This is a genomic window from Peribacillus sp. QJM3NY_7 (assembly GCF_056173225.1).
This window is the reverse complement of sequence record NZ_CM149663.1, coordinates 2278015-2335685: the sequence shown is the minus strand read 5'-3', so window position 1 is coordinate 2335685 and position 57671 is coordinate 2278015. Positions and strand designations below refer to the sequence as shown.

Here is a 57671-nt window from a genome sequence, read left to right as displayed (position 1 = left end):
TTGTTTGAATTACCTATCCCTCCGCTATTTCATAGAGGTTTCTAACCATCTTAGTTTCAGTGAGGCTTCCAAAACCCTGCATATATCCCAGCCCGGACTTAGCCAACAGATTTTATCCCTCGAAAAACAATTAGGCTTTAAATTATTGAATCGAACGACAAGAAAAATTACATTGACGGAAGAAGGAGAATACATCTATAAAAAGCTTGCGCCTTCCTTTGAAGATATCGAGAAAACAGTGAATTACATAGTTGAAAACAAAACCATCCCCAAGCCTAAACTGAAGATTGCTACCGTACCCTCTGCAGCTAGTATATATATCCCAAAATTATTGAAAAAGATCGTGGGGCAATACCCGGAAACAGAGTTTTACGTGCATGAAACAACATCTTCAAGAGCAGTAAAACTCGTAAACCAACAAAATTATCACATCGGTTTCATCCGAACGCCCATTCACAGTGACATCATCGCCAATGAAGGATTAAGCATGATTGAATTCATGAAGTTCCCTTTACAATTAGTCGTCTCCATGGATCATCCACTAGCCCAAAAAGAGGCCATACATTTATACGAAGCAAAAGACGAACCTTTTATCCATTATGATGCCGTTCAAGCGCATTCCCTTCAATTCCTTTTGGAAAAGGCTTGTCTGACGGCTGGATTTTCACCTAAAGAATTATGTAAAGGCTCTGAATTACTGACGATTGCCAATCTAATATCCAATAACTTAGGCGTAGCCCTCATGCCGGAAGATATGGTGAGTTTGTTGGGAAAAAGCCAAGTAAAAGCCTTGAACATCGATAACTCGGAATTAACCAGTTCGATATCGGCAGTATGGAAAAACACGGATGCCTCCATTCTGACTAAGCATATTTTGAAAACATTAGAAAATGATGATGATTTTAACAATATGTAAGATTCTTGGTTGGGTAATTGCTGTGAAGCGAGGTAATTATAGTAAAATGAATGATACTTATCGGTGTTAAAAAGCCCCATTTCTCTTTTACGACACCGAGAAACGGGGCTATTAATATAGGATCATTTCACCTTTTAAACTTCTTATTGGCGATGGGGCGTTCCCCCTTATATAACTTATCAAAACCTTAAATTAGCAAACTCCCCTTATTGGTAGTGACTAAGTATATCAATGCATAGCATGCTTTGACTTCAGAAAATATAAATACTCTATTCCTTCAGCGGTAATCTTAGTGCCGGCCCTTCCTCTGCCTTTGACGACAAACCCTTCGATTTCTAAAATATCCAAACGGCGACGAATCTGCTGAGGGGACAAGACAAAGTTCGATTCTTTACTTTGATTGGAAATCAGTTCTCTGCTTGCCGCTTTTCCTTTATCGTTGTATTGCTTAATTACTTCCAAGATGAAAGCGCGCTCCTGATTTTCCAACACACTTTCACAGACGGGATAATCAGCCGTCACACTGTCTTCCTTATTCCCGTGCATGAACGGAAGGTCACTTTTCGTCACGACATTCCCCTCACAAACCGTCAGCATGTAATCGATTGTACTTTTAAGTTCCCGTATGTTGCCGGGCCATTCATATTGCATGAAATAATCCAGTACGTCTTCCTCTACTTTTACCCACTTCCCGCTTTTTGTGATGAGGTGCTTTATCAAAAGTGGAATATCCGCTCTTCTCTCTTTGAGTGACGGTATGTAAAGATTGAGCACATTCAGCCGGTAAAACAAGTCTGTTCTGAATGAACCGTCCCGCATTTTATCATGAAGATTTTTATTCGTCGCGGTTATCACCCTGACATTAACGGGAATGATTCTCTTGCCGCCAATTCTGCGGATTTCCCCCTCCTGAAGAACTCGAAGCAGATGGGATTGAACTGTGAGACTTATGTCACCAATTTCATCCAAAAAGATAGTCCCTTTATCCGCCATTTCAAACAGTCCTTTCTTTCCTCCCCTTTGCGCTCCTGTAAATGCCCCTTCTTCGTAGCCGAACAATTCACTTTCAAGTAAAGTTTCTGTTAAAGCACTACAGTTAACCGCTAGAAATGGCCCGTTCTTTCGCAATGAATGCTCATGAATCGCATGAGCAAACAGCTCTTTTCCTGTACCCGTCTCTCCCTGAATCAAAATCGGATGCTCCGACAAGGCAAGCTTTCTGGCAATCTGCTTACGCTCTTTCATTACTTCATTCTCGCCGATAATATCGTCAAAGCAGTATTTCGAATAAAATCCTTGATTGCGCATTTCTCTTTGTGCAGTCTTTTCTATTTCAAAGGCTTGATGTACACTTTTGAAGGTTGCGACAATTGTATTTTCTTTCATCATTTGCAACCGGAAAATCACGACCTCCACGCCGTATATGTTGAAGAACTTGCTTTCATCATTACTTTCCATGATGAAATCGATAATATCACGACGATTCATTACATGCTCTAGATACTGATTAACCACATCTTTTGCATCAACCTGGAACAATGCCGCAAGCTGGTCATTGAATAACGTTATCAGCCCTTCCTCGTTAACAACCAATATTCCGTCATCGACAGTACACAACACATTTTGGATATGATCACTCATCTGCTTGGCATCCCACTCCGCATGTAACAGCTTACGTTGTAATTCAATTATATTACTAATATACCTTTCAGAAATCTTAGAGGATATATCCTTCTGTAAACCACAGCATTCTACAACTTCCAGAATTGTTGTTATATCAAAAAGACGCACGCCTATATCGATTACTTCTTTTATGTAAGAGGGGCACAGATGAGTTTCTCCTGGCGATACAGCTATTTGGACATTCTCATAAAATAAAATCCCCTTCCTGAAAGGGATAAATTGAACATGATCGACACCAAGCTGATATAAGGATTCAATAAGGCTTATAGTTGCATCGTCATCATCATTCACCAAAAGCACTGTCGAACCCTCTGGTATTCTTAATAGCTTGTCAATGTATTCATGATTAACAGTTCTCTTTCCCACAATTATTTTCTGGGCATTTACGCCATCCATTCCCATTTTCTTTTCATAAGCTGCATCTGATGAATACAAGATAATTCCCTCTCCCAAAGAACGAGGTATCCCCTCATCGGTAGCATGGCTGTTGACATGAACGTAGTCTCCAAGCAGTTGTTCCAGTTGCTCCTGCAAGGCTTCCTTTGTTTTTGAGCTTCCCGCTATAAGTGTAAGTGAGGATTTTGACATAAAAGCACCTACCTGTCTTTAATTGGTTTTATTATATCACCAAAAAGAACCAATAATGACCTTTAACTTCAATCTACCCAATAAGTTCTCATTAAAATCAATTACCCCGTATTGGCACAGAATTTGCTTATATATTGAGTTGTCGTGATTGAGTTGACGTGCCCAAGGATTTGAAAAGGAGGGAAACAGCAGAATACTAGAAAAACAGTTGATAGTCGATAGGCTGGAAAATTTTTGTTAGCGTATTAGTTCCATGTACTTATTTTAAATACAAAGGAGAGACACTTATGAGCCAGGTAGAAGAGAAGGCTGTTTCGCTTGAAACAGCGGGAGAAAAAGAGAGAAAAATCAATGTTTTTGTATTGCTGCTCTGCATTCTCGCAATAGCAACTCTATTTACTTACATTTTGCCTGCCGGGGAATATACACGGATTGAAGCAGATGGACGGACAACTGTTGACGCCAATTCTTTCAAATGGATAGAATCTGCACCGGTGGAATTGTTCGATATGATAAAAGCTATTCACACAGGGATGGTTGAAGCCGGCAATATTATCTTTTTCTTATTGATTATTGGAGGGTTTTTCGGTGTTTTAAGAGCTACAGGGACGGTTGATGTGCTCATCGCCACAATGGCCCGGAAGTTGGAGACACGTGAAAAGCTATTAATTCCTGTCGTGATGCTGTTTTTTGCTGTAGGAGGCTCCTTAATGGGAATGGCAGAAGAAACACTAGCTTACCTTCCTCTTATCATTCCGCTGGCGTTGGCCCTGGGATTCGATACAATTACAGGTACTGCCATCGTCATAGTTGGGGCATTGTCAGGGTTCACGACTGCTATCATGAATCCCTTCACTGTAGGACTTGCACAAGGAATTGCTGAATTGCCGATGTTCTCAGGAATAGGGTTACGCCTTATCTTATTTATTATCGTCTACCTTATTTCCGTTCTTTATATCTATCGTTATGCTATGAAGGTCAAGAAAAATCCTTCTATAGGAATCTACGGAAAATATACAAAGGAAGAAGCAAAAAAACTGCTCCAATCAAGTGCGAAATTAACTGCAAGACATAAATTCATCTTAATCTCTTTTTTAATTAACTATATCGTGTTGGCATTTGGTGTCATCAAATTCCAATGGTACATTACAGAAATTACAGCCTTATTCATTGTTTTGACAATCGTAATTGGAATATTCGGTAAATTGTCCGCGGATCAAATTGTCAACTCCTTTACCAATGGATCTGCCGCCTTGCTAGGCGGTGCTTTGATTATTGGCGTATCACGCGCCATTCTTGTTGTATTGAATGATGGGCATATCGTCGACCCTATGCTGCATCAAGTATCTGAAGCTATCCAGCATATTCCGGCCTATTTAAGTGTTGCCGGCATGTACAGCTTCCAAACTCTTATTCATTTTATTCTAGCATCCGGAACCGGTCATGCGATGTTGACCATGCCAATTATGATTCCGCTCGCAGACTTATTGGATATTACACGCCAAACTGCGGTGTTGACTTTCTCTTTTGCGGACGGAATCGGAAATATGATTTTCCCAACCGCTACCACCTTAATGGCGGGCTTGGCAATTGCAGGCATACCTTGGACAAAATGGGCGAAGTGGATTCTGCCGCTGGTACTTATTCAATATCTCATTGGATTAATAGCCGTCATAACGGCTCACTTCATCGGATATGGCCCATTTTGATAAAAATCACTAATTCATTACAGGAGGAAAAACGCATTGCTTACTTTAATTAAAAATGGCGAGATATACTCACCCAATTACTTAGGGCGGAAAGACATTTTGATTACAGATGAAAAAATTGCATTCATAGATGACAGAATCGAGATTCCTGACAACTTTGCTCCTATTCATATCATTGATGCGACCAATCTTTTAGTTGTTCCAGGTTTCATAGATTCACATGTTCATATTATTGGCGGAGGAGGTGAGGGAGGATTCAAAACCCGCACCCCTGAGCTGATGCTTACGGACATTACGACTTCAGGTATTACAACGCTTGTCGGATTGCTTGGTACGGACGGAACTACGCGTAGAATGGAAAGCCTGCTTGCCAAGGCCCGGGCACTTGAAGAAGAGGGTATTTCCTGTTTCATTCATACAGGCTCCTACCAAGTGCCAGTAAAAACATTGACAGGAAAAGTTGAAGATGACCTTATTTTCATTGACAAAATCATCGGTGTCGGGGAAATTGCCATCTCCGACCATAGATCATCAGAGCCCACTTTTGAGGAATTGACCAAAATCGTCGCAGCCGCACGTAACGGGGGTATTCTGTCAGGAAAAGCAGGTATTTTAGAAGTTCATGTAGGAGACGGTGATGGCGAGCTCTCGTTGTTACATGCAATCGCTGATAAAACCAACATTCCGATTCGACAGCTCCATCCGACACATATCAACCGAAATGAAAAATTATTCAAGGCGGGAATCAATTACGCAAAACGGGGCGGGTTCGTAGACTTTACAACAAGCACCATTCCTCAGTTTCTGGATGATGGCGAAGTAAAATGCAGCATTGCCTTGCGCATAATGCTGGAAGAAGGGATTCCGGTAGAACAAATCACCTTCTCCTCAGACGGCCAGGCAAGTCTTCCATTTTTCAACAACCATGGGGAGTATGCAGGCCTTCAAGTAGGAAAAGTATCTTCGCTATATCACGAAGTGCGTGATTCTGTTTTAGAAGAAGGAATCCCACTTGAAACGGCACTGAAGGTCATCACCACGAATCCCGCACAAGTGCTGAAACTATCAACCAAGGGCAGTATCCAAACCGGCAATGATGCTGATATTGTGCTATTGCAAAAGGAAACTTTTGCAATTGTCACTGTAATGGCAAAAGGACATGTTATGGTAGATAAGGGTATTCCGTTGATAAAAGGGACATTTGAATGAGTTTAGACAGGATACCAGATTTCGAAAAATTTTCACGTCTCGCATTAATATTGTGAAAAATCGCTATAGGGGCGATACTTAAACCAATCTAAAAAGTCGAATTCCTAACTGTTGAGGAATTCGACTTTTAATTATAACAGTCATATTAACCTGTTCCCTTGTTAAGTAACAAAACATGTAAAGCCTCGAATATATCAAACTTAACTTTTTTTCGATTTTGACCTGGAAAATCGAGACCCCCTATCCATCACTTTTATCTTAGGGACCCAGCCTATGTACTTTAGTCTTCAGAAAAGTCTTGTTGTTAGAAAGAGGTCATCCAAATAATGAAGTACTATGGAGCGGCTGAACTTTCGCCAAAGGATCAATATAGGCTTTGGCATTATTAACTGCCGTAGGACCTTCACCGAATCCGGAAGCAATTAATTTAACCTTTCCATCATACGTACAAATATCCCCGGCTGCGTATATGCCTGAAATATTTGTTTCTTGCTTGGAATTAACGATAATTGCATTTTTATTGATGTTTAGACCCCATTCTTTAATCGCTCCAAGAGAAGAGACAAAGCCGTAATTAATAATTAAATCATCTACGTCAACCACTTCTTTTTGTTGAGTCTTAGTGTGTTCTAAAACTATTTGCGTAATGTGATCTGTTCCTACCAATTCGGAGGGAATATAAGGTGTTTTGACCTCAACAGAGGAATTCACTAATTTTTCTACACTATGCTCATGGGCACGGAATTTATCTCTTCTGTGTATCAATGTTACCTTTTCAGCAATCGGCTCTAACATAAGGGCCCAATCAACAGCAGAATCCCCACCGCCTAGAATCGCCACTTTTCTTCCTTTAAATCGGTTCATATCATTCACGAAATAATGCAAATTCTTATCCTCGAACTGTGTTGAATCTTCCAATTCTAGTTTACGAGGCTGAAAGGCTCCATTTCCAGCAGTAATGATCACTGATTTAGAGAAATGAGTATCGAGGTTTGTAGTGATCTTAAATGTTCCGTCTGCTTGCTTTTCCATTTGTTCAACTGCTTCTTCAAGACAAATTGTTGGTTCGAATACTTTCATTTGTTCTATTAAATTCTCTATCAATTCCTGCGCCCTTACTTTTGGAAAACCAGCTATATCATAAATGAATTTTTCGGGATAAAGAGCCGAAAGCTGTCCACCCAGTTGAGGAAGACTTTCGAGGATTTTCACCTTCGCTTGCCTCATTCCGCCATAGAACGCAGTAAACAAGCCAACTGGGCCGCCGCCAATAATAGTTATGTCATAGACCTTCTTTTCTTCTGTCAATGCAATCACTCCTTGTTCTTCTAGGTTGGTTGTTCATACTGAACGTGATTTACTGGTTGTAAGGGATAAACTTGTAATGTTTCCACAAGTAATTCTTCCTTTTCCTTTGTTTCAGAAATGATGGATAAAAGCAATTGAATATCCACTCTTTCAAAGACAATCTGGATATGTCACCACATTAAAAATCTATAAAGCTACTGGTCACAAACGCACCTAAAATTATTATTCAAATTTATTAGGGTTACCATCAAAGGATGTTTGAGCCACTTTTATAGAATCTGTTGGACATCCTTCTGAAGCATCTATCATATCTTCCTCGAGTTCATCAGGTATAATCGCTGCCCCAACATTATTATCCAATATAACGAATGCAATCCCTTCTTCATCATAATCATAAATATCCGGAGCTGAAGCACCACAAGCTCCGCAAGCAATACACGTTTCTTTATCAACGATTGTATAATTAGCCATTTTTCCTATTCATTCCTCTCTAATCTTGGCCCTGGTTTTACTAAAGTATTTGTAGAAGCCGTTTCCTACTCAATACCTTTCAAAAATTCCAAAATGCTCGAATTAAACTTCCTTGGATTTTCCTGGTAACACAAATGACCGCCATCTGGAATAATCACTAGCCGGGAGTTTATTAGCTTTTCATGAATGGCTTCTGATTCCTTAATGGGAGTTACAGTATCCAACTCACCACAAATCACAAGAACAGGAACAGCTATATGAGATAACATACTCATTTGATTTAGATGATAAAGTGAATATGCTACCGAACGATATCCTGCCGGTCTTATCTGTGTCATAATCTCTTTGACTCGTGTATGGACATTTTCTGAAGCATGGGGAGATAGCAGTGCTTGTATCCTCTTTTCCGCTATCTCCTTAGTAGAAAGGTTTTCAATTGAAAATAATCGATTTTTCAATTTCGTCTCGTTCTCTTCTGCTGATAGAGCAGCAGCCCCCCTTGTCGAATCTGCTAATATGAGTTTATTAACCTTATTAGGGTACAGGCTACAGTACTCTATCGCAATTGCCGCTCCCATTGAATGGCCGAGCAGATGGATATTTTCCAGCTTTAGCTGATCTAGCATGCCGTTCAGAATACGTGCGAACTCTTTAAAATGTCTATATTCTTCTTCTGGATCTGAGCTTTTCCCATAACCCGGAGCATCCCATGCGATTACTGTATAATGCTCCTTTAATTCCTGGATTTGTTCCTTCCATGACTGTGAATTATTGCTCATACCATGTAATAATACTAGAGGTTCTCCATTACCTTCTATTTCATAATGAATGCTTAAATCTTCTACTTTTACGAATGGCATACGATCAGTCCCCTTCTAAAGGTAAGTCTTTAACTCTTAAAGCCCCCAAACTTGATATAACTTTCTTAAATTAGAGAATGATTTACTATTTTTATATTTTGCTTGAAACCCTATAAAGAAAGTACTTCCTTTCCCGTCTTACAATTCAGCTAACGTATTCAAATACCTCTCCAGCTTAGCCAAGGCCCCGCACTGACAATCCGCCGTCGCTGGAAATGATTTCACCGGTGATTGCGCGTGATTCGTCAGAAGCTAACAGTACATAAGCCGCAACGTGATCTTCCGGCATCTGGGCAAGTTGAAGAATATTCCGTTTTTTAATGCTGCTTGCTTTCGTATCATTATCGACGATTTTCACAAATGGACGCAGCGGTGGAATCACCGTGAGTGCTGTCAATGTACCCCCTGGGGCTACGGCATTTACCCGGATGGAAGGCGATAGTTCGAACGCAAGCTGGCGCATCAATCCAATTTGGGCGTGTTTGCTCGCTGTATACCAAACACCGCCGCCATCTGGATAAAAACTTGCACCGGACACGGTAAAAATAATATTGCCATTCGTTTTTTTCAGTTCTTCAAGAGCAGCTTTAGCTCCGAAAAAAGAGCCTTTTACGTTAATATTGAATAGAAAATCATACGCTTCGGAAAGCGCCTCGGGAGTCACATCGGCAAATTTGGCAAATCCATCGAACACGCCTGCATTCGCAACGAAGACATCTAACTTTCCGAATTGCTCAACAGTAGCTTGGACCACTTGCTCATTGTCTTCGTATTTGCTTACATCTCCCTGATAAGTAAGGATGTTTTCACCAAATTCTCCTTTCATTTTCGCTAATGTCTCTTTAGAGCGGCCGATAATGCTCACTTTTGCTCCTTCTTGTATAAAACGGCGTGTGACAGCTTCTCCTATTCCAGAAGCTCCCCCTGTAATCAAAACGACTTTATCTTTTAAGGCCATGCCCATTGTCTCCACCCCTTCTGATATCTTTCAAACATAATGAACGGTTATCCAAAGATCGGTTACAGTTCAAATATACGGTCTTGTAGTGAGGACATAACCTCAATAAATGTTTTATATATAAAACTATGTTTTTTATATAAACAATTCTAAAATGTAATCGCTTCATTGTCAATGTAAGCTGTAAAAAAACTGAAACCATCGTTCGGGAATATGTGCCTTGTACTATATCAAGCTGTGGTCATCCTTATTCCTGTGTACACGTCAATGAGTATTCAAGATTTATTGTGGTTCTCAGTAAGAACCTAGCGTCCCTTCTTACTGAGATACCCTTTCTAAAAAACGTATGATATTACTTTTTTTGCTCTCTATAAAGTTACTTTGTTTCCTGTTGTATTACTAAGGTGATTTTCGGCAACTTCTTGTTTAATCATAAACAAGTACGCGACAAACCCCAGAGTGGCTGCTACTATCAGCATGGCAATGGAGGGACTAAAATCACCGCCAGACATATCGCGGCTCCACCCCATGATATAGCTTGAAAATCCACCCATAATATTCGTGAATCCCATTAAACCGGCCGCGCGTCCCGCTGTTTCAGGTGTTGAAAATTTGATGATGAAGAAATTGGTTAGATGAAACATTCCTCCCTGAGTTCCCATGGCGAGCCCCATTGAAACCCCAGCCATAATAGGACTAGGTGCAATGACAGCGATTGTCAAAAATACTGCTGTTAGTATGAAAAGAATCGTCGCAAGCAAGCTCGGGCGTTTCGTTTTGTCCGCCAGAAATCCGCCAGCCAGGACAAACCCTAGCGCGAATAGCCATGATAATGAGGTAATCCCAGTCATTGCATCTCTTTCAAAGCCTTTGGCCTCCACGAGATAGGTAGGAAGCCAAATACTGATTCCAAAGAACAGAAAGGACGACATCAAATTGCCAAACCAGACAATCCAATAACGATAATCCTTTGCGAAGAATTGCTTCAACTGCACATCATGCATTTCGTCCTTTTGGCGAATATAGGAGACTTCCTCTTTACTCATGCGTGGATGTTCTTCAGGCGTATTACGAGCCAAATACAGGAACATTGGAATATTTATAAACAAGTTAAAGGCGGCGAGAGCAAAGAACGCGGCCTGCCAATGAAATGTTGAAATAATGAGGATGAGCATAACGGTACCCACTGCCGGGCCAAGGTAGTTTCCAGTAATCCAGAATGACTGTGCCCTGCCAAGCTCTCTTTTATTAAACCAATTCGATATGAATTTACCCGATATCGGGATCATCATGCCTTCCCCGATTCCGAGGATGACCCTACTAATTAAAAACATTTCGTATGAAGTGGACAGTCCTCCCATGACCATTGTCGCAGTCCATACCAGTAAACCTAAAACCGCTGTTTTCCGCGCCCCTAACTTGTCGATAATAACACCCCAAAAAATGTTGGAACAGGAGTATGAAATCATGAATATAAAGGAGATCAAGCCAATTTTCGCATTTTTATCCGGGCCAGTCAGACCAAGATCACTTAAAAATCCCGGATCGGTTTGGATAACAGAGATACCTACTTTATCAATCTGACCGAAAAACCAGAAGAAAAAAATAGGAATCGCAATGTACAACCATCTTTTTTGACCTTGTAACATGTTATTTCCCCCTTATAATAGGCTCGTTTGAATGCGCTTTCATGATTTTCGATACAAAATGGCTATCATGCTATCAAACTTCACCAACTCCCCCTTTCAAAAGATAGCAGCAACTTTTGTTTCATATAAAAAACATTGTTACCGATATTTAATATTATATTGAATTTTCTTAATAGTCAATAATATTTCGAATAATATTTTTTAGTAGAAAAAAGTAGTTTTATATACAAAACTAAATAAGGTAGAGTTTCGATGAAAACAACCCGAAACAATACTTTACCCATCTATCACATAAAACCAGCTAATGTTTCTGCAAATCCTCGTACCTTAGGTAATGCATCTCCATAATTATTTGAAACATCATGATCTGCAGCAATAAAATGTCCATCATGGGACTGAAGCGCTACTAAGTCTATTTCGTTCAAGTAAAGAGTTTTAACCGGGAATAGTATGGCGGTTTTCTGTCCATCACCCCAACTTATGCTGCAGCTTGAGGTGAATAAGGCATACAATTCGTGAACCGCCAACCAACGTTTCCTTAGATAGGTAAACCCAAAATTGAAGAATGATTCTTCTTCCGCTCATTCGGTTGCCGTCTTCCTTTTATAACGATTCTTTATAAATATATAAAAATTAACTATTTTTATTATTTATCATTCAATGTTAGCATTTTGTTATAAGTTATTTGAAAGGATGAGAGATAAATGACTATCCAATATTCTGAATTCGCAGTATTCGGGCTCGGTCCCATCGGAATTGAAATTCTACGCAGTGCTTATCAAACGAATCCTCAATCTATTATCGGTGTTGTCGATATTGACCCCGATAAGGTAGGGAAAGATATTGGCTTCCTGATCGAAGAAAAGGAAACGAACAAGTGTGTAGTTCCCCATATCCAGGACGTAAATACTGAAGCTGACCACCCTATCGCCTTACATGCAACCGGTTCCAATGCACAACAAGTATGGCCCCAAATCAAAGAGCTGCTAGATCACGGTTTTTCAGTGGTTTCCACCTGTGAACAGCTTTCCTTCCCTTGGCATCGCTACCCTTTACTTTCAAAGGAAATAGATGATTATGCTAAAGGAAAAGGACTTAGTGTCATCGGGACCGGAATCAATCCAGGGTACATCATGGATACTATGGCCATTTCTTTTACAACAGTATTGACCACCGTTAACCAAATTAAGGTCATCCGTAAAGTTGATGTTTCGAAAAGGCGCCTCCCTTTACAAAAAAAGGTCGGAATCGGGATGACCAGAGAAGAGTTTGAATTTTTGGCCCAACGGAATGAAATTGGTCATGTAGGTCTTGAGGAGTCTGTAAGGTTAATTGCTTATGGGCTGAATTGGGAACTTTCAAATGTTATCAATACCATTGAACCAACGATTGCAAGCGAAAATATGACCGTTCCGCTAACTGCCTTAAAACGAGGGGATGTTATGGGGCTTCATCAAATTTCCACAGGCAAGACTGTGGACGGAAAGGAAATTTCCTTGGATTTAACGATGTCTGCAGGTATTAAACAGGAAGATGAAATCGTTATTGAGGGGAACGAAACCCAAAGGTTGATTGTTCCAAACGGCATTTTTGGAGATACTGCAACCGCAGCAATGATCATCAATACCGCTAAGCAAATTGATGCCCTCCGTAAACCAGGTTTACTTACAATGGCTGACATCGGGGTGCCAAGAAATATCAATCAATCACACTTTGTGCGTATTTAATGGCTGACTAACAATCTTGCGATAAAGTATTACGATATAGGAAAAGGTGAACCCCTAATGGTTTACCTTGCAGACTGTAGACAAACTCGATGAAAATCGAGTTTGTCTATTTTTATGGCTTGTACAATTTGGACGTTGATTGAACGTAGGGCACTCGCTTACCGCGGGCGGTCGGGGAGCCTCCTCGGCTTTCGCCTGCGGGGTCTCCCCTAGACGCGCTTTTCCCGCAGGAGTCTCGAACACCCGCTCCAATCAACTTTGTCTTACCTTTTAGATAGAACACTTTTGCCTGGAGTCATTTTTGTTTTAAAATAAAAGTATTAAAACATGAAGTGATGAGGATGCTTTCTAAACATGATTCTATTCAGCGAGATCAACTTGAAATGATTACTTTAGATCAACTGGTGCCAGCGAACCATTTGGATCGTAAAATGGAGGCTGCCATTGACTTCACTTTCATTTATGACTTGGTGAAAGATATGTATTCAGAGTTAGGACGCCCAAGTATTGATCCTGTTATTTTAGTTAAACTGACTTTCATTCAATATACCTTCGGTATTCGTTCCATGCGTAAAAAGATTGAAGAAGTTGAAACCAATATGGCTTACCGTTGATTCTTAGGCTATGGTTTCCATGATAAAGTACCTCCTACTCCACGTTCGGGAAAAATTATGAGCGACAATTTAATATACAGACCTGTTTGAACAGATTTTCTATCGCATGTTAATGACAGCTGCTAATAAAAAGTTAATAAGTGCTGAACACGTTTTCGTGGATTCCACACATGTGAAAGCCAGTGCGAATAAACGGAAATTTGAAAAGAAAATCGTTCGTAAAGAAACACGAGCGTATCAAGGACGTCTTCAAGAAGAAATCAATCAAGATCGTGAAAACCATGGAAAAAAAGCCTTTTCCACCAGATAAATTTGATAAAGAAGAGACCAAAGAGATTAAAGAAAGTATAACGGATTCTGAGAGTGGCTACTATGTGTTAAAGATGAACGAACAAAACAGTTTGCCTATTCATTCCAAGCGGCCGCAGACCGCAACGGTTTTGTATTGGGAATGATTGTAACACCTGGAAATACACATCACAGTCCAGACCTTAGAGCCACTAGTTGAACAAGTGATTGAGAAAGTTGGAAAACTGGAAGCCGTTGCCGCAGATGCAGCTTATAAAACACCAGCGATTACAAGCTACCTATTTAACAAAGAAATCATACCGGCTTTACCTTATACACTTCCTCGCACCAAAGAAGGATTTTTCCGCAAACAGGACTATGTATACGATGAACATTTTGATTGTTACCTTTGCCCTGCGGGCGAAAATTCAAAGGGAATTTCAAAAGGGGTTCAGAGTTTTTTAATTCCGAACCCCTTTTGTCTACAAACTGAAAATTGAACCCCTGATGGTTCACTTTTTCGTTTTGGTTCAACTGGGCATGTGACATGACAAAAAACCACCATAAGCGGTGGCTTTACTTCCTATATGTAGACTGCAGGAATCGACTATCTTAAATAAGTTATCTTATTTAAAAATATATTCCGAAAATGAAATGATTTTTCTATTTTCATTAATGTGTTTGAGAACCAAGTTTCACGGAAATGGCTTTGGCAGCTTTCGTTACTTTGTCAATCAATTCAGGCAAGCGATCTTCCTGAAATCTTGCTTCAATCCCAGCGACACTAATACCGGCTACTATTTCACCTTTACCATTGAGTATCGGCGCACTCACCGCTTTTGTATAATCCTCCAGTTCTGATGAAGTTATCGTGTACCCATTTGATCTCGCTTCATCCATTGCATGACGGAGTTTAGTTTTATCCGTAATCGTTCCCATGGCGATTGGTTTTAATTGGATGTTTTCCAAATAATTTTCACGCTCTACTTCTGGCAAAAACGCTAGGATGATTCGAGAATCGCCAGCGTACAATGGCGAACGCCTTCCAATGGATGTATAAAGTCGAACAGGCTGCAGGGTGTCCACCTTTTCAATATACATCGCTTCATCCTTATCCCTTACAATTAAATTCACTGCTTCTTCAACATCATCCCGTAGGTCTTTCATGATCGGATAGGCGATTGACCTGATATCCAAACGCTCCCCTACCAGTTGACCAAACTGAAGGAATATCAATCCAAGTGAATAGCGGCCATCATCGTCCTTTGTCAAAAACCCCATTTCCTCCAAAGATCCCACCATACGGTGTAACGACGTTTTCGGCAAATTGGAAAGTTCCATCATTTCATTAAAGGTCAGTTTTGGATGATTTATGAAAAGGGTTAGGATTTGCATGGATTTCACGACCGTTTTGTTATGTGCCTGCATACAATGTCTCCTTTCATGATACATGTTTTCCTTAACTATCATTCTATTATAAAACATGGAAGAAAGGATGTAATGAAAATAACCGTATTGATTGTTTTTCGAAATGCTCTGTTTGTATTCTCATTTGATTTACCGGCACTTTTTAATATTTGATCGAATCATTTTATTATCCCGAAGCCCATGGAACGAGTAATAATGTGAAATGCTGAAGCGTTTAGCTGATTAAGTTACTTGATCATTACGAAAACCCATCCACTACAAAGGCATTTTCAATATTACTTTTGTCCCTTTCCCTTCACGAGAATGAAGGATAAGGTTTCCGCCGCAAACTCTGGCTCTTTCCTCCATACTGAATAAGCCTACTCCTCGGGTAACTTTTTCGATATCAAAGCCCTTTCCTTGATCTTCTATTTCTACACGAACTTCTTCCTCTATTTCCTGGATCGTCACTGCAGCTTCCTCGGTATAGGCATATTTCCTAATATTTGTTAATGCCTCTTGAATAATACGGTAAATGGTAATTTCTTTGTTTGCATTCAGACGGCAGTTCAAATAGCATTCAAAATGGACCTTGATATGATGATGCTCTAAAAATTGCGCTACTAAAGAGCGTATGGCAGGGAACAGTCCAAGATCATCAAGTACCGATGGCCTTAATTCCCAGGATAGATGCCGGAGTGATTCGATAATTTCGGCCGCTTCATCTTGCATTTGATCTAACAGGGGATGATCCATTTCTGTCTGAAGTCTGTTAATCGTTATGAGATGGCTGTATAAGTTTTGTCCGATATCATCATGAAGCTCTCGGGAAATGCGTTTTCTTTCTTCTTCCTGCACATCAATGATTTTCCCGGTCATTTTCTTAATCTCTTCTTCCGCAAGCTTACGCTGGGTCACTTCATAACGAATCGCTAAATATTGATAAGGTTTCTGGAACTCATCAAGAAATGGAACGATTGTCGTATCAACCCAATAATAAGTATTATCCTTGGTCTTATTTTTAATCTCGCCTTTCCATACTTCCCCTGATGATATTGTTTTCCAAAGATTGTTGAAAAACTCTTTCGAATGAAATCCCGAGTTAATGATCCGATGATCCTGTCCGATCAGCTCTTCTTTTGAAAACTTTGAAATCCGGCAAAATTGATCATTGACATATTTAATCGTCCCTCTTTGATCGGTTATTGCTACAATCGAGGAAGCATCCAAAGCAAATTGGAAATCGGCCATTTTATTTACGAATTTCCCCAATTCCTCTAAAACTCGTTTATATTCGGTAATTTCCTTGCGAATTGCCAGGTATTTATATGGGTTCCCTTTTTCATTTAAGAAAGGGACAATTGTGGTATCGACCCAATAATGAGTTCCATCCTTCGCTTTATTCTTGATTTCACCCCGCCAAACACTTCCTGATGAAATTGTCCGCCAAAGCTCTTGCATAAATTCCTTTGAATGATGACCTGAATTGATAATTCGGTGGTCCTTCCCGATAAGCTCTGTTGCTGAATATTTGGATACCTCACAAAATTTCTTATTAAAGTTTATTATCTTGCCCTTTTCATCAGTAAATGCAACAATCGTAGATTCATCGAGTGCGTAAATTAAATCAACCAGTTCATTGATCGGATAGGATTGCTGCTGGTTAATCCGTGATTGGTCTTTCACTTTATGGACTACAATTAAGTAATAAAGCTCTTTCGCAAGCTGAAAGGAGTTCACCCTGAAAAAAAGCGAAAAAGCATGACCATCCCGGTGGATCCCCAACTGGTGGATAATCTCCCCTGCTCCGCTGTGTTGCAGGTTTGCCCCTGGTATAAGATTCAGAAGCTTTTCCCCGTTCAATTCATGATGTTCATAACCAAAGTTGTCATATACCTGTTGATTCGCAAAAGAGATGACTCCAGATTCATTGACAAGGATTGTCGCATCGTTGGATCCAGGCGTACCCCCTTTTTCCATTTCCAAATGTTTATTCAAGTCCATACATAATCCTCCTTGTTGCCATGTTAAATTAAGCTGTTCAATTCCTTTTCCAGTTTTTTCGCTGCATCAAGGATCTTATGCTGGTCACTTTCAGAAATGGGCTGAACTGTTCGTTTACCTACTAATAATACCCCTTTGGGAACACCTTTAAATTGAATCGGAACCGCGAAGGCGCAACGGAGATTTTCCGCAAGCATGATGGGATAATCTAAAGCTTTGCCGTGGATATTATTGGGGAAACCCTCAATCTTCATCGGCGTCCCCGTTGATATGACCCTGCCTGCAATTCCTTTTCCATATCGAACAGTTATCCTTTTGTACTTATCATTTCTGTTGCCGGCGGCAGAATGCCAGCTTATATCAGGACCTTTTCTGTTTTGTAAGGCAAGTCCTACAAAATCACCGTTCATTTCATCTAATACATATTCACACGCTTTTTTAAATGGTTGTTCCTCTTTCGATTTACTGTCCAAGTTAAATTCCATACCCTAATAACCCCTTTTTTAAAGCGAATGCAACAAGTTCATGCCTTGTTTTCATCTTGAGCTTTTCCATTAGGTTTCCTTTATGGCTTTCAACCGTTTTCACGCTTATGACAAGCTGTCCGGCAATTTCTTTATTGGAAAACCCTTTCGCAATCAACGTAAGTACCTCTTTTTCACGGTCAGACAACAGATTGATGGAATCAGCGGTTCCCTGCTTCACACTGCCTAAATATTCTTCCATTATCCTTTTTGTTGCAGATGGATGAAGGTAAGCATTTCCGTTTGATAAAGATCGGATGGCTACCAATAGTTCTTCATGGGGTGCACTTTTTAAAATACAGCCTGAAGCCCCGGCTTGAATGGTTCTGAACAAATATTCATCATCATCATGCATGGTAAGTATCAATATGGCTACCTCGGGCATGAGTTTCTTCAGTTCTGAAGTAGCCGATAAGCCATCTTTTCCATGTGGCATGCTTAAATCCATGACTACCACATTAGGCTGAAGCTCTAGTGCTCGTTGTATTCCTTCATTCCCCTCTGAAGCTTCCCCAATGACTTCCATATCAGGATGATTGTTTAGTAGCATCTTTAAGCCCATTCTTACAACGGCGTGATCATCGCAAAGCAAAATTTTTATCAAAGCAGCTCCCCCTAGCTTTGTTCGTGTTTGTATCGTTATATGAAACAACAAGGGGGATTGCACAATTCGCAAACCCCTTGTTTAGCATTTTAATATAATGGCAGAGAAATCTCTATAGAAGTCCCATGATCTATTTTTGAAAAAATGGTACAATTCCCGCCAATCAAATGCATTCTTTCACACATGGCGGCAAGCCCGCTCAGCTTATTCATGGCGGCTTCAACCTCAAATCCTTTCCCTGAATCTTTTATCATAATTAATAACATGCTTTTTCCCCATTTGAATAGTATACTTGCTTTTGTTGTATCAGCATACCTTGCTATATTCACCAATGCTTCTTGGCAGACCCTGAAAAGTGTAATGCTATCTCTATCAGAGATTTGCGATTCAATTCCCAGATTCTCCATCTCAACCTCAATACCATAGGTTGAGGTGTATATTTTCATGTAGCTTTTAATAGCTGAAATAAGCCCAAAAGTCGTAAGGGTAGGAGGATGCAATTCTACAGCCAAAAGCCTGATTTCTTGAATTGCCTTCTCCAATAGCTGTTTCATATCACCTGCATAAATTCTCATGGCAGGCTGTTCGATTGCCGTTTCAATGAGCTGCATTCCGGAAAAGAGACTGGAAAGGGACTGCCCCACACCTTCATGAAGCTCCATCGCAATTCTTTTAATCTCTTCTTCATGTGTTTGTATGATATAAGAACTGATGTTGTTTTTAAGTGGCTGAGTATTCATTCCCACCCTCCTTTTTCAATTGTCGCTGATTATTGGCCATTCAAAATGCGGCATGCTCCCCCAATTACGCTTTCGGCAGAGTGGTGAGAAAACTAACGTATACCTTTTTTCCCACCTGAAACCTAGCATTAGAACTTCTAGTTCTTGAAAACTACAATTCAGCCTTCAAATCCAATCATTTAATGCGCGCAGTTCATTTTATGCTTTTTTCACTCTATGACTTGAAATGTCACTAAACATACCTGCATATTGAACGACATCCCCCGCATCATTCTTTATCGAACTAATGGTCAGCCATTGCAGATATTGCTGTCCATCCTTTCGGCTATTCCAGATTTCACCTTGCCAAAATCCATTTATCTCAATGGATTTCCACAAACCCTCATAAAAAGTTCGAGATTGTTTACCCGACTTAAGTATACTAGGGTTCTTACCAATTACTTCATTTTCCTGATAACCCGTAATACTGCAAAACGACGGGTTTACTGAAATGATCTTACCGGTGGTATCGGTAATTAGAATCCCTTCTATTGTATGATCGATCACTTCTTTGGCAAGCCCCATTTTGCCTTGGAAATACATCCAAACAACTAAAATCAAGCTTGCAAGGGCAACTTCCGACAGCGCCATGAACCCGATTGCATAATGTCCTGTGATATTGAATAACAAGGATAAAATTAATGGCGGAAAAAAACCACCCAAACCGCCCATAGCGGAAACGATCCCATTCACAATACCAGCCTGCTTTTGGAAATACATCGGCACCAGTTTAAAAATAACACCATTTCCCATTCCGGCACATAGGGCAATACTCAAACAGCCAATAGTGTACCAGCCAATTGATGGAGCAAAGGATAGGATCATCGCTGAAACTGTATACACTCCAAAAACGAACATGAGCAGAATGAGAGAATGAAAACGATCTGCAAGCCATCCGCCAATTGGTCTCATAAGGGTAGCAAGAACAATAAAGCCTGCTGTCCTTAGACCAGCATCAACCTTATCCAATCCAAAGCTAGCTACAAGAAAATTTGGCAGATAGATAGTAAATGCAACAAAAGAACCGAATGTTATAAAGTAAAATAAACTTAGCAGCCATAGTTTTTCATTTTTGTAGACACTCTTCACTTGTTCTAAAAGCGGTGTTTTTACTTTCAGCTCTTTTTTATCCCCTAACAGAAAGTTACCTGCAATAAAGACCGCCAAGATCACAAGATAAAGCTGTACAGTTGTTGACCAACCAAAATTCTCAGCTACAACGGGTGCTGCAAATGCCGATACTGCCGTGCCCAGGTTTCCGGCACCGTAAATTCCATTTATAAAGCCATGACGTTCCTTTGGATAATACTTAGGTAAAGAGGTTACTCCAACAGAGAATACGGCTCCTCCAATACCAAGGAAAAGTCCTCCAATCAACAAATCGACAAGGGAATCGGCAATGCTGATATAATAAACAGGGAACAATAGTAACATAAAGCTAATCAGAAAAATTTTCCTGGCTCCGAACTGATTGGCGTAAAAGCCAAGGGGGATACGAAGTACAGATCCCAAAATAACAGGAACGGCTGTCACCAGGGCAAGCTGACTCTCCGGTATAGCAATATCTTCTTTAATAAAGGGCATCAGGGAAGAAATTAATACCCATACCATAAATCCGACTATTAAGTTTAAAGTCTGTAATGGAAGCTGTATTTTCTTAATCATTCTGATCACTCTCTCTTCTAATTACATATTGTAAACCCGTGTTTGCGTCAAAAGCTGACCACTCATTTTTATTTCGAACCATATTGCATGTCAGGGGAACAGCGAAAAAATTCAGGTGATCAAAATAAATGCGTAGATGGGTCATGTCAGGACAAATCTCCACCTTATCTATCGTTTTAGTAACAAAAGGCGCTTTATCCTGCCCATCATCATCCAAGATTGCCACTCTGGCTTTTTCCGAGACTAATGATTGTAAACCGTCCAAATTAATGTGTCCCACATGTATTGCACCCTCTCTTTGCACTGTATACATTCATTTGAAAACCCCGCAAATATTCCCAGAATGTATCTTCTGCATGATTCTCGATAAATTCAATTGTTTCCACTACAGACTCCCAATTGCTCATTCCCTTTACTTCGGCAACTACAATATCGGTCCCATCTATTGACTTTTCATCTAAATACCAGTTAAGACGGACACCTTTAAAAAGGTCTGAAAGGAGCTTATCGATTTCAGCAGCAAAATTTCCAGTTGCTTCTTTTACAAAACAAAAATCAAAATATGTTTCACTGTTCATTTGATTCACGCCTTTTCGTTTTTCGTTTTTTTATAAGTAAATAACGCTAAGGGAAACACCACTATGTTTAATCCCCCAAATATTAGTACATTTATATAATTTTCATAATAAAATTGGTGAACCATAAATTGGATAAATACAATATTCATCATCAAGAAAGCACAAAGCAACGCGACACCGATGTACTTAAACTTCATAACGCTTCACCCTTACAGCAAATACTGCGCCATTTTCTACTTTCACTTGAATTTCAGGCAGGGGCCTCCTTGGAGGTCCGGCAGTTGGAGCACCTGTTTCAACATCAAATTTCCCATGATGGCAAGGGCAGATCATTTCACCTTCTTCTTTCACCCAAAATACCGGGCAACGAAGATGTGTGCATGCATTTTGGTATGCTACGTATTTCGTTTCAGACAATCTGATCAAAATGGCATCATCATGATCCCCTGGAAATTTAAACTCTACTGCGTCACCAATTGGAAGTCCGCTTACATTAGTTATTTTTTTGTGAGGATACTCCTTTTCCCCAAGACCCATCAATTCTTTAGCCGCAATCGCTCCCCAAGGAAGGGATGAAATCGCGAATACTCCTGCAGCTCCCACTAGTGTTTTCATGAACCCTCGTCTGTCGAGCTTTCTTTCATTATCCCGTTCAATATTATGGGTGTAATTATCTTCATTAAAGGGGATTTTATTATTTTTATCCGACGGCATATAAATCCCTCCTAAAATAGCTTTTCAATTCCTTGTAAAATACCAGGCAAATTTACCTTAACGTTCGTTTCACTTTCAAGATAAGGCAGGCTACTCACCCATTTTCCATTATCTAGATTAAATTGTTTTTTTCTATTTCCAATTTCCTCATCGGTGAGCCACTGAAGTGTGTTGGATGGACAAACACTTGCACACATTGGCGGGATACCGTTTTTTGTCCGGTCAATACATAAATCGCATTTATACATTAAGTTTTGCTCTGTGTCAAATTTTGGTATTCCATACGGACAAGCGATCGTACAGTTTTGGCAGCCAATACATTTTTCAACTAGAGCTGATAAGACGGCCCCTGTCTCATGTATTTGGATTGCCTGGGCAGGACAACTTCTTGCACAGGCCGGATTCACACAATGGAGGCACATAAGAGGCATCGTCTGCCGATTGACTAGAGGGTTTACATCATAAACGTAGTTCCTGTTCCGCTCTTCATGACCTCCGCATTGTGTACAAGCAGCAAGGCATGACCGGCATCCTATGCAGTTTTCAAGTTCTAAATAGAGCCTCTTTTTCATTTATTGCACCTTCTTTATTTCGACTTTTTCCATTTGAGCCGCACAGACCTTAAACTCCGGCATACGGGATATTGGGTCAAGCGCTGCAATCGTTAATAGGTTGATAGATTGCTCGTGCCCAAAGTGGTATGGAACAAATACAGTGTCCTTACGAATTGCCTCTGTAATTTTCACTTTATAGATTGCCTCGCCTCTCCGGGTGTACAGGCGGACCTTATCCTCATGGTCCATATTGTATTTTTTTGCTGTTTTCGGATGCACTTCGACGTATGGCTCCGGGCACATATCACGCAGAAACTGGATTCTTCTCGTCTGGTTTCCAGATAAGTAGTGGTAAACGACACGACCGGTTGTTAAACGAAGTGGATATTTTTCATCTGGCTCTTCAGCAGGGGGACGGTAAGGAAGCGCACAAATTTTCGCTTTCCCGTCTGCGTGATAGAATTTTTTATCCAGGAACATATGCGGCGTTCCCATATCATTTTCATCCTTACAAGGCCAAAAAACTCCGTCCTGTTTGTCGATCTTATCCCATGTAGCACCATAATAATCGGCATATCCTCCTTTACTAGCCAGCCTGAATTCATCAGCTATATCTTTTGCTGTTTTCAAATGGGAAAAGTATTTTCCTTTTCCAAGACGTTCTGCAAGTTCTACTTGTATTTGCCAGTCGGGCTTAGATTCACCGATTGGTTCTTGTGCCTTATTTATCTTAATAATTCTTCCTTCAAGGTTAGTAACTGTTCCTTCATCTTCTGACCACGTTACAGATGGCAGGATCACATCCGCAAACTCCGCTGATTCAGAAAGATAGAAATCCGAACACACCATAAAATCAAGATTTTTCATCGAAGTTCTGACGAAATTCAGATTCGGAGCAGATACTGCAGGATTAGAACATAGCAGATACAGTCCGCGAATCGTTTTTTGTTCCATCAACTCAAACATTTCATATGCAGATACACCCGGCTGGGGCATTTCTTCAGGAGTGATTTTCCATACTTTACAAACTTCTGCTACATGTTCAGGGTTTGTAATTTTACGGTATCCTGGCAATAAATCGGCTTTCTGGCCATGCTCCCGTCCCCCCTGTCCGTTTCCTTGACCGGTGAATGTCGCTACACCAGACTTTGGCCGTCCGATTTTACCTGTCACAAGCGCCAAGTTTGTATATCCAGATACATTGTCAACACCCTTATGCTGCTGTTCGATTCCACGTGCGAACATGACAACTGCATTTGGTGATTTCCCATAAATTTCTGCTGCATGAATGATTTTTTTCGATGCCACACCTGTAAGCTCACTCGTATATTCCGGTGTAAATTCTTTTACAAGTTCTTTTGTTTCTTCAAACCCGTTCGTATGATTATTAATGAATTCTTCGTCAGCATAACCGTTTTGAATTAATAGATTTAAGATTCCATTAGCAAGGGCAAGATCCGTTCCCGGTTTCAAGTCAAGATGAACATCTGCTCTTCTCGCAATAGGAGTTTCACGGGGATCTGCCACGATAATGTACCCTCCTCTTTCTTGTACGTTCCAAACACGGAACATAGAGGTTGGATGGCATTCTGCTGTGTTGCTTCCTGCAATAAATAAGCAATCTGTTTCATGAATATCAGTCCAAGGTAATGTTGAACCTCTATCAACTCCAAAAGAACGAAGGAATCCCCCGGCTGCACTCGACATGCAAAATCGGCCATTATAATCAATGTAGCGAGTTCCAAGAGCCACACGTGCAAATTTCCCTGTTAAATAGCATTTTTCATTTGTCATTGATACCCCGCTGAAAACGGATAATGAATCTTTTCCATATTTAACTTGAAGTTCCCTGAACTTATTTGCGATTAAATCATACGCCTCATTCCAGCTTGCTTCACGGAAACCTTCCTTTGTTCCCTTTAATGAAGCATCATCACGAATAAGCGGTTTTAAAATACGATCATCATGATTCGTCTGCTGGTAAGCTGTAACCCCTTTTGGACACATTTTCCCTACCGTTACAGGCCAGTCATAACGGGGTTCAACCCCAATGATTTTATTCGTCGCTACATTTACCCTTAAATTCATTCCGCACTGCATTCCGCAATAAGCACAATGGGTTTTGACCAATGTTTCATTCGGGTGTACCACATTACTTTCTGCTTTAAAAAACTTATCCTTTTGCATCCTGGTTTGCCTCCTTAACTTTTACTTCATGGATGGGGAACCCAGAAAATTGGGCAATCCTGTATTTTCTTCGACAAGGAAGGCACATTTCAGCGAGATGGTGGCCTTCTTTCGCTTGGAATTCTATATCATTCCTGCCGAGTACCTCTATGACATCTTTTGATTGTTCTGTTGAAACAAACTCATTACCGCATACTTTGCATCCTTTCATGGATTGTTCCGCATAATGTTCTCTGTAGTTTCTTGCAAATACACTCATTGGGCGGAAAGGTATGTGCGCAAGTTTTCCAAACGGAAGATAAATCAATGTAATGATGACTGACCATTGGTGAATCAGGGACATGGCCGGCTGTCCTGCACCATGCATAAAAATGTTCATGAACGTTAGTGCCAATCCTGTAACGCTGACCAATAACAGCATGAATAATGGAAGGAAGTCATACATGAATTGTTGCTCTGCCCTTGCCTGCATATTTTTCAAACGGCGATAAAGGGCCATGCTTACTCCGGAAATGACCATCACTGCTGTTATGTTCAGTGCGTTATATGATAACTTTGCAATGAGCCCATCAGCAGGCACTGTCATTACTTGGATCCCCATTGCGATGATGTTGTAGTAACCGTTCTCGTCCATTGTGAAGTACATCCATCCAAATACTAGAGGAAAGGTCACGAAGCAGGAAAGAATGCAGCCCCAGCCCATAAGAACGTGCTGAGTCCATCGGTAAATTCCCCTGTTCCAGATGAAATTGTATGTTGCTAAATGTTCAACTGTTGTTTTGGGCGTTGATCTTCTTAAGAGAATTTTGATTCCTTTTTTTATAAAAACCTTTGTTGGCGGCCTTTCCCCCCAAGCGATAAATCTGTAAAAGAAACCCCCAATAAAAATAAACGTCCCCACCATATAGCCATAAAGGTTTAAATCCACGTGTGTAAACATTCTCGTACCTATAAACGATAAGAATACAAGTCCGCAAACTGCTAGAAACATAGACTTTGCAAAATGTGATGCAAAAGCATCATCAATCGATTTTCCTGTTTTTTGATTTACGGCGACTTTTGCCTGCATTATTATTCCTCCTCATTACAAACAATTACCATACCCTTATTGTAAGATCTTGTCTGATTGTTCGATATCGGGGAACTTCCCCATCCTTTTGGAAAAATCCCCTTAACTTTTGAAAATAAACAGAAATTCAGACGTCAGAATGGTGATTAGTCCGTATTTCCTTCACTCTAATTTCATAACTTCTTATTTGGGATTAGTAATAATGTAAATAAGTACGTATGAGGATGTTGGGTTTCAAGATTTTTTTGGAGAAAAAATGCATGTCAACTTCTCCTCTCTTTCGAATTGCAAACCGGTTTTGGAAGACATTATTGGACATAGCGGAAGAAAGGGACCTTCTTTATCATGAACTTTGTTTAATGAAACAAAAAAGAAAGCACTCTTTAAGAGTACTTTCTCCAGTTTGCAGACATAAGTTCAACGGTAATCCATATGTGTTTCAGCTTCTTCAATCGTTTTACACATAGAACGAATATCGAAGGTATATTGAATGAAAAATAACAGGATAATAATTGGGCGTCCTACCTCTGAATACATATCTTTCACCAAGTCATAAATGAAAGTGAAGTCAAGGAAGCCTCAATTTTACCAACCAAATGGTTCGGTGGCACCAGTTGATTTAAGCAAAAGTGTTCTATCTAAAAGGTAAAACAAAATTGATTGGAGCGGGTGTTCGAGACTCCAGCGGGAAAAACGTGTCCATGGGAGCCCCCGCAGGCGAAAGCCGAGAAGGCTCCCGGACCGCCCGCGGAAAGCGAGCCTTACGTTCCAATCAACGTCAAATTGTACAAGCTATAAAAAAATGTAGACAAACTCGATTTTCATCGAGTTTGCCTACAGTCTGAAGAAAGCACCCTTTAAGAGTACTTTCTCATCTTTTGCGTTAATTGTAGAAGCATTATATATCCAGCCATTTTTTCAAGGCCAATGAAATTGAAACTTTCAATTCCTTCAATTGCCGTTCTTTTTGAAGGAACAGCCGTTCAGCCTCCTTTAAATTCACCCGTGAGAACTGAATCGATTCCCCTGGTTTAACCTGAGCGATAATTGGTAAATCCGCCGTAATCACCTGAGCTATCTTAGGATATCCGCCCGTTGTTTGGCTATCTGAAAGGAGGATGATCGGATTTCCATCTGGAGGAACCTGAACGGACCCATTTGTAACCGCTTCAGATAATAACTCCCCATTATCCTTTAATTTCAGTGCAGGGCCCGATATTCTATATCCCATGCGGTCGGATTGATTGGAAACTTTAAATAGCCTCTCTACAAAACTATCTTTACTTGAATCTGTGAAATATTCATATTGGCTTCCATCGATGAAACGGATGTGAGGTTTTCCTCCTGGCATGAACTCCTTCTCATTGACAAACCACTTTGGGAAGGAAAATGAACCTTTGAACGTTCGATCATCAAGATTCTTCGAAGGTTCATTAAACTGCAAGACATCGTCAACCTTTAATGCCCTCCCCATATAACCGCCAATCCCAGCCCTTAGATATGTGCTTTTACTCTCCATAATTTCAGGAATAGCAAAGCCTCCCGCTACAGTTAAGTACGCCCTGCAACCTGATTTACACCCTTCAAATCGAAGAATCGATCCATTTTTCACAAGAAGGGGCTTCCACATCGGTACCACCTTATTATCAAGTGTAGGTGATAAATTTCCACCTGTTATCGAAATCAGGCAATTTTTCTCTACTTTAATGGTCGGACCCATTAATGTAATTTCCAAGGCCGCTTCTCCTTCTTCATTGCCAACCAACATATTGGCAATTCGTAAAGAATGTGCATCCATCGCCCCGCTTACAATCACCCCATGTTGCTTGAATCCTTTTCTTCCAAGATCCTGTATACTGGTCAATAATCCCGGTTTGATTACGCGCAGGCTCACTGTATCCCCTCCTTAAGAATCATTTCTTTATATTCTTGATCCGTAATCGGATGGAACTTCACAATGTCCCCTGCTTGTAATAGACTTGGAGGATTTACATTTGGTAAAAATAGTTTGGTTGGCGTTTGTCCGATCAATTGCCATCCACCAGGCGTTGATATGGGATATACTCCCGTTTGCATACCGGCAATCCCTACTGCCCCTGCCGGAATGGTCATTCGGGGAGAGGAACGCCTAGGTGTCGCGATGTTCTCTGAAAGTCCGCCAAGAAACGGGAAACCCGGTGCGAACCCGATCATATAAGCCAAATATTCACCGGTTGAATGAATATGAATGACTTCATCAGTAGTCAAATCATTATAGCGTGCAACATATTCCAGATCGGGTCCATATTCATACCCATAGCACACGGGAATGGTAACCGTTCGATGTATCAGTTTCTTATCTTCTTTTAAATCCTGTAATTTCATTTCCAAGATGGAACGGACCACTTCAAAGGGAGATATGGTTTCATTACCATTGCTTTTATTTTGTTCCTTATGAATAACCAGTGGATCATAAAAAACCGTCAAATTGGTATAAGCCGGTACACATTCTATAAACCCTGCAAAAGGTTCATCTTCCAGCAAATCCTTTAACAATTTTATTTTTTTGTGAACGCTGTATTCCATTCCATTCCCGAATGTTATCACGATTGCGGAATCGCCTAATGGAGAAAGTGTACATGCAGTTTTTTTCAAAAGCTTTTCCGGCATAGGAATCATCTCTTTCTGTCAGTTATAAAACTCCTAATTTTTCATCACGAATGTCCGTTATGAACATATATCCAGGTGCATGCGTGATCATGATCTCCGGTTTAGTTTCCATAGCAATGGATTGAGGTGTTACACCACATGCCCAAAATACCGGGACTTCCCCTTCACGAACCGTTACTGGATCACCAAAATCCGGATGCTGAATGCTGGAAACACCGATCACTTCAGGGTCGCCAATATGGATTGGAGCGCCATGAACGGCCGGAAACCGCGATGTCACCTGAGCTGCCCTCACCACATCCTTTTGTGGAATCGGCCTCATGCTAGCCACCATTTTCCCATGAAAAATCCCTGCTTCAATACAAGGGATATTGGTTTTATACATTGGTACATTGCATCCCTCTTCAATATGACGAATCGATATATCATTGTTTAAAAGGGCGTGTTCGAATGTAAAGCTGCACCCAATTAAAAATCCAACCATATCCTCTTCCCAGTAGTTTGAGATATCCGTTACTTCTTCCACTAATTCTCCATATTTATATACCCTATATTTCGGAATATCGGTGCGGATATCCCCAGACCTCGCTGCAAATGCGGGAATGGGTGAACCAATTTCCGTAACATCCAGCAATGGACAGGATTTAGGGTTACGCTGACAGAATAATAAGAAATCAAAAGCATGCTCTTTTTTTAAGATGGCTAAGTTCGCCTGTGCATAACCGTTAGCCATGCCAGCGGTCGGCTTTATCAATTCGTTGTTTCGAATCATTGAACGCAACTCAGCCGGGGTAGCTTGAGAAAGATCAATCATTAGTATTCATCTCCTATTAAAAAGTGGCAGAAAGTGACAAACTGGCACGCCACTTCCACTTTTATTTATTGGATTTTCATTCATTAATCATTAAAAAAGTGCTGGAAGTTGTTTCATTAATGTATATACACCCATCAACGCCATGATGACTACCACGAATACCCCGGAAATCGTTAACCATAAAGGATGCTTATAATCACCCACGATATTTTTCTTATATGCGGCAATTAGCAATGTTCCAAGAGCAATTGGTAAGATGAGTCCATTAATGGCCCCAACTATAAGCAATACTTTAACCGGTTGACCAATCAATAGAAAGCAAATGGTCGATACGGCTATAAAGCCAATGATTATCCAGTTAGCCTTCTTATTTATCTTTTCGCTGAAAGTTCTGACAAATGAAACCGAAGTATATGCAGCTCCAACAACAGATGTGATAGCTGCTGCCCACATGACGATACCGAAGATTTTATATCCTATATCACCCGCAGCCAGTTGAAAAACGGATGCTGCAGGGTTATCCGGATTAATTTGTAATCCTTTCGATACAACACCCAGTACTGCCAGAAATAAGGCAACGCGCATGACAGTCGTTATGAGGATCCCCATTACCGAGCTCTTCGTGACCTGTGGTAATGAGTCAACGCCCTTCACTCCTGCATCCAATAGACGATGGCCCCCCGCAAAAGTAATATAGCCGCCTACAGATCCGCCCACTAATGTAACGATGGCGATAATATCGATTTTATCAGGAGCAAAGGTCTTCACTACCGCTTCCCCTACAGGAGGAGAGGTTGTCCAAGCAACGTAAATCATCAAACAAATCATGAAAAATCCAGCGATTTGCGTAAAACGGTCCATCGCTTTTCCTGCTTCTTTCACTACAAAAATCAGTACGGCGATGACTGCGCTTATTGCCGCCCCCGTAGTTGGGGATATTCCCGTCATCGCATTCAGACCTAATCCGGCTCCTGCGATATTTCCAATATTAAATGCCAGCCCGCCCATGACGATCAGCGCTGCCAGTACATAACCCAGCCCAGGAAGGACCATGTTTGCAATCTCTTGACCCCGCTTTTCGGATACAGCAATAATCCGCCATACATTAGTTTGGGCAAATATATCAAGAATGACCGAAATAAGAATAACGAAACCGAAACTTGCCGCAAGACTTTGGGTATAAACGGTCGTTTGCATTAAAAAACCTGGTCCTATTGCCGAAGTTGCCATTAGGAATGCTGCACCTAACAATAAAGTGCGGTTCGTTTTTGGCTTAGTCAAATTCTTTTTCTGTGCTGTTGTATTTTTGATTGGCTCCAATTGAATCTGCCTCCTGATTGTTTAGTTTTTTTCAAGAAAAGGACTTGACTGTTATTTCAGATAATTGCAAAGACTCCCTAACATGCCGTGCAAAGGATAAAGCATGTGCCCCGTCCCCGTGAATACAAATGGTATCTGCTTTTAAAGCCACATCTGAGCCTTGCTGGGACAGTACCTTCCCTTCCTTCACCATGCGAATGACTTGGGCAACCGCAACATCATCGTTTTCAATCAGTGCGTCCTTTTCCAATCGGGAAGTCAATGAACCATCATGTTGGTACGTGCGATCGGCAAATACTTCACTCCCAGTTTGCAATCCGATAGCCTGTCCGGCGCGTATTAATTCACTGCCCGACAAACCAAATAAAATAAGTTCGGGATTCACTTTATATACCGCTTCGGCAATGGCCATGGATAACTCCTTGTTCTTTGCGGCCATATTGTACAAAGCCCCATGCGGTTTCACATGCTGCATGCTTCCGCCTTCGGATTGCAGGAAGCCATTTAATGCTCCAATTTGATAGACGACAATATCATAAGCTTCCTGTGGAGAAATATTCATATTGCGTCTGCCAAATCCTATTAAATCCTGTAAACCTGGGTGGGCTCCGATTTTGACTTCTTTTCCTAAAGCAAGCTGAACCGTTTTTCTCATGACTGTCGGATCACCAGCGTGGAATCCACAAGCTACATTAACAGATGTTACATAATCTAAAATCTCTTGATCATTACCCATCCGGTAAGCGCCAAAACTTTCTCCTAAATCACAATTCAAATCAACCTTGTTCATACTACCCTCTCCTTTAATAACGGAAATTTTAGTAAACCATAAAAATATGTAAGTCCTCTTTCAATCATTCACAGCGTATGTTCCGTAATTCGGAACTTCAGTTTCATATTTCGGAATATTCTCATTCTAGCATATTTTAATTATTTCGACAATATTTTGTTAGAAAACCTAACATTACAGATTGATAAAAAAAGCCGTTGTTCCCTTTGAAAGGAAGCAACGGCCATGATTACAGCTTTTAAGTTTGGAGTCTATTAATTCAAAATCGGTTAATCGAAAACAATGAAATATCTTCCTTGGTCGTACCGGAGATAATCAAGTCACTCAAAATTTCTCCCATGACACTGCTGAATTTAAAACCGTGTCCAGAGAAACCTGCCGCTATAGCAATATGTGGATAATAAGGATGTTTATCCACTATAAAATGCTCATCAGGGGTCATGGTGTAGATGCAAGTTTTCCCATATTTCATTTTTTGATCAGCAGGCATATATTGCCCTAAAAACCTCATCAAATCTCCCTCATCCTCATCCAATTCACCAAAACCCTTGATACAGCCATCAGGATTTATCCGCTGTCCTCCATCATGTCTCCCTATTTTCAGCCCAGAACCATTTATACTAGGAAAGCCATAATATGTACCAACTGAAGTATCAAAAGTAAAAGCCGGAAAATCATTATGATTATATAATTTTTCATTTGCATGAAACCAGGCAAATGTTTTTCTGATGGGTTCCAGCGGGAGATTCAAATCTAACATCGCCAATATTTTCGGTGCCCACGCCCCAACTGCAACCACTAAAGATTCCGAGTGGAATGTCTGTCCATCTGTTATAACCGTGACCCCGTTACCATGAGCAACTATCTTCCTTACTTCACTGTTTACAATGATGTCGGCACCATGGGATTTCGCAAGTTGTTGATACGCCCTTAAGCACTCTTCACTTTTCAACACGCCCGAAGTCGATTCATAGCACCCAATGTAGTCTTCCGGCAGTGTTATTCCTGGCCACCTACCATGAATTTCTTGGTAATCCAATATTTTCATAGGTAAACCATATTCCTTTGATCCTGCTTTCACTTGTTTAATGAAAGTGGAATTTTGGCTTCCAGCATTCAGGACCCCCGTTGGAAGAAATAATGGTTGACCCGAAATTCTTTCCAATTCACCCCAAAGCTTTTGTGATTTAAGTGCCAAAGAAACATACTCCCTGCCTTCACCATAAGCATGCCTAATAATTCTTGTTTCCCCGTGATGGCTCCCCTTATTATGAGGAGGAGCAAAGGAATCCAATAATAATACTTTTTGTCCTTTTTTTGATAGATAATAACCTGAAGACATTCCCATGGATCCAGCTCCAATTACAATTACATCATAATGCATCTTTCATCCCTCCTCCTTTAAATATGGTCCTTCATTTTAAAAAAAGGAAGCCATTTTACCTTATAAAATAAAGTAAAACAGCTTCCACATGGTTTTAGAACTCTATTTCCCCGATTGCCCTTTCAACGAGCTTCACTATTTCCCCTTCATGAATTTGCCTATAAATCGCTTCAATGTCAGGATGAAAAAAGCGATCTTCTTCAACCATCGGGACCTCGCTCCGAACTAAATGATATACCTCCTCCGTAACCGGTGACGGTTTCAAAGGTAGATGAAAATCCATTGCTTGCGTTGCCGTCATCAGTTCAATGGCTAAAATATATTCAAGTTTCTTCGAAATCCGATATGCTTTCCTCGAAGCAAAATAGGCAAAACTTATCACGTCTTCTTGATTTGCACATGTAGGGATATTATCTATTGTCGCTGGATGCGAGAGCACCCTGATTTCATTTAATAGCCCGGCAGCTGTATATTGCGGAATCATATAGCCGCTATTTAAACCTGGATTAACCACTAAGAAATTAGGTAATTCACTAAGGTGATGGTTTACAAGGCGATCTATTCTGCGTTCTGTTATTTTTGCTAAGTTTGCTAACGCTATGGATATCGCATCCGCATAAATCCCAACAAATGAACCATCAAAATTCCCAGCCATCAGGCCAATTCCATCTTCCTCTTCAGGAAAAATCAGAGGATTGTCACTTACAGAGTTCATTTCATTCTCGATTGATACAGCAGCGTCTTTCAATACTCTTTTTATGGCTCCATGGACTTGAGGAATGCATCGTAAGCTAAGTGCATCTTGTAATCTATGTTCCTTGTATGTATCAATGATTTGGCTGCCTTCAAGAATCCTTGATACATTTCTGGCTGTCTTAGCCTGTTCCTCATGTTTTTTCAATGAGTGGGGACGAGGATCAAATGCTTTTATAGTACCTTTCAGCACTTCTAAGGACATGGCTCCCGTAATGTCAGCGGTTTTCGCCGCCTGCATGCTATTGTATAAAGCCAGGACAGCCATCGCAGTGACGGAAGTAGTCCCGCTTGTAAGTGCCAATCCTTCTTTAGCACCTAACGTAACAGGTGCTAATCCCGCTTTCCTTAAAGCTTCCATGCCAGGTATGAGCTCATCTTCATACCATGCCTTCCCTTCACCCATCACCACTAAGGCCATGTGAGCTTCTGGAGAAAGATACCCCACTGACCCATCACCTGGAACAAACGGAATGATATCGTGATTTAATAGTGAAGCAATTAGATTTAATACCTGTAAACGAACTCCTGAATACCCTTGGCCTAAATTCACTAGTATCATCAACTGAATGGCCCTTACGACTTCTTTTTCAAGAGTTTCCCCAACAGAAACGGCATGTGAACGAACAATATTCCGTTGAAGGGTTTCTGCGTCCTTTGGAGAAATCACCTCGGTCATATTACTGCCAAAACCCGTAGTTACACCATAAATCAATCGATTTTCATCTAAAAACTTGTCTATTAAGCTACGTGATTTATTCACCCTATCACAATATGTTTGTGTAAAGGAAACCATCGCCCCATATCTTGCAACCGCAATTACCTCTTCGATTGAGACTTCACCATCACCTAGTACAACCTCTTTAATATCCTTCGGTTGTAAACAATCGGCAGTTGTCATCCTTATACATCTCCTCTCCTATGACTTATCAAGAAGGAGAAAAAAGTTTTGGTCCTTCTCATTTATTTACTGGAAGTTATCTTATGTTATTTTTTCATTTTTTGTAAAGGGAATGGTTCCTTTCGGAGAATTCTCCGTTTCCAGCAATGGGTCACTTGCTTCATGTAATGAAAGATTCTTCGTTTCAGGTGCCCAGGCTATCGATACGATCAAGCCCACCAGCAGAATGGCTGCCATTCCTGCCATTGAGGCACTTAATCCGAATGAACTTAAAGAAACAGGCAGCAGAAATGTTCCAATCGCAGAACCAATCCGACTAATTGCCGTAACCATACCTATTCCCGAGCCACGGATTTCAGTTGGAAAAAGCTCTGCTGGGTATACTAGTGTAAGGTTCGATGCTGCTGACATGAAAAAAGTAAAAATCAAGAAGGCTACCAACATTAAGAATTGAGAACCATTGTGTAAGAAGCTGAGTGAAAACAATGAAACAGTAAGGATCGTGAAAGCCCCGATGGTAAATCCTCTACGAGAAAATTTTGCTAGCAGCCAAAGACCAATAATTGCCCCAACAAGCAAGAATAGATTTAACATGGTATCGGCAAAAAAGTTCTGTTCAAACCCCATTGTACTAAGGATGGAAGGCAGGAAAGTATAAATGGCAAAGTATGGAATAACGAGAGTCAATTTGAATATTCCACCAAAAGCCAACCGCTTACGAAGCCTTTTACTGAAAAGCCCACGAAACCCCAGAGTCTTTTGATTTTCTGTGCCGGTCGCCGTTTCTCCCATTTCAACGTTCGCTCCAAGGTGTTTTTTTACGATTTGGCGAGCTTCTTCGACACGTCCCATGCTGACAAGCCACCTTGGTGATTCAGGTGTTCCTATTCTTAAGATTAAAACCACAATTGCCGGAATGGCTGCGCTGACAAGCATCCAACGCCATGAGTCTGAACCAACCTGGCCCAAGTAATGACCAACAAAGTTTGATGCAACATATCCAAGCGTCCACACTACGTTTATAGACGCGAGGAGCGAGGAGCGATACTTTTTGGGAGAAAACTCGGCAAGTAAAGTCGTACCTACAGCGTAATCCCCTCCAAGTCCAAAACCAATCAACAACCGTAAAATAAAAAGCTCTTCTGGGCTGCTAACAAAAAATTGTAAAATGGTAGCTACCGTGATGAGTAAAAAGTTTACGAGAAAGATTTTCTGTCGGCCTACACGGTCAGAAAGTCTTCCAAGTATTAAAGATCCCGCAAACAGACCGATTAAAGCAGAGCTGCCGATCAGCCCTGTCCACAATGAATTCATATTCATCTGAGGCCCGAATACTGTCAGGGCCATCGCAATGATCCCTAGAGAATAGCCATCACAAAAACTGGAACCGAATGTGAGTCCTGCAATTCGAAAATGAAACCTATTAAACGGGGCATCGTCAATCGTGAATTTTTGTTCGTTCAAAGAATCTCCTCCATTTTTTGATTTATCAGATATATTGATTCATAAAAAACACCAGAACTGTAACACGCCATGAGTGGCGAAGAAATTGAATGGAACGATTAAGCTTAATACTATAAAAAAATTGAGCAAAGAATATTATAAAAATATACTCTTTTTATAAACTATATCAAATCATTCTACCTTTTAATTTCTATCTACTATATGAAAATATAGTTTAAGATTCAATCAATTGTTTATCATTGAAATAAATGACTTCACTAAGGATTTTACAGCCTTCCATTACCTCAAATCTATCCCTTGCTTCCTTTTCTGTGCTAAACTCAAACATTTTTATGCCATTTTTCGAATGGATAGTGATTATCCACATAAAACTCCCTCCACATGGAAGATTCATTTCCACGAATTCCTTAAAACACTTTCATTTAATCTCACTGTAAAGTGGTAAAGTGTTTAATGCTGAAAATGGGTAGGATGATAAATCATCATCCTACCATTCAGCACGATTACATTTGTTAATACTTCCAAAAGCCCATTCCATCCCCTGAATTTTTCAGCGGATGGAATAGGTAGACATTGATTGAGAATACTGACTTTTAAAGGCCCGTCAGGCTTTTGGAATCAGACTTCACTTTATCATTCACAACTTGAACACCGTTTTTCCATACTGTCTTAACATGGTTAACCCCAAATAAATATTGCAACTCCTGATAGTTTTCAACATTCCATAAAACGACATCCGCTTGTTTTCCGACTTCAAGGGATCCGACCCTTTCTTGCCTGTTGATTGCACAAGCAGCATTGTAGGTCGCCGCCGTAAGAGCTTCTGCAGGGGTAAGCCGCATCGAAATGCATGCCAGATTCATGACAAGCGGCATGGATGTCGTAGGTGAAGATCCGGGATTGCAATCGGTCGAAATGGCAACAGCCACACCTTTATCAACCATTCGTCGTCCTGGGGCCGCTTCTTCCCGTAAATACAAGGCGGTGGCTGGAAGCAAGCAAGCAATCGTGCCTGACTTCGCCATAGCAGTAATCCCCTCATCGGAAGCTTTTAACAAATGCTCAGCTGAAATGGCTCCTATCTTCGCAGCTAATTCAGCTCCACCGTATGGCTCAATTTCATCAGCATGAATTTTAGGGATCAAGCCGTACTTTTTCCCCGCCTTTAAAATCCGCTCTGATTGTTCAGGGGTAAAAACCCCTTTTTCACAAAAGACATCATTGAATTCAGCAAGCTTTTCTTCAGCGACGATTGGAAGCATATCATTAATCAGATGATCGACAAATTCATCCTCACGGCCTTTATAATCCTTTGGAACTGCATGGGCTCCCATGAAGGTAGGAACTAGGTCAATCGGATGCTCTTCCTGTAACTTCTTCATCACCCGCAACTGCTTCAATTCAGTTTCCAAATTCATTCCATAGCCGCTTTTACCTTCTACTGTAGTCACACCATGAGCGAGAAACGAATCAAGGCGTCGTATGGTTTGTTCCATCAACTCTTCTTCACTTGCTTCCCTTGTCATGCGGGTGGTTGCATGAATGCCCCCTCCCCCGTTCATGATGTCCATATATGTTGCACCTTCCAGACGCATTTCGAATTCACGCTCACGACTTCCCCCATATACAACATGCGTATGGGGATCAACAAGCCCTGGTGTCACCAAATGGCCAGTAGCATCGAAAACTTCAGCTTCATGCATTCTATCAGCATAGAGTTTTTCCAATTCCTTGGTTGTCCCGACAGCTTGGATCAACCCTGATTCCATCCATATACTTCCATCCTCTATCAAACCAAGCTCCGACATTCCCTCTTTGGAACGCGGACCTTTCCTTTCAGAGGTAAGGGTAGCAAGTTGAGTGGCATGTTTTATCCAAATTGGCTTTGTCATTTTTTATCAATTCCTTTACCAAGCATCGGGATATTAATACCTCTTTCACGGGCTGTTTCCTCTGCAAGTTCATATCCTGCATCAACATGGCGCACAACGCCCATCCCAGGGTCCGTTGTCAGCACTCGCTCAATCCTTGCTGCTGCTTCTTCGGTGCCGTCTGCCACAATTACCACGCCAGCATGCATGGAGTATCCCATTCCTACGCCACCGCCATGATGTACGGATACCCAGGTTGCACCGCCCACTGCATTCACCATTGCATTTAAGATCGGCCAGTCAGCCACTACATCCGAACCATCCTTCATTGCTTCCGTTTCACGATTCGGCGAAGCGACAGATCCTGAATCCAAATGGTCACGTCCAATCACGATCGGGGCCTTCAATTCACCGCTTGCAACCATATCATTAAGGATTTTACCAAAACGGGCGCGCTCCCCATAACCAAGCCAGCAAATACGGGAAGGAAGACCTTGGAACTGGATTTTGTCTTGAGCCATTCTAATCCAGTTACATAAATGCTCATTATCAGCGAATTCACGTAAAATGGCTTGGTCTGTTTTATAAATATCTTCTGGATCTCCAGATAAAGCGACCCAACGGAATGGACCTTTTCCTTCACAAAATTGTGGACGGATATATGCTGGAACGAAGCCAGGGAAGTCAAAAGCATTTTCTACGCCTTCATCTTTGGCAACTTGACGGATATTATTGCCATAATCAAACGTCACGGCTCCTTTTTCCATCATTTCAAGCATCGCTCTTACATGTTTGGCCATTGAAGCTTTAGAGAGTTTAATATACTCTTCTGGATTGGCATTCCTTAATTCTGCCGCTTCCACCATTGACATACCTGAAGGTGTATATCCATTAAGCGGATCATGGGCGGAAGTCTGATCCGTCAAGACATCCGGAATGAAGTTCCTTGCAATCATTTCCGGTAGAATATCTGAAGCATTCCCAATCAAACCAATCGATAATGCTTTTCCTGCAAGTTTAGCTTCTTTGGCTAAACGAATGGCTTCATCCAAAGAATCCGTTTTCACATCGGTATAACGAGTCTCGATTCTCCGGTCAATTCTTGTTTCATCAACATCAATTCCGATACAGACCCCGCCGTTCATCGTAACTGCCAGTGGCTGTGCACCACCCATGCCGCCTAGACCAGCCGTAAGAGTGATGGTGCCTTTCAACGAATTATTGAAATGTTGTTTTGCTAGCTCGGCAAATGTCTCGTATGTACCTTGTACGATGCCTTGAGAGCCAATATATATCCAGCTGCCTGCTGTCATTTGCCCATACATCATCAATCCCTTTTTATCAAGTTCATGGAATGTTTCCCAGTTCGCATACGCCGGGACGATATTTGAATTGGCAATCAGGACACGGGGTGCATCCGTATGCGTTTTAAAAATGGCCACCGGTTTCCCTGATTGGACAAGTAAAGTTTCATCTTCTTCAAGCTCTTTTAGTGATTTGACGATTGCATCAAAGCATTCCCAGTTACGTGCTGCTTTCCCAATCCCTCCATATACCACCAAATCCTCAGGACGTTCGGCGACTTCAGGATCCAAATTATTCATCAGCATTCTAAGCACTGCCTCTTGTTGCCAACCTTTCGTATTCAAATCAGTGCCTCTATAGCGTATAACCTTGTTTGTAATCGTATTCATTTCTCATTTCCCCCTTGTTTTTGTTATATTTTCATTCTATAAGAAAAATTCAGAATAATTTATTATAATTTAATGATAATTTTATAATTTGTTTCAATATTTTTTATTTAACTTTATTATTTTATGAATAATCCCATTAATTACATTGTTATGAAATAAATAAAAAAGGACGATTCATTTATTGAATCGTCCTTTTTTAGACTGTAGACAAACTATAACTTTGATTTCCTCTCCAGGCACTCGCTTTCCGCGGGCGGTCCGGGAGCCTCCTCGGCGCCTTTGCGCCTGCGGGGTCTCCCCTGGACTAGCTTTTCCCGCAGGAGTCTCGAACATCCGCTCCAATCAACTTGTTTTAACATTTAGATATAACCCTTTTGCCTAAAGTCTTCATTGTTTTAATATAGCATTAATAAAACTTGAAGTGATGAGGATGCTTTCTTAACATGATTCTTTATAAGGTCAACTGGAATTTTTTAATCCGAACCCCTTTTGTCTACAAACTGAAAGGACGATTCATTTTATTGAATCGTCCTTTTTTATAATCCAGACCGATATGCTGATGGTGTACACCCTTCAAGCAGTTTGAATTTGGCATTGAAATAAGTTTGATGTGAATAGCCGGCCAATTGTGAGATTTCCTCCAATGATAAATCCGTTTCCTTTAATAAACGTTTAGCTTCCCTAATTCGAACTTGATGCAGCGTATTTCGAAAAGACTCGCCGGATTCAGCCGCAAAACGACGGCTGAGTGTGCTTTTATTGATACGCAGAGTATCTGCACAACTCGCTAGATTCCACTGTGCGTCCCAATAGTTGGACTCGATCAGTTCCCTTGCCTTTTCGCTGATTGTGCGTGCCCCTTCCTGTAATTGTCCATGATCCTGCAGAAGCATATGGGTGGTGAACGCATGCAGCTCTTTCACTATTTGATGGATGACAGGTTTATGTACAATTTGCTGAAATACATCATAGTATATGGCTTCCAGGGAAGCATTTTGCAAGTTGTATGATTTCATATGCCTGCGAATCTGTGCAAGTACGCTTGTAAGGCGGATACGAACGATTTCCGGGTCGGGGTATGGTCGTTCAAAGGTAAGGAATTCACGTTCAATCCAGTTCCTGATGGCCTTCGCATCCCGCCTTTCGAGCATTTCTATCCATAGTCTTTGTTCAAGAGGAGTGAGGAATGGATCCATCTCTCGAGGGGAAGTCTGTTGACTTTCGGCTAAGATGATATCATATCCATCAAAAAAGATTTGTCTCGTAAATTCACGAGTTTGCTGATACATCCTTTTTAAAGACTCATCTGAAGTTGCCACCTTTATTATGATGGCAAGGGGCTCATCCATTCTTTCTTTCCAATGGGCAAGGAAAGCCTGATACTCTTCCTTATATATCTCCATTTCCTTTGTTTCCTGGACACATAAAATAAAATCCGATAAAGCGAAGATTTGATTCTTCCCAGTAAAAGAATATCGTTGCAGTTCATCATAAACTAAAGGAAGGGTCTTGTTATCAGGTGTCAAGAAAGCGACCATGGTTATACGGCTTTCATGCTTCCGGTCTGTCAAGAAGAAATCTGGATACCCAATATCCAAAGCATTCTCATCATCCATGGTGTTTGACGAGATAAGACCTGGACCATTTCTCAATTGAAAACGTAATTGTTGGATATGTTTTACCAAATCCGCCGAAGAAAAAGGACGGAATAAAACATCTTCAGCACGATAACGTAAGGCTCGATAAGCCGTTTGAAAGATTCGCTCAGATGAAATCCCTAACCATCGAATTCCCCTCCTCTTTAACGAAACACCCATCGCCTCACTTTCATCCGTCCAAATATCCATATCCAAAATAACGAATTCTGGTTGCTGATTGCGCATTCCCTTTTCGAATTCTTCAATCGTTCTCCATAAGATCAGTCTAACCCCCGTTAAGTGGGACTCCACGATCCAACGAATTCCTTGAGCCTCAATCTCATCTTTTGCCACCAAATGAATTTCCACATCATCACCTCATTTCTGCTGTTATTCCCCTAATGAATAATATGAAGTCAGCACATGAATAGAAAAGGAATCCCTGATCTTTTCGAAAGCACTTTCATCTCATCTCCATTCTAATCCCGCCGAAAACTACAAACAAGTCTTATTAGGCAGAACCCGCGATTTAGATTAAACTTTGATATGCTCAACTGGTATTCCCACCCCATATATATGTGCTTAAATAAAAAAAGAAACATCATGGAAACGCTATGATTTCCAATGATGTTTCTTTTTTAATCACTTTTAATCTTCCATACATTTAGAACCTTTATAATCGATTAATATTGACTTCAACTTCTTTACCTATGTTTTCATCTGAAGCACCTGTCAATTTTAATGATAATAGGGTGATGACACCTATTATAAGTAATCCGGATAAAATAAACATTCCTTGAGTAAAGGCAACAGTTCCGAGAATCATCGGTCCCACAAAACCGCCTAAAGCCGCAAATGAATTGACTATGGCTATTCCAACTGGGGCAGTGGACTCAGTGAAGAAAAATGTCATATAGGCAAAGAAACATCCACTGAACCCGTATAATCCGAAAGATGTAATCGTTAACATAAGCACCATTATAAAAACACTATTTGAAAAGCCGCACCCGATAAATCCGACAACCGCTATCATGAGGCAAACGAGCAAATGTGTTTTATGTTCATTGGTCCGATCTGAATTCCAGCCTACAAACATAACGGCAGGTATACCGACTAACGATGGAATCATCGCTAACCAGCCTATTTCTAAATTAGTTGTTGCGTTTTCCGATAAAGATTTTATGATGGTTGGCATCCAGAATGACAATCCATAGATGGATGTGTATCCTGCAAAATAAAAAAGGGCCAACTTCCAGATTTTCGAATCTTTCAGCATATCAAGCTTCGTGACTTTATTTATTTTCGAGCTAACTTTTCTTTCCGCACTCAATTCCCCCTCTAACCAATCACTTTCTTCCTTTGATAACCATTTAGCGTTAGACGGTCTATTAGTTAAATAGAAAACAACAACAATTCCTATAATAATGGCCGGAATGCCTTCAAGAATGAACATCCATCTCCACCCTGCCATACCGAACCAGGAAATATTGTCAAGAATCCATGTCGACACAGGCGCACCAATCAATCCGCCAATCGGTAGGGCCAAAAGCAAAACCGCTGTTGCCCGCCCTCTTTCGCGGGCCCTGAACCAATACGTTAAATACAAAATTATACCAGGGAAAAAACCAGCTTCGGCAACACCTAATAAAAAACGGAGAATATATAAATGCATCGTTGTTTGGGCAAATCCTGTTAATATTACCACAAGCCCCCACGAAATCATTATTCGGGCAATCCATATCCGAGCTCCCACTTTATGCATGATCATGTTGCTAGGAACTTCAAAAAAGAAATAGCCGATGAAGAAAATACCAGAAAGCAATCCAAAAACTTCAGCGGATAAGGCTAATTCTGCATTCATTTGTAAAGCAGCATAGCCTAAATTGACCCTGTCCAAGTAAGCGATGATATACAAAAGCAGGATAAATGGAAGAATGCGTTTCATCGTCTTACTGATCGTTCGTTTCTCTATTTCACCACTGGAATGATTCAAGATTATTTCCTCCCTTTCATGCTACTATTTCCCAAAAAAGTTTACCATACAACTCTTTTCCAGCTTCCCGACACTCTGGTTCATTCCTAGCTCTCAATTTATCCTGAAAACCACCACCCTCCATTTATATATACTGAATCCAACAATATTATAAATACAATCCATATACTTAGGGCTAAAGAGGAATAAGCCTTTCTGCAAGACAGTAACCGATTGTATAGAAATCCTTGAAAAACCTCCTATTTAAACTGAATTAACCTTCTCCATACTTGACCCTAAAACTTTGTAAGCGCTTTCCGAATGCGTGAAAATCATTTAAGATAGCGTTGTGATTATTCATGATCTACGTTAGATTAAATAGACCAGCAATCATTTAACTAGACTGTAGTCTGATATTAAACTATATAGGAATATTCTGTCAATTATCATTTGGAGGATTTTTATGATTGAACCCAGAAAGAAACAACTTAGGGGAGAAAAGACTCGTGAAAAAATTTTACAAATATCTCTAAAGCTATTCAGCGAAAAAGGTTACGAGAAAGTTACCGTTGACGAAATCGTGAAAAAAAGCGGCACATCAAAAGGGTCATTTTACCAACACTTTTCAGCGAAATCGGACATTTTTTTAGTGAGATTCATAGAAGTCGATGATTACTATCGCGAAGTCTTCCGTTCGTTCCCAGTCGATATGGACGCTACCGAGAAATTGTTTATTTTCATTCGCAAATTGATGCGTTTTCTGGAAGTAGAAATGGGCAAAGATTTAATGAAAGTGATTTACAGTTCCGCTTTAGATTCGAAAGAACATACTTACTTTTTAAATTCAAACCGCTCACTCTTCAAAATCATTCGTTCAATAATTGAAGAGGCGAAAGAACAAAACGACATTGGCACTGACCAATCAGTTAACGAAATTTCACAACTTATCATCCAAAGCCTGATGGGAATCATCTATCATTGGGGATTAAACAACTCAGAACAAAGCTTGGAATCACTATCCATACCGCTAACCAAAACAATCATTAATGGACTGAAAACTAAGAACTAATACATAAATCAAAAGATTCATTTCTAAATATCTGACATTTAATTCAATATTAACCCCAATCTTACTGAATGGTCAGGGAAACTCCATTAATATAAAAGGTTCATACATTTTCTTTATTTCAATTAAGTGTCAAACAAAGTAAACGAGGAGTAGAATGCCAGATATCATGAAACGATTTTTATTTATCACCCTATATGCACTATTATTTGGATTATCGCTGCAGGCTTTTAATTTCAAGCTTGACCACCCTATTGCCAAAGATATAAGCCGTCTGATGCCAGTTAAAATGAAAGTGATAAAGGCAGAAGATAGTGAAGAAGAAATCAAAAAAGTCGTTTTGGATGCCGAAAAAAACGATGATCCCATTTCCATTGCCGGAATGCAGCATAGCCAAGGAGGGCAGACATTATATCCAAACGGGATTCTGCTCGATATGAAGAACTATGATAAAATACTTGATTTGGATGTAAAAGAAAAACGCATTACGGTCCAAAGCGGTGCAACCTGGGCTGCTCTTCAGGAATACATCAACCCATATGGACTTGCACTGAAGGTCAGTCAATCTCAAAACATTTTTACCATTGGCGGTTCTTTGAGCGTTAATGTCCATGGTCGGGATATCCGTCATCATGCCTTGATAGAAACCGTGGAATCTTTTAGATTGCTTGACGCAAAAGGACAAATCCTAACAGTGAGCCGCGAAGAAAATTCGGAGCTCTTCCATACGGTTATTGGCGGGTATGGATTGTTTGGGGTCATACTCGATGTAACACTCCACCTTACCGATGACGAACTTTATAACATTAAAACTAAATCACTTCATTATGATCAATATACGTCGTACTTTAAAAGAGAAGTTCTTAAAAATGATGATGTTAAAATGCATCTTGCAAGAATATCTGTTGCTCCTGACTCCTATTTGGATGAAATGTATGTAACGGATTATTATAGGGCAAATGACCAAACAAGGCTATCTGACTACAATACTCTCAAACGGGAAACGATCATTGCCGTGCCTAAATTCTTTCTTGGCCTCTCACGTTTTAATGACTGGGGTAAAAAAAGGTTTTGGGAAACTCAAAAAACCTACACGGCCAATATTGATGGCAACTTGGTTTCGAGGAATAATGTGATGCGGTCGGATTCAGCATTCATGGATTACAGCAACACCACCAAAACTGAAGTGCTGCAAGAATACTTCGTTCCGATTGATCAATATGCTGATTATATCGATGACTTAAGAAGAACCTTATCTGATGAGAAAGATTTTAATTTATTAAATATCACAATTCGTTATGTGGAACATAATGATGAATCACTCATGTCCTATTCCAAGGATGATATGTTCGCTTTAGTGATGCTCATCAATCAAGGGACAGATGACGAAAGCAAGGATAATACAGGAAGGGTCATCCGTAACATGATCGATGTGACGCTTGACCATAACGGCAGCTACTACCTGCCCTATTATGGGTACCCAACCAAGACACAATTATTTGAAGCGTATCCGCGGACTGAGGAATTCTTTCGATTAAAGAAGAAATATGATCCTGATAATCGCTTCATGAATATTTTCTATGAGGAGTATCATCCATGAATTATAAACGTTTTATTTTTTACCAAGGCACTGTTGGAATGGCTGCCAGCATGATTTTCCCCTTTTATATATTGCTAATCAAAAATGTAGGCACCAGTTATTCGCAATTCGGGTGGGCATATGGAATATTCTCATTGACTGCAGCGCTTAGCTATCCTTTAATCGGAAAATTCACTGACAAAACAGGTGACAAGGCCTTTCTCCTTATCTATTCATGGGGGATGGCACTTATCCTGCTTGCCTTTCCTCTCGCATATGAAATTTGGCATGTCTATCTCTTGCAAATCATTATGGGAGTACTTGGGGCAGTACAAAGAAACACTGAAAAAACGGTACTGGCAAGATATGTAACGAAAAAAACCGCGGGTGCGGAAATCGGGAAATACCATGTTTGGACATCCGTCGGTGCTGCAGTTGCGGTGATTGCAACTGGATATTTAGTCGACTTTTTAACGATCGGCAGCATCTTTTACATAGCCTCCCTTATGTTTGCCTGGAGTGGATTTATTATAATGAAGATGGAGAAAAATACATCACAATCTAATGCAGAAAAACTAAAAATATAAGCATTTATTACTGGTTATAGCCAATAAATCAGTTACCCCTTTTAAAAGAAAAGCATCTGCATCAACCTCAGCAGATGCTTCTTTTACCATATATTCATTTGCTAATCAAAAAACTAAAAATGATCTTACAAAAAATATTAAACCTGCTGCCCATTTTTCAATTTGATAATTATTTTTTCGTCCAAAAAAACTAATGACATCATTATTATACCCATTCCAATCAATTGATGAATGGACAACGCTTCATGTAAAAAGAAAAACCCTAAAATCATTCCGATGACTGGCACTATATAATTACTATATGAAGTAAATAATGCGCCTTCTTGCCGAATCAGCCTGTTAAATAATGCATAAACAACACCTGCATGGAAAATGCCTAAAATCGCTAAGTAGATAGATTGAGATCGTGCTATATCCAATTTGAAAGATTGCTCAAACAAAAGGGACATGGGTATGAGCAATGCACTGGCAATCAGTAATACATTTCTCATATGAATGACGGAAGAACCCTCGTTTAATTTCTCCATAAAAATCAATGATAATCCAAAACTCATAGCAGCCAATATCATGAGGATGTTCCCCTGAATACTGTTAGAAAGGTCTTGGATTCCTTGTGTCGGCCAGGAAAGGAAGACAATACCTGCAAATCCGAATAGGATACTTGTAATCTGCGGCCTTGTGCTTTTTCTTTTGAAAAATGCTAGTAAAAAAAGGATGGTAAAGATGGGAACCATTCCAATCAGCACCGCTGCGATACTGCTAGGCACCGATTTCTGGCCTTGTGCAATAAAAACGAATGGGAGTACAACCTCGAAAAAAGCAATGATAATATACCATTTATAATAACCCCTGGGTACTTTTCGCTCTTCTTTTGATAAAAACAAACCAAAGAAGAGTAAACAGATACCGCCGATGCATGCTTTGATGGCTGATAATGTAATAACCCCAACATTTTCTATGACTAATGCAATAAAGAAAAATTGAGATCCCCATATACCACTAATCAAGAGTAACAATACATATTTATTCATTACTTTACCTCCCTTTTCAGCAATGGGTCGGCAAAAGTCTTACTATTATGCTTGGATTGAATTCCACCAAAATAATTCGTGCCGATTACCCCAGCAAGAATGATCATTGCACCTATTACATGATAATAATGAATCGATTCATGTAAGAAAATCACCCCTGCCATTATTGTAATCAATGTCGCTAAATTACTAAAAACGCTCATTTTAGATGCTGGTAATATAGATAATGTATAGTTTGATAAAAAAGCAGTAAGCAAAGACGATAATACCCCAAGATATACGATTGAAATGAGGAATGCACTACTTGTGAAGGGTAATAAAAAGCTACTGATGGAATGGTTAATTATATGGTTAATGACGGCCATACTATTAAAAGTCACAAAACCAAAGAAAGTCATCACATACGTTAACGTAAATAGTGAATATTGCTTTGTTACCTTCCTCGCTATCACATTATAAAGAGCGGCGGCAATCGAGGATAATAAGATCAGGATCGTTCCTTTCCAACTGTGAGCCGCATGTTGCAAGTCATTCATGACAAAGATAAAGATAACCCCCGTAACAGATAAATAAAGAAAAAATTTCTGAGCTCTACCTGCGTATTCTTTCAAAAATAATGAAGCTGATAATAACGTAAAAATTGGTATGGTCGCTTGGATAATACCCGCTTCTGAAGATGAGGTATAAATGAGACCAAACACTTGAAATGTAAAAAATAAAATTGGAAAAAGGAACACCAACGGAAGAATTTTCACAGAATCCTTTGCACTCATTTTCACTGATGTCCTCCTTAATAGCTTAATAATTATGGCGATCAAGAAAGCCATCGTAAATCGATGTGCCAATGTATCTAGCGGACTAGCTTCCATTAATGATATTTTTGTAAAGAAAAATGAAAATCCAATAATAATGGCATAAAGTATCGCCGCAAGATAGGCTTTTTTATTTTCTGGCATATTGAGTAATCCTCCTTTTCAACACCCGGCCGGTTGTTAGTATCGTATTAAAAGTTCCACTACGATACAATACAAATATGAAGCATCTGTAACGGTACAGTTTTAGGAGGTAATCATGCTAAAATACGTAGCTTTGTTTAATGAATTTGAATCTCTCATCCAGAATGGAAGGCTCAAAGCGGGCTTTAAACTCCCATCTATCCGTCAATTAAGCGATCAACATCAATGTAGTAAAAGTACAGTCTTGAAAGCCCTGCAAGAATTGGAAAAGAGGCATTTAATCTACGCCGTTCCTAAAAGCGGATATTATGTCGTACAAAAAGAATTTGATGGTAAAAGCGAACCCACATCGGACATCGACTTTGTTACCTCCGCTCCCGCTTGGCATCAATTTCCGTATCATGACTTTCAACATTGCATTAACAAAGCCATCGATACCTATCAGCAAGAATTGTTTATCTATGGCACTCCAAAAGGACTGCCCTCTTTAATTAAAGTGATACAAAAACAATTAGAGCAGTATCAGGTTTTCGCAAAAGAAGAACAGATTTTCATTACTTCTGGCGTGCAGCAAGCACTTTCCTTATTAACGTTAATCCCCTTTCCAAATGAACGTACTCATATACTTGTTGAGCAGCCTAGTTATCATCTATTTGTGGAGCAATTGAAAGCGTACAAGATTTCCGTGCTAGGAATCGAACGAACAGCAGAAGGTATTGATTTAGGGGAGTTAGAACGGATTTTTAGTGATCAGGAAATCAAATTCTTTTATACGATGCCTCGTTTTCATAATCCGTTAGGGACTTCTTATTCTAAAATGGAAAGAGTGGAGATACTAAAACTTGCAGTAAAGTATGGAGTCTATATTGTAGAAGATGATTATTTAGCAGATTTCGAAGAAAATATGAAGGTAGACCCTATTTTTTCCGAGGATACCGATAACATGGTCATTTATTTAAAAAGCTTCTCAAAAATAATGTTTCCAGGATTACGCATAGGTGTTGCCGTATTGCCTAAACCATTAACGGAGAGCTTCCAACTATATAAAAGAACGTCTGATATTGATAGTTCCATGATTTCACAAGCAGCATTGGAAATCTACATAAAAAGCGGTATGTTTAAACACCATAGAAACCAAGTGCGCCTTTCCTATTCATTGCGTGCAAACTTGCTATATGATGCTCTAGAAAAGCACTCTGCTTCAGGCTTTTATCGCCCATCATCCATATGTATGAACGCTCATATCGTACTGCCTCAACGTTTAAATAGTACTTACCTCATCAATAACTTACAGAATCAACATGTACTGGTAGAGACGATGGGTCAAAATTATTTAGATAGCTTTCCCCAGGAAAAAACACTAAAATTAAACGTGTCCAATACAAATATACAAAAACTTGAGCAAGGAATTGCTCTTATTTTCAATGAATTGAATAAAAAGGAGAATTATTACTTATAAAACTTTTACATTAGGTATAGTCACTTTCCACACACGGCAATAAACAAAAAATAGTGAAAATATTTTTTCTTATTGTAAAACTGAAAAAATATGGGCAAATGAGCTCAAACAAAAAAGAGCCAATTAGAATTGGCTCTCAACAAAGTTTCTCTTATCGGTCCTCTTTATTTATAAAATTTGATACGATCCTCAAGTGGTTTGAATTCTTTATCACCCGGTTGAGCTGTTGGATTTCCAAATGGCATTTGCGCAATCAATTTCCAATCGCTTGGAACATTCCATTCTTTTTTCACTTCATCATCAATTAGAGGATTATAATGCTGTAAAGTTGCTCCCAATCCTTCTGCTTCAAGTGCCGTCCAAACAACTAATTGATGCATGCCTGATGTTTGTTGTGACCAGATTGGGAAGTTATCGGCATACGTTGCAAATTGTTCTTGAAGTGATTTCACTACAGATTCATCTTCAAAGAATAATATTGACCCATATCCCGCTTTGAAGGAATCCATTTTTTGTTGAGTGCCAGAGAAATCCCCCTCACCAACCGCTTTCCTTAAAGCCTGTGTCGTAATATCCCATAATTTATCATGTGCCGATCCTGTTAAAACAACAAGGCGGGAGGATTGGGAATTAAAAGCCGATGGCGTGTGTTTTACCGCAAATTCAACTATTTCTTTAATTTTCTCATCCGATACTTGGACTTCTTTATTGATTCCATAATACGAACGTCTCTCTTTAATGGCCGTGTAAAAATCTTTTGTCATGATTCATTCCTCCAGAACATTTTTTCTATTTCAAATGATTATTCCATTTTTTATTTTACCTATTTTAGTATGGGCATAAACCAATATATCATTCGCAATTATTCTTTAATGAATTCCTTGGTGCTTCTTACTGTATCAATGGGACGGACCAACTTTTCGATTTGATCCCTTTTCGGTTCCAAGAACGGTGGTAAAGATAACTTTTCCCCAAGCGTTTCATACGGCTCATCCCCCATAAATCCAGGACCATCCGTGGCAAACTCGAATAAAATTTGCGGTGCCACTCGTACATAAAGCGACTCAAAAAAGTGACGATCGACATAACCGGACGTATGAAATTGGAAGCTTTCCATTCGCTTGATCCATTCTTCCAGAACGGAACGGTCTTCAACACGGAAGGCTGTATGGTGAACAGTCCCAAAACCCTGCCGAGCCTGAGGAAGGGTCGAATTATGCTCGACGATCACTTGTGCACCATTCCCGCCTTCCCCTACTTCAAATAGGTGAAATGACCCTTCATTGTCTATTTCTTTGAATAATAGGACTTTTTCCATCATTTCTTTAAAGTAATCAAAGTTGGCGATACGAATGAAAATTGGTCCTAATCCTGTAATAGCGTGTTCCAGAGGAATCGGTCCTTTTTGCCAAGGAATCCCGGATGCAACCCCTTCATTATTTTCATCTGAGATCAATTGATATTGCTGATCATCAAAATCCACAAACGAAATGGTTTTTTTACCAAATTGTTCTTGGATTCCTGTATTACTTACTTCTAAACGGTCGAAGCGATTAACCCAATACTCCAATGCCGCATCATTCGGTACACGGAAGGATGTTTTAGAGATCTCATTAGTCCCATGCACCCCTTTTGGAATTCCAGGAAAATCGAAGAATGTCATGTCAGTACCCGCACCGCCAACATCGTCGGCAAAAAACAGGTGATAGGTTTGGATATCATCTTGGTTAACGGTTTTCTTGACTAAACGCATGCCTAATATATTTGTGAAAAATTCATAATTTTTTTCAGCACTACTTGTTATGGCCGTTACGTGGTGTATACCTTTTAAACCATTCATACATTATTCCTCCCATTAAAACGATTCAATTTTTGGATATTTAACGTTTTCCTTAATCCCCTATATTTTCCCTTCAAAAAGAGTGGCTATTCATTATAGGGGTTTGATTAGATATTTCTCATTATCTTGAATTAATATATCTTTACTTAAAGATAATTTATCATGAATACCATTCACTGTCAACAACATTGTCTCAAATCAATATATCTCAATGTCGAAATAATTACAGGACAAAAAAATACAGTCAATTTTCCTTAAAATATAGACCATTCTGTATATGGGTTACTGTCTATAGCTATAACTAGCGGCAAAGACAGTATTTTGTATATCTATTATTACCAGTTCCGTACCAATAAGCTTAAGATATAGCAACCGTTGTTTTAAGGCTGCCACTATTAATCATTCCCTAATTTTCGTAATATCCTTTTGAACTCACATCTTTTCATTAATTAAGGGTTTATCGAGTATACATCTCGTAAATCTGTTCTTCCTTTAAATGATCAAAGCGAACCTCTCGTAAACATTCCTTTTGATCCATCATCAAAAGCATAATAGGAGCTGTTAAAATCCCGCTACCTCTTCTACCTTATTTGCATCAATGTTCCCCAGGTGGATAAGTGGGTAATTGTCCAGCAGTTCCCTAAGAGAAAAGGGAACTGCTTCGTAACCCATTTCTTTAATAACTCTATCGCTTTCCTTTAATTCTTCTTTCTATTTTTAAACAACTTTATTATTCGTGAGTACCACAAAACCCGAAATACAGACACTCATATTTGAGTGCCTGTATTTCGAGTAGTCCTCCCCATTGGATGTGTGCTTTTATTATTTTTCTCTTTGTTCCGTTTTCCACCATAGGGAATCTTTTGGATTTTCAACTGCTTCTTGAAATTCAGATTTTGAAGCAACTGTTGGGTAAGATCCTTTTAGCGATTTTCCTGAAGTACTATTGAACAAGAATAATATCACTAAAAACCCGATAATATTCACGGCTGTTAGATAAAAACCAGGTGCTAAGTTATTCCCCGTTTGGTGAACTAACCATGTGGAAACTAAAGGGGTAGTTCCACCAAATATTGAAACCGAGACATTAAAGGTCACTGATAATGTTCGATATCGAATATCAGTGTAGAACATGGTTGGTAACGATCCAGGCATTGTGCCTTCATAAATTGAAAGCAGAACACCTAGAATTAGAACACCTAACGAAATAAATACTAAAGCATTCAGGTTTATTAAATAAAAAGCAAGGGCAGATAATAGGCTTAAACCGCCTAAACCGATTAAGAAAACAGTCTTATTTCCAATTTTATCACTGAGCTTTCCAAATATTAAAGTAAGAGGCACCATGATAATCATTAGAATCGTAATTAATAGGGTTCCTACTGTACTGGATAATCCAATAATCTCATCTAAATAAGAAGGCATGTATGATAATAGCATATAGCTTGTAATATTAAAGAATGCAACAGCTACAAAACATACAAGAATATCCTTTTTGTGATTTTTGAAAATGGATAGAAAGCTTTCATCTTGGCCTTCATCATCAGAAAGTTCATTTTCAAAAATCGGTGATTCTTCTAAACTTTTTCTTAAGTACAATCCAATAAGCCCTAAAGGTAAGCCGAGTAGGAACGGTATTCTCCAACCCCATGAGGCCATCTGTTGATCGGAAAGAGTGATAAAGAGTGTACTGGCAAGTAATGAAGCTAATATATAACCAATTAGCGTACCAATTTCTAATCCACTTCCAAGCATATTGCGTTTATTGTCTGGAGAAGATTCTGCAATATAGACCATTGCACCAGCGTATTCGCCACCTGTTGAAAAACCCTGAATAATTCTAGCTATTAATAAGAGTATAGGTGCCCATATACCGATTTGATCATATGTAGGTAATAAACCGATTAGTAATGTTGAAAAAGCCATCAAAATAATCGTGGTTGTTAAAACGACTTTTCTTCCTAATTTATCACCGATTTTACCAAATATGATACCCCCTACTGGGCGCATTAAAAAGGCAATCGCAAACGTTGCAAAGGTGAATACTAATTTAAGCTCATCATTCTCAACAGCACTAAAAAAATTTTGACTAATGATCACAGCCAAATAGGAATATAAGCCAAAATCAAACCACTCCATAGCATTTCCTACCCCTGTAGCAAACACGCTTTTCTTCGCTTTTTGAATATCTACAACGTTGATTTTTTTCTTGTTAAATTTCATTTATCATGTCAACTCCATGGAATACATTTATGCAAGAATGAGAAGTAAAGTCAAACTGGAGGATAATCGGATTTTGGGCGTTTTTCCAATGGTATCCCAAATAAAATATTGTCTTCTTATTAGAGGTTCTATAAATCGCCTCTCGTTTTATTAAATTCAAGATTATTGCCTTTTTCCATTTGTTTATCTGTTTGATCAGGGTTTTCATCGTGCTTGAATGATCGATTATCATCATCATTATTATTTGGATTCGTGTCCGTGTCATTTCGAACAGGACGATAATCTACTTCCTCTTGATCATTAAAGTCGTTATTGCCAGCGTTACATGCTGACAGAAAACTTACCGAAAGTAATGCGGATAAAATAGTGATTTTCCATTTGCCTTTCATTTTATAAACCCCCTTATCTTAAGTTTTTGGTATTAAGTTTAATATGTACCTTAAACGATACCCTTAGTCTTAAATGGAGCCCATGCATGTTTGTTTTTTTAGCATCCTAAAATTAAAAAACTGCCCCCAATTATTGTGGGAACAGGTCATGTTATTTTTAGGTCAAAGGAAAAGCTGTCTTATACGAGGGAACCACCTTTTTTAAGGTACTTTACAATCCCTTCTGCTGCTCTATATGAAAAGGCACCTAAAGTACCAGTTGGGTTAAACGAACTGTTATGAGGAAATGCTGAAGAACCCGCAACAAATACATTCTCAGCGTCCCACATTTGCAGGTAAGTGTTAACTGCCGAATTTTTTGGATCAGCCCCCATGATGACGCCGCCTGTGTTATGCGTATTCGTATCTGTGTTTACGTTAAAATCTGCTTGTTCAGCGACCGTATCAATATGATCAGGACCCATTTTTTTAGCAATCGATCTTGTCACTTTCGCCATGTATTTTACTAACTCACGGTCTTGGGCCGTATAATCATATGTCATCCGTAATAAAGGCATACCGTATACATCTTTATAAGTAGGGTCCAGATCAAGGTAGTTTTGTATGTGTGGCATACTTGCACCCTGTGATTTGACTTGCAGGATGCTATTGGCATATTTGATTGATTGCTTTTTAAATTCCGCACCCCATGAAGGTGTTCCGATTGGTGAGTTATTATTAGCTATAGGTCTATTCCCATACTGGGTTGTACGAATTCCTGCTCCGTGAAGGAAGTTTACATCCGAATGGTCAAAATTATCACCTGTAAATTCTGCAATCTCAATGCCTAATGCACCTGCACCTCCATATATATTGAACTCACGGTCATTATAATAAAGGCTTGAATATCCTGAACTCACTTGGTAACAATAGTTTTTACCAATTACACCATTTCTGGTTTTTGGATCATAGGGTACTCCAAGATTTGAATTAAGTAAAAGTCTAACATTATTAAATACATAACTCGCTAAGACCACTACTTCTGCCGGTTGTTCGAATTCTTCACCCGTGAAGGTGTCTACATAAATAACACCTGTCGCTTTCGTACCATCATTTAAAATACGGGTGACGTTTGAGTATGTCCGCAGGTCAAGGTTACCAGTTTTTTTGGCAACAGGAATGACCGTAACAACTGGATCTGCTTTTGCACCATACTCACAACCGAAGTTTTCACAAAATGCACAATATTGACAGGCTGAACGTGAAATACCATCAGGGTTTTCGTAATTCTCTGATAGATTTGCAGATGGAATCATATAGGGTTTGTAGCCAAGCTTCTTCGCTGCTTGTTCGAATTCCGTTAATACAGGTGTTTTTATCATCGGTCCTGTTGGATAAGGATTGGAGCGTTTTCCATATAACTTAACAGTTTCACCAGATATTCCTGCCATTTTTTCAAAAGTATCATAATATGGTTCGATTTGGTCATATGTAATGCCCCAGTCTTGAATCGGATAGTCTGATTTAATTTTATTTTTACCATACCTTTTTTCAGTTAGTGATTTAATTTCAAAATCATAAGGAAGAAAACGGTAGGTCTGTCCATTCCAGTGACTACCAGCTCCTCCAAGACCTTCACCTACGATAAAAGTTCCATAATTACGCATAGGGAGTGCTCTCATTTTTTGGTTATTACGATGAGTAATAGTTTCCTTTGATAAATCTTGCATTAACTCTTCACGATGTTGGAAACGCAGTTCGTCATGCACCATTAAATAATCACTCATATCCCGTTCTTTACCGCGCTCCAGTCCAACGACTTTGATTCCTGCTTTTGTTAATTCCGAGGCAATAATACCTCCAGCCCACCCCATCCCGACAACAACGACGGGTACCTTAGGTAGTTTTTTTGCCATGTTTTTCATCCCTTTCTATCATGAATGTTTCATATGACTTTGAAGGCTATTTGGATCTAGCTTTAAAAATTCTTTACTTTGGATTTCTTTTGTATAACTCATTCGAGAACCAGGATACTTTCGCATCTGCCAGCCTAGCATTTCCTTATTTCCTCCGTACAATGGATCTGCATAAACACCTTCAATGGTCAAAGTTCTTAACAATTGGAAAAATGCCGATGAAGATGCACCAGAAAGCGAACTTGCTTTACCTTTCTCGAACGCAGCTAAAACTTCATCCTGTTCATTAGCCTCTAATTCTGTAAATTTCTTTTTATAGTTTTTGTTGCTATATGTATTCAATTCTTTTAAGCCTAGCCGGAACAAATCTTTTCGGTAAAGTTTATTCTGTTCACCTTGTGTTGGCTCTGGCTTATAATAGGGTCCAAGTTTATAATCCTTTTCATTTACGCCCCACCCACTGTTGAGTTGATGGTCAATATAAATCGCCGCATTTAATTCCATAGCACCTGGTCCAAGATCGTCCTTTGGGAAAATACGTTCTGCAGCTGCCGCTGTCGTCTGATATTCTTCTGGATAAAAAAACATCAGGGCTTCATTCGGATTATTAGCTTGAGTTTGACTCTTCTGTTCTGTTTTCACACCACTTTTCGAATTTCTATCAAACATGCTTCCAACTGCTCCACCTAAAATAAGCCCTCCAACAGCTAAACCGGAATTCTTTAAAAAGGTACGTCTCGTACTACCTTGTTTTTCGATTTGACTTTTCTCTTTGTCCGACAAAAAAAAACCTCCTATTTCATAATCAAGGTGTGAATTTTCTTATCACATTGATGCATCGCTTACTACCTTTTTCTTATAAGCAATCTTGGATATGGTGACACTTAATTCGTAAAGAACCAGTAAAGGAATAATGACGAGAATATCCGATATGAAATCCGGAGGAGTAATCATAATTGGTAAGACTACCAGAAAAAAATAGGATACACTCCACGTATTAATCATTCGTTGATGTGAATCTTTGTTTTCCAAGGTGGCCGCCTCCAGTTATATGAAAAATGCCCACCTGCATTCCACTATGGACTCTACTGTTTATCCAGCATCTTCTTTTCAGCAGTCGATAACTCATGTTTTTTCTCTTCCTGTTTATCTTCATCAGAAATTAATCCATTTGTTGCACCCTTGAATTCCGTTAATGTCCGTCCAAATGCCCGACCAATTTCAGGTAGTTTTTTCGGACCGAAAATTACAAGCGCAATGATAAGAATTACGACCAAGCCTGGAATCCCAATATTCTGAAACATCACGTCAATCCTCCATAAACAACATCAG

50 protein-coding genes and 1 pseudogene are annotated in these 57671 nt (G+C 39.8%); 9 read left to right on the top strand and 42 right to left on the bottom strand.

Annotated features, from left to right (window positions below; genetic code table 11):
- Positions 1-4: 4 nt before the first annotated feature.
- The gene (locus AC0VX1_RS11155) at positions 5-916 is read left to right on the top strand and encodes a LysR family transcriptional regulator (RefSeq protein WP_328136023.1); all 912 of its coding nucleotides are present in this window, start codon (positions 5-7) and stop codon (positions 914-916) included.
- Between the two features lie 228 nt (positions 917-1144).
- On the opposite strand, the gene AC0VX1_RS11150 is transcribed toward AC0VX1_RS11155, so the two are convergent.
- Positions 1145-3187, bottom strand: a complete 2043-nt coding sequence (locus tag AC0VX1_RS11150; RefSeq protein WP_475471238.1) for a sigma-54 interaction domain-containing protein — start codon at positions 3185-3187, stop codon at positions 1145-1147.
- A 287-nt stretch (positions 3188-3474) separates the two neighbouring features.
- Here AC0VX1_RS11150 and AC0VX1_RS11145 point away from each other — a divergent pair, with 287 nt between their 5' ends.
- Both AC0VX1_RS11145 and iadA read left to right on the top strand, forming a co-directional pair.
- Positions 3475-4896, top strand: a complete 1422-nt coding sequence (locus AC0VX1_RS11145; protein WP_475471236.1) for a YfcC family protein — start codon at positions 3475-3477, stop codon at positions 4894-4896.
- A 36-nt stretch (positions 4897-4932) separates the two neighbouring features.
- Positions 4933-6105 (top strand): beta-aspartyl-peptidase, encoded by a 1173-nt coding sequence (gene iadA, locus AC0VX1_RS11140; RefSeq protein ID WP_413008188.1) that lies wholly within the window; start codon positions 4933-4935, stop codon positions 6103-6105.
- Between the two features lie 315 nt (positions 6106-6420).
- On the opposite strand, the gene AC0VX1_RS11135 is transcribed toward iadA, so the two are convergent.
- The 6 genes from AC0VX1_RS11135 to AC0VX1_RS11110 all read right to left on the bottom strand — a co-directional run bounded on the left by AC0VX1_RS11135 (position 6421) and on the right by AC0VX1_RS11110 (position 11878).
- Entirely contained in the window at positions 6421-7413 is a 993-nt protein-coding gene (locus AC0VX1_RS11135; protein WP_034312587.1) for an NAD(P)/FAD-dependent oxidoreductase, read from the bottom strand.
- A gap of 222 nt (positions 7414-7635) precedes the next feature.
- Positions 7636-7884, bottom strand: coding sequence for a ferredoxin (locus tag AC0VX1_RS11130; protein ID WP_034312590.1), 249 nt, complete (start codon positions 7882-7884; stop codon positions 7636-7638).
- A 65-nt stretch (positions 7885-7949) separates the two neighbouring features.
- Positions 7950-8744 (bottom strand): alpha/beta fold hydrolase, encoded by a 795-nt coding sequence (locus tag AC0VX1_RS11125; RefSeq protein WP_440438238.1) that lies wholly within the window; start codon positions 8742-8744, stop codon positions 7950-7952.
- Between the two features lie 175 nt (positions 8745-8919).
- Positions 8920-9708 (bottom strand): SDR family NAD(P)-dependent oxidoreductase, encoded by a 789-nt coding sequence (locus AC0VX1_RS11120; protein WP_403189457.1) that lies wholly within the window; start codon positions 9706-9708, stop codon positions 8920-8922.
- 362 nt (positions 9709-10070) lie between these two features.
- The gene (locus tag AC0VX1_RS11115; RefSeq protein ID WP_475471232.1) at positions 10071-11351 is read right to left on the bottom strand and encodes an MFS transporter; all 1281 of its coding nucleotides are present in this window, start codon (positions 11349-11351) and stop codon (positions 10071-10073) included.
- Positions 11352-11638: 287 nt separating this feature from the next.
- Entirely contained in the window at positions 11639-11878 is a 240-nt protein-coding gene (locus AC0VX1_RS11110; RefSeq protein ID WP_475471230.1) for a hypothetical protein, read from the bottom strand.
- 177 nt (positions 11879-12055) lie between these two features.
- Here AC0VX1_RS11110 and AC0VX1_RS11105 point away from each other — a divergent pair, with 177 nt between their 5' ends.
- Both AC0VX1_RS11105 and AC0VX1_RS11100 read left to right on the top strand, forming a co-directional pair.
- Entirely contained in the window at positions 12056-13078 is a 1023-nt protein-coding gene (locus AC0VX1_RS11105) for a hypothetical protein (RefSeq protein ID WP_475471229.1), read from the top strand.
- 341 nt (positions 13079-13419) lie between these two features.
- Positions 13420-14405, top strand: a pseudogene (locus AC0VX1_RS11100) (IS1182 family transposase); the annotation flags it as partial.
- A gap of 247 nt (positions 14406-14652) precedes the next feature.
- Here AC0VX1_RS11100 and AC0VX1_RS11095 read toward each other — a convergent pair.
- From AC0VX1_RS11095 to AC0VX1_RS10975, 25 genes are all read right to left on the bottom strand, one after another.
- Positions 14653-15408 (bottom strand): IclR family transcriptional regulator, encoded by a 756-nt coding sequence (locus tag AC0VX1_RS11095; RefSeq protein ID WP_413024361.1) that lies wholly within the window; start codon positions 15406-15408, stop codon positions 14653-14655.
- 255 nt (positions 15409-15663) lie between these two features.
- Positions 15664-17391: a sensor histidine kinase gene (locus AC0VX1_RS11090; protein ID WP_475471227.1), complete on the bottom strand. Its 1728-nt coding sequence runs from the start codon at positions 17389-17391 to the stop codon at positions 15664-15666.
- A 23-nt stretch (positions 17392-17414) separates the two neighbouring features.
- Positions 17415-17876: a GAF domain-containing protein gene (locus AC0VX1_RS11085; RefSeq protein WP_413008178.1), complete on the bottom strand. Its 462-nt coding sequence runs from the start codon at positions 17874-17876 to the stop codon at positions 17415-17417.
- The gene (locus AC0VX1_RS11080) at positions 17866-18519 is read right to left on the bottom strand and encodes a response regulator transcription factor (protein WP_328129238.1); all 654 of its coding nucleotides are present in this window, start codon (positions 18517-18519) and stop codon (positions 17866-17868) included. The genes AC0VX1_RS11085 and AC0VX1_RS11080 overlap by 11 nt, the downstream gene beginning before the upstream one ends.
- Positions 18520-18608: 89 nt before the next feature.
- On the bottom strand, positions 18609-19259 hold the full coding sequence (locus AC0VX1_RS11075; protein ID WP_413024358.1) for a sensor histidine kinase: 651 nt from the start codon (positions 19257-19259) through the stop codon (positions 18609-18611).
- 198 nt (positions 19260-19457) lie between these two features.
- A complete protein-coding gene (locus AC0VX1_RS11070) occupies positions 19458-20963 on the bottom strand; it encodes an MFS transporter (RefSeq protein ID WP_475471225.1) in 1506 nt (501 codons plus the stop codon).
- On the bottom strand, positions 20956-21243 hold the full coding sequence (locus tag AC0VX1_RS11065; protein WP_098187641.1) for a hypothetical protein: 288 nt from the start codon (positions 21241-21243) through the stop codon (positions 20956-20958). Before AC0VX1_RS11065 ends, AC0VX1_RS11070 begins: the two co-directional genes overlap by 8 nt.
- Positions 21230-21541: a hypothetical protein gene (locus AC0VX1_RS11060; RefSeq protein ID WP_475471223.1), complete on the bottom strand. Its 312-nt coding sequence runs from the start codon at positions 21539-21541 to the stop codon at positions 21230-21232. Before AC0VX1_RS11060 ends, AC0VX1_RS11065 begins: the two co-directional genes overlap by 14 nt.
- Positions 21542-21727: 186 nt before the next feature.
- Positions 21728-22255, bottom strand: a complete 528-nt coding sequence (locus tag AC0VX1_RS11055) for a Rieske (2Fe-2S) protein (RefSeq protein ID WP_330502537.1) — start codon at positions 22253-22255, stop codon at positions 21728-21730.
- Between the two features lie 11 nt (positions 22256-22266).
- The gene (locus AC0VX1_RS11050) at positions 22267-22827 is read right to left on the bottom strand and encodes a 4Fe-4S dicluster domain-containing protein (protein WP_034312626.1); all 561 of its coding nucleotides are present in this window, start codon (positions 22825-22827) and stop codon (positions 22267-22269) included.
- Positions 22828-24996, bottom strand: a complete 2169-nt coding sequence (locus AC0VX1_RS11045) for a molybdopterin oxidoreductase family protein (RefSeq protein ID WP_475471220.1) — start codon at positions 24994-24996, stop codon at positions 22828-22830.
- The gene (locus AC0VX1_RS11040) at positions 24983-26065 is read right to left on the bottom strand and encodes a hypothetical protein (protein WP_413024352.1); all 1083 of its coding nucleotides are present in this window, start codon (positions 26063-26065) and stop codon (positions 24983-24985) included. The genes AC0VX1_RS11045 and AC0VX1_RS11040 overlap by 14 nt, the downstream gene beginning before the upstream one ends.
- A gap of 898 nt (positions 26066-26963) precedes the next feature.
- Positions 26964-27959, bottom strand: a complete 996-nt coding sequence (locus AC0VX1_RS11035) for a 5-oxoprolinase subunit C family protein (RefSeq protein ID WP_475471219.1) — start codon at positions 27957-27959, stop codon at positions 26964-26966.
- The gene (gene pxpB, locus AC0VX1_RS11030) at positions 27956-28714 is read right to left on the bottom strand and encodes a 5-oxoprolinase subunit PxpB (RefSeq protein WP_413008168.1); all 759 of its coding nucleotides are present in this window, start codon (positions 28712-28714) and stop codon (positions 27956-27958) included. Before pxpB ends, AC0VX1_RS11035 begins: the two co-directional genes overlap by 4 nt.
- Before the next feature lie 22 nt (positions 28715-28736).
- Positions 28737-29528 carry a putative hydro-lyase gene (locus tag AC0VX1_RS11025; protein WP_475471216.1) on the bottom strand — a complete coding sequence of 264 codons (792 nt, stop codon included), beginning with the start codon at positions 29526-29528 and terminating at the stop codon, positions 28737-28739.
- A 90-nt stretch (positions 29529-29618) separates the two neighbouring features.
- Positions 29619-30758, bottom strand: a complete 1140-nt coding sequence (locus AC0VX1_RS11020; protein ID WP_475471754.1) for an NRAMP family divalent metal transporter — start codon at positions 30756-30758, stop codon at positions 29619-29621.
- 121 nt (positions 30759-30879) lie between these two features.
- Entirely contained in the window at positions 30880-31638 is a 759-nt protein-coding gene (gene pxpA / locus AC0VX1_RS11015; RefSeq protein ID WP_063593195.1) for a 5-oxoprolinase subunit PxpA, read from the bottom strand.
- Between the two features lie 259 nt (positions 31639-31897).
- The gene (gene solA, locus AC0VX1_RS11010) at positions 31898-33022 is read right to left on the bottom strand and encodes an N-methyl-L-tryptophan oxidase (RefSeq protein ID WP_475471214.1); all 1125 of its coding nucleotides are present in this window, start codon (positions 33020-33022) and stop codon (positions 31898-31900) included.
- 94 nt (positions 33023-33116) lie between these two features.
- The gene (gene hutH, locus AC0VX1_RS11005; RefSeq protein WP_475471212.1) at positions 33117-34676 is read right to left on the bottom strand and encodes a histidine ammonia-lyase; all 1560 of its coding nucleotides are present in this window, start codon (positions 34674-34676) and stop codon (positions 33117-33119) included.
- An 81-nt stretch (positions 34677-34757) separates the two neighbouring features.
- Positions 34758-36140, bottom strand: coding sequence for an MFS transporter (locus tag AC0VX1_RS11000; RefSeq protein WP_413024346.1), 1383 nt, complete (start codon positions 36138-36140; stop codon positions 34758-34760).
- Positions 36141-36354: 214 nt separating this feature from the next.
- Positions 36355-36507, bottom strand: a complete 153-nt coding sequence (locus AC0VX1_RS10995) for a hypothetical protein (protein ID WP_164468791.1) — start codon at positions 36505-36507, stop codon at positions 36355-36357.
- Positions 36508-36733: 226 nt separating this feature from the next.
- Complete coding sequence (hutI, locus tag AC0VX1_RS10990; protein ID WP_475471210.1) at positions 36734-38032, bottom strand: imidazolonepropionase; 1299 nt, start codon at positions 38030-38032, stop codon at positions 36734-36736.
- Positions 38029-39705, bottom strand: coding sequence for a urocanate hydratase (gene hutU, locus AC0VX1_RS10985; RefSeq protein WP_048677985.1), 1677 nt, complete (start codon positions 39703-39705; stop codon positions 38029-38031). Before hutU ends, hutI begins: the two co-directional genes overlap by 4 nt.
- Positions 39706-40241: 536 nt before the next feature.
- Positions 40242-41711, bottom strand: coding sequence for a helix-turn-helix transcriptional regulator (locus tag AC0VX1_RS10980; protein ID WP_475471208.1), 1470 nt, complete (start codon positions 41709-41711; stop codon positions 40242-40244).
- Between the two features lie 304 nt (positions 41712-42015).
- On the bottom strand, positions 42016-43335 hold the full coding sequence (locus AC0VX1_RS10975) for an MFS transporter (protein WP_475471206.1): 1320 nt from the start codon (positions 43333-43335) through the stop codon (positions 42016-42018).
- Positions 43336-43777: 442 nt separating this feature from the next.
- Here AC0VX1_RS10975 and AC0VX1_RS10970 point away from each other — a divergent pair, with 442 nt between their 5' ends.
- From AC0VX1_RS10970 to AC0VX1_RS10960, 3 genes are all read left to right on the top strand, one after another.
- A complete protein-coding gene (locus AC0VX1_RS10970; protein WP_413002767.1) occupies positions 43778-44383 on the top strand; it encodes a TetR/AcrR family transcriptional regulator in 606 nt (201 codons plus the stop codon).
- A gap of 154 nt (positions 44384-44537) precedes the next feature.
- Positions 44538-45980 carry an FAD-binding protein gene (locus AC0VX1_RS10965; protein ID WP_475471204.1) on the top strand — a complete coding sequence of 481 codons (1443 nt, stop codon included), beginning with the start codon at positions 44538-44540 and terminating at the stop codon, positions 45978-45980.
- On the top strand, positions 45977-46546 hold the full coding sequence (locus AC0VX1_RS10960) for an MFS transporter (protein ID WP_364280223.1): 570 nt from the start codon (positions 45977-45979) through the stop codon (positions 46544-46546). The genes AC0VX1_RS10965 and AC0VX1_RS10960 overlap by 4 nt, the downstream gene beginning before the upstream one ends.
- Positions 46547-46683: 137 nt before the next feature.
- Here AC0VX1_RS10960 and AC0VX1_RS10955 read toward each other — a convergent pair whose 3' ends face one another.
- Together AC0VX1_RS10955 and AC0VX1_RS10950 are read right to left on the bottom strand one after the other, a co-directional pair.
- Positions 46684-47577, bottom strand: coding sequence for a DMT family transporter (locus AC0VX1_RS10955; RefSeq protein ID WP_063576525.1), 894 nt, complete (start codon positions 47575-47577; stop codon positions 46684-46686).
- Positions 47577-48533: a DMT family transporter gene (locus AC0VX1_RS10950; RefSeq protein ID WP_475471202.1), complete on the bottom strand. Its 957-nt coding sequence runs from the start codon at positions 48531-48533 to the stop codon at positions 47577-47579. Before AC0VX1_RS10950 ends, AC0VX1_RS10955 begins: the two co-directional genes overlap by 1 nt.
- 115 nt (positions 48534-48648) lie before the next feature.
- On the opposite strand from AC0VX1_RS10950, the gene AC0VX1_RS10945 reads away from it, so the two are divergent.
- Positions 48649-49992, top strand: a complete 1344-nt coding sequence (locus tag AC0VX1_RS10945; RefSeq protein WP_475471201.1) for an aminotransferase-like domain-containing protein — start codon at positions 48649-48651, stop codon at positions 49990-49992.
- A gap of 164 nt (positions 49993-50156) precedes the next feature.
- Here AC0VX1_RS10945 and AC0VX1_RS10940 read toward each other — a convergent pair whose 3' ends face one another.
- From AC0VX1_RS10940 to AC0VX1_RS10905, 8 genes are all read right to left on the bottom strand, one after another.
- Positions 50157-50756, bottom strand: a complete 600-nt coding sequence (locus tag AC0VX1_RS10940) for a nitroreductase family protein (RefSeq protein WP_106026561.1) — start codon at positions 50754-50756, stop codon at positions 50157-50159.
- Between the two features lie 98 nt (positions 50757-50854).
- Complete coding sequence (locus AC0VX1_RS10935) at positions 50855-51832, bottom strand: ring-cleaving dioxygenase (protein ID WP_475471198.1); 978 nt, start codon at positions 51830-51832, stop codon at positions 50855-50857.
- Positions 51833-52654: 822 nt separating this feature from the next.
- Positions 52655-54055 (bottom strand): MFS transporter, encoded by a 1401-nt coding sequence (locus AC0VX1_RS10930; protein ID WP_063576530.1) that lies wholly within the window; start codon positions 54053-54055, stop codon positions 52655-52657.
- A gap of 128 nt (positions 54056-54183) precedes the next feature.
- Entirely contained in the window at positions 54184-54444 is a 261-nt protein-coding gene (locus AC0VX1_RS10925) for a hypothetical protein (RefSeq protein ID WP_323598076.1), read from the bottom strand.
- A gap of 179 nt (positions 54445-54623) precedes the next feature.
- Entirely contained in the window at positions 54624-56339 is a 1716-nt protein-coding gene (locus AC0VX1_RS10920; RefSeq protein WP_440438253.1) for a GMC family oxidoreductase, read from the bottom strand.
- 18 nt (positions 56340-56357) lie between these two features.
- A complete protein-coding gene (locus tag AC0VX1_RS10915; protein WP_413011091.1) occupies positions 56358-57122 on the bottom strand; it encodes a gluconate 2-dehydrogenase subunit 3 family protein in 765 nt (254 codons plus the stop codon).
- 42 nt (positions 57123-57164) lie between these two features.
- Positions 57165-57371: a hypothetical protein gene (locus AC0VX1_RS10910; protein WP_475471197.1), complete on the bottom strand. Its 207-nt coding sequence runs from the start codon at positions 57369-57371 to the stop codon at positions 57165-57167.
- A gap of 53 nt (positions 57372-57424) precedes the next feature.
- Positions 57425-57643: a twin-arginine translocase TatA/TatE family subunit gene (locus AC0VX1_RS10905; protein WP_034312681.1), complete on the bottom strand. Its 219-nt coding sequence runs from the start codon at positions 57641-57643 to the stop codon at positions 57425-57427.
- Positions 57644-57671: the final 28 nt, after the last annotated feature.

Coding starts and splice junctions, on each gene's coding strand:
- AC0VX1_RS11150 (WP_475471238.1), bottom strand. CDS start 3,187: ATGTCAAAATCCTCACTTACACTTATAGCGGGAAGCTCAAAAACAAAG.
- AC0VX1_RS11145 (WP_475471236.1), top strand. CDS start 3,475: ATGAGCCAGGTAGAAGAGAAGGCTGTTTCGCTTGAAACAGCGGGAGAA.
- AC0VX1_RS11130 (WP_034312590.1), bottom strand. CDS start 7,884: ATGGCTAATTATACAATCGTTGATAAAGAAACGTGTATTGCTTGCGGA.
- AC0VX1_RS11125 (WP_440438238.1), bottom strand. CDS start 8,744: ATGCCATTCGTAAAAGTAGAAGATTTAAGCATTCATTATGAAATAGAA.
- AC0VX1_RS11120 (WP_403189457.1), bottom strand. CDS start 9,708: ATGGGCATGGCCTTAAAAGATAAAGTCGTTTTGATTACAGGGGGAGCT.
- AC0VX1_RS11115 (WP_475471232.1), bottom strand. CDS start 11,351: ATGTTACAAGGTCAAAAAAGATGGTTGTACATTGCGATTCCTATTTTT.
- AC0VX1_RS11105 (WP_475471229.1), top strand. CDS start 12,056: ATGACTATCCAATATTCTGAATTCGCAGTATTCGGGCTCGGTCCCATC.
- AC0VX1_RS11095 (WP_413024361.1), bottom strand. CDS start 15,408: ATGCAGGCACATAACAAAACGGTCGTGAAATCCATGCAAATCCTAACC.
- AC0VX1_RS11090 (WP_475471227.1), bottom strand. CDS start 17,391: ATGGACTTGAATAAACATTTGGAAATGGAAAAAGGGGGTACGCCTGGA.
- AC0VX1_RS11085 (WP_413008178.1), bottom strand. CDS start 17,876: ATGGAATTTAACTTGGACAGTAAATCGAAAGAGGAACAACCATTTAAA.
- AC0VX1_RS11075 (WP_413024358.1), bottom strand. CDS start 19,259: ATGAATACTCAGCCACTTAAAAACAACATCAGTTCTTATATCATACAA.
- AC0VX1_RS11070 (WP_475471225.1), bottom strand. CDS start 20,963: ATGATTAAGAAAATACAGCTTCCATTACAGACTTTAAACTTAATAGTC.
- AC0VX1_RS11060 (WP_475471223.1), bottom strand. CDS start 21,541: ATGAACAGTGAAACATATTTTGATTTTTGTTTTGTAAAAGAAGCAACT.
- AC0VX1_RS11055 (WP_330502537.1), bottom strand. CDS start 22,255: ATGCCGTCGGATAAAAATAATAAAATCCCCTTTAATGAAGATAATTAC.
- AC0VX1_RS11050 (WP_034312626.1), bottom strand. CDS start 22,827: ATGAAAAAGAGGCTCTATTTAGAACTTGAAAACTGCATAGGATGCCGG.
- AC0VX1_RS11045 (WP_475471220.1), bottom strand. CDS start 24,996: ATGCAAAAGGATAAGTTTTTTAAAGCAGAAAGTAATGTGGTACACCCG.
- AC0VX1_RS11040 (WP_413024352.1), bottom strand. CDS start 26,065: ATGCAGGCAAAAGTCGCCGTAAATCAAAAAACAGGAAAATCGATTGAT.
- pxpB (WP_413008168.1), bottom strand. CDS start 28,714: ATGCCGGAAAAGCTTTTGAAAAAAACTGCATGTACACTTTCTCCATTA.
- AC0VX1_RS11025 (WP_475471216.1), bottom strand. CDS start 29,528: ATGATTGATCTTTCTCAAGCTACCCCGGCTGAGTTGCGTTCAATGATT.
- AC0VX1_RS11020 (WP_475471754.1), bottom strand. CDS start 30,758: ATGGCAACTTCGGCAATAGGACCAGGTTTTTTAATGCAAACGACCGTT.
- pxpA (WP_063593195.1), bottom strand. CDS start 31,638: ATGAACAAGGTTGATTTGAATTGTGATTTAGGAGAAAGTTTTGGCGCT.
- solA (WP_475471214.1), bottom strand. CDS start 33,022: ATGCATTATGATGTAATTGTAATTGGAGCTGGATCCATGGGAATGTCT.
- hutH (WP_475471212.1), bottom strand. CDS start 34,676: ATGACAACTGCCGATTGTTTACAACCGAAGGATATTAAAGAGGTTGTA.
- AC0VX1_RS10995 (WP_164468791.1), bottom strand. CDS start 36,507: ATGTGGATAATCACTATCCATTCGAAAAATGGCATAAAAATGTTTGAG.
- hutI (WP_475471210.1), bottom strand. CDS start 38,032: ATGACAAAGCCAATTTGGATAAAACATGCCACTCAACTTGCTACCCTT.
- hutU (WP_048677985.1), bottom strand. CDS start 39,705: ATGAATACGATTACAAACAAGGTTATACGCTATAGAGGCACTGATTTG.
- AC0VX1_RS10970 (WP_413002767.1), top strand. CDS start 43,778: ATGATTGAACCCAGAAAGAAACAACTTAGGGGAGAAAAGACTCGTGAA.
- AC0VX1_RS10965 (WP_475471204.1), top strand. CDS start 44,538: ATGCCAGATATCATGAAACGATTTTTATTTATCACCCTATATGCACTA.
- AC0VX1_RS10960 (WP_364280223.1), top strand. CDS start 45,977: ATGAATTATAAACGTTTTATTTTTTACCAAGGCACTGTTGGAATGGCT.
- AC0VX1_RS10955 (WP_063576525.1), bottom strand. CDS start 47,577: ATGAATAAATATGTATTGTTACTCTTGATTAGTGGTATATGGGGATCT.
- AC0VX1_RS10950 (WP_475471202.1), bottom strand. CDS start 48,533: ATGCCAGAAAATAAAAAAGCCTATCTTGCGGCGATACTTTATGCCATT.
- AC0VX1_RS10945 (WP_475471201.1), top strand. CDS start 48,649: ATGCTAAAATACGTAGCTTTGTTTAATGAATTTGAATCTCTCATCCAG.
- AC0VX1_RS10940 (WP_106026561.1), bottom strand. CDS start 50,756: ATGACAAAAGATTTTTACACGGCCATTAAAGAGAGACGTTCGTATTAT.
- AC0VX1_RS10935 (WP_475471198.1), bottom strand. CDS start 51,832: ATGAATGGTTTAAAAGGTATACACCACGTAACGGCCATAACAAGTAGT.
- AC0VX1_RS10930 (WP_063576530.1), bottom strand. CDS start 54,055: ATGAAATTTAACAAGAAAAAAATCAACGTTGTAGATATTCAAAAAGCG.
- AC0VX1_RS10925 (WP_323598076.1), bottom strand. CDS start 54,444: ATGAAAGGCAAATGGAAAATCACTATTTTATCCGCATTACTTTCGGTA.
- AC0VX1_RS10920 (WP_440438253.1), bottom strand. CDS start 56,339: ATGGCAAAAAAACTACCTAAGGTACCCGTCGTTGTTGTCGGGATGGGG.
- AC0VX1_RS10905 (WP_034312681.1), bottom strand. CDS start 57,643: ATGTTTCAGAATATTGGGATTCCAGGCTTGGTCGTAATTCTTATCATT.